Here is a 56,042-nt window from a genome sequence, read left to right on the forward strand (position 1 = left end):
TGCGGCCGGCCACGGGGCCGGCCGCACGGCCGATCGTCCGGAAGGAGGGACGTCGATGAGCACGAAGGACTTCGTCGAGAAGGACTACTACAAGGTTCTCGGCGTCCCCAAGGACGCCACCGACGCCGAGGTCAAGAAGGCGTACCGGAAGCTCGCCCGCGAGTACCACCCGGACGCCAACAAGGGTGACGCCAAGGCCGAGGGGCGCTTCAAGGAGATCTCCGAGGCGAACGACGTCCTCGGTGACCCCAAGAAGCGCAAGGAGTACGACGAGGCACGCGCCCTCTTCGGCAGCGGCGGCTTCCGTCCGGGTCCCGGTGGACCCGGCGGTGCGGGCGGCAACTTCAACTTCGACCTGGGCGACCTCTTCGGGGGTGCCCCGGGCGGTGGCCAGACCACCGGCGCCGGCGGTTTCGGCGGAGGTGGCGGCGGCGGCCTGGGCGATGTCTTCGGCGGACTGTTCAACCGCGGGGGTACGGGCACCCGTGTCCAGCCGCGCCGCGGCCAGGACATCGAGTCCGAGGTGACGCTCAGCTTCACCGAGGCGGTCGACGGGGCCACGGTCCCGCTGCGGATGTCCAGCCAGGCACCCTGCAAGGCGTGTTCGGGCACCGGCGACAAGAACGGCACCCCGAGGGTCTGCCCGACCTGCGTCGGCACCGGCCAGGTGTCGCGCGGCACCGGCGGCGGGTTCTCGCTGACCGATCCCTGCGTGGACTGCAAGGGCCGGGGCCTCATCGCCCAGGACCCCTGCGAGGTCTGCAAGGGCAGCGGCCGGGCGAAGTCCTCGCGGACCATGCAGGTGAGGATTCCGGCGGGCGTCTCCGACGGCCAGCGCATCCGGCTGCGTGGCAAGGGCAGTCCGGGCGAGCGCGGCGGCCCGGCCGGCGACCTCTACGTCGTCGTCCACGTCGACGCCCACCCGGTCTTCGGCCGCAAGGGCGACAACCTCACCGTCACCGTGCCCGTCACCTTCCCGGAGGCGGCACTCGGCGGCGAGGTGAAGGTGCCCACGCTCGGCGGGCCCCCGGTCACCCTGAAGCTCCCGGCCGGCACGCCCAACGGACGTACGATGCGGGCCCGGGGCAAGGGCGCCGTACGCAAGGACGGCACCCGTGGCGACCTTCTGGTCACCGTGGAGGTGTCCGTGCCCACCGGCCTCGGCACGGATGCTCAGGACGCGCTGGAGGCCTATCGGAAGTCGACCGCGGGGGAGGACCCGCGGGCGGAGCTGTTCCAGGCTGCGAAGGGAGCTTGAGATGGACGGCCGGCGACGCAATCCGTACCAGCTGACCGACGAATCACCGGTCTACGTGATCTCGATCGCGGCCCAGCTCTCGGGCCTGCACCCGCAGACACTGCGCCAGTACGACCGGCTCGGCCTGGTCTCGCCGGACCGCACGGCCGGACGAGGCCGTCGCTACTCGGCACGGGACATCGAACTGCTGCGCACCGTCCAGCAGTTGTCGCAGGACGAGGGAATCAACCTCGCGGGCATCAAGCGCATCATCGAGCTGGAGAACCAGGTCGCCGCGCTCCAGCAGCGCGTCGCCGAGCTCTCGGCGGCGGTGGACGGCGCGGCCGTGGCCATGCAGCAGCGCGAGGCCCAGGTGCACGCCTCCTACCGGCGTGACCTCGTGCCGTACCAGGACGTGCAGCAGGCCGGTGCCCTGGTCGTCTGGCGGCCCAAGAGGCCGAAGGACTGAGCGGCCAGAAGAGCTGAGCTGTCCGAGCGGCAGAGGAGCTGAGCTGTCCGAGCGGCAGAAGAGCTGAGGGGCCGGCAAGGGGTCCGTCGCGGAGTCTCATGACTCCGGGGCGGACCCCTCCCTCATGACCGGGGTGGCGTCCACGATGCCGGACCGTGTGATCAGGACGCCGAGATGAGTACGGCTGGTGGCGCCGAGGGCCTGCATGAGCTTGGCGATGTGGGAGCGGCAGGTGCGGACGCTGATGCCCAGCTTGCGGGCGACCACGTCGTCGACGTGGCCCTCGCCCAGGAGCCGGGCGATGCTCTGCTGGACGGCCGTGACCGGGGCGCCCGGGGTGGGCGCGGGCAGCTGCTGCGCGAACGGCGTGGCCTGCGCCCAGAGGACCTCGTAGACCTGGATGAGATAGGCGACCAGGGCGGGATGGCGTATGCGCAGGGCGGTCCTGCGGTCGGGCGCCGCAGGGATGAACGCGACGGTCCGGTCGAAGATGATCAGCCGTTCCACGGTCTGCTCGGTGGTGCGTACCCGCAGGTCCTCGGGGGAGAACTGCCCCAGGTAGTCCCTGACGGTGCTGCTGTAGCGCGCCGGGTGCTGGTAGATGTGCCGCAGCCGGGCCCCGCGCCCGATGGCGGTCCTGGCGTTGGTGATCCCCCGCGGCATCCCGTTCCGGGGGCGGTCGCTGCCCGGCTGGGCGGTGAGGACCTCATGGGTGACCGCGGCGCTCCCCTCGTACAGCGCCGCTTCGATCACCTCCTGCCCCTCCAGCACCGTGATCGCCAGATCGGGGTCGGCGCTGGCGACGGAGGCGAGGGGCGTGAGCGAACGGCTGAGGGCGGCGGCCAGCTGTACACGCTCGTCCAGTTCACGGGTGAGCGGCTGGAGGAGATGCGCCAGGGCGGCGGACGGGGGGACGGGGAGCATCCAGGCCGTGTCGCCCGGCTCGGGCTGGACCAGGCCCATGTCGATGAGGCAGGGAGCGGTGGCGAGACTGCTGCGGGGGACGCGTCCGGCGACGACCGCTTCCTCGTAGAGGCGCAGGCCGGGCGCGCAGAGCTCTCTCGGTCCGTGCGAATGCACCGGGTTTGCCTCATCGATAGTGATTTGACGACCCCCCACTTCGTGCACTGCAACAAGATGACCGTGGCGCGGACGCGGCTGTGGCGAGAGGCTTCGGGTGGCGCACGGTCAGGACTCCTCGTCCAGGATCCCGGCCCGCGCGATCAGATAGCCGAGCTGGGCGCGGCTCGTGCTGCCGAGGGTGGCCGACAGCTTCGCGACGTGGGCCCGGCAGGTGCGGACGTTCATGCCGAGACGGCGGGCGATCGAGTCGTCCACGTGCCCTTCGACGAGGAGTTGCGCTATGGAACGCTGAACACCGCTGATTCCCTTGGTGGGCGGGTCGTACCCGACCTCTCCGAGCAGGGGGGACGCTCGGCTCCACAGCTGCTCGAAGACTTTCACCAGGTAGTTGACGAGCCCGGGGTGGCGGAGTTCGAGGGCGACCTGGTCGTCGTTCTGGGCAGGTATGAAGGCCACGGTCCGGTCGAAGACGAGGAGGCGCTCTATGAGCTCCTCCAGGGTGCGGATCTCCACCTTGTCGTTGGCCAGGCGCGCCGCGTAGGCGAGTGTGCCCTGGCTGTGCCGGACGGTGTGCTGGTAGAGCGTGCGCATGCTGACGCCCCGGTCGACCACCGTCAGGGCGCGTTCCAGGCCCTCGCTGAGGCGGTCCTCGCCGCGGTCTCCGCCCGGCTGGACGGTGAGCACCTCCGTACGGCATTCCGCGGTGGCGAGATCGAGCGCGGCGTTGATCCGGTGGCCGCCCTCCAGCACCGTGATGGCGTGGGTGGTCGGCGGGTCCTGGGCGCTGATGTCCATGAACAGCTCGAAGGACTCGGCCAGCTCCACGGAGCGCCGTCGGCGCTCCTTGATCTCCCGCTCGATGGGGTGCAGACGCTGGGCCAGCGCGGCGGACGGCGGGACGGGCCTGAGCCAGGTCGTGTCGTCCGGATCGGGGTGCAGGAGCGCGAAGTCCATGAGACAGGGGGCGGGGCCGACCTCCGCGCGCGAAATGCGTCCGGAACGAAGGGCGCTGGCGTAAAGACGTTTCCCCTCGTCGCAGAGCTCGGTGACCCCGTGAGGATGTGTCCCGGTTGTCTCGCTTGTGGTCATATCTACACCCCCCAGGTTCCTGAACATGCAGGAACATGATGCATCGTCCTGGTGGCGTTGTGTGGCCCGGGTGAGACATCGTCGTGGATGCGGGGGAGAGGAATCCACAAGTGAGGACGAAGCCGACTATGGATAAGCGAAAGCTTCGCTCAGTGCTTGCCGCCGCTTTTGTCGCGGCCCTGGGCTTCGGCGTAGCGGGCGGCCTGGCCGGCAGCGCATCCGGGCCCGGTGAGATCAGCTGGTCGGAGCAGGCAGCGGCGGGGCCGGGGGAGATCAGCTGGTCCGTGGAAGCGGCGGCCGCCGCTCCCGGTGAGATCAGCTGGGGCACACCCGCGTCCGCTCCTGGTGAGATCAGCTGGAGCACACCCGCTTCCGCTCCCGGTGAGATCAGCTGGGTGGCACCCGCGTCCGCGTCCGCGTCGGGAGAGATCAGCTGGTCCGTGCAGGCGGCGGCGGTTCCCGACGAGATCAGCTGGGGCATCCCCGTGTCCGCCCCCGGCGAGATCAGCTGGAGTGCGCCGGCAGGCGTAGCAGCCGCATGACCACCCCACCGGACGACCGCACCTTCCGGCGGGAGATGGCCACGGCATACCGCTCAGGGTGGCATTTCATCGATCTGCTCACGGCGCTCACCCGCCAGGGCGATTCGTTGATGGTCTCCCTGTTCGGAGAGCCGATTGTCGTCGTGATGGAAACGGATGACGATATCCGTGCCTATCGCTGTCTTCGCCGGCCTCGCGGGGCGCCGCAACCGGTTCGATGTGCCGTGAGGTACGGCATGATTTTCGTGAATCTCGATCAGCGTGACCACGAGCTTTTCGACCAAGAAGCCATTTCAGCCACCCCCCGCAGTGCCTGAACGATTCCCCCGTCGTTCATATCGTTCCGGCACTCCCCCACACAACGGCGCCATCGTGACCTGAACACGATGGCGCCGTTGTGCTGCCCGGAATCGGGGAAGGCGCGCGCATTACTCAGCGCTTTTCGGCGCTCCTTCCGCCGGCTTTCCGGACCCCTTTCCGGACCCCTTTCCGGAGCCCGTGTTCCCGAGAGCCCTGTCGACGGCGATCTCGATGACGGCGCGCTCGGGGTTGGGGCGCGGGGTGCGCCCGTAGCGCTCCGCGTAGCGCCGTTCCGCGTCCTGGACCTCGTCGGGATCCGTACGGACCACCGCACGGCCCTCCAGGGTCGCCCAGCGGCGCCCCTCCATCTGGCAGACCGCGACTCGCGCACCCTCGGGGGCCGCCGCCAGGACGTGGGCCGCCTTTCTGGTGTTCCGCCCGGTGATGATGCGGGCGATCCGCGTCTCCGGGTCGTACGTCACGCCCACGGGCACCACGTGCGGTGTGCCGTCGGGGCGGAGTGTGGTCAGGGTGCACACATGGCGTTCCCGCCAGAAGGCCAGGTACTCGGGGTCCGGGTTGCGTACGTCAGGCATGGGGTCAGCCTAGAGAGAGTGCGTACGGGTGACCCCGGGAGGCCCCGGGTCGGCTTTGAATGCCACCTTGAGTGGAATAGACTCAACTTTGTACCCGTTGTGCGAGTCAAAGTTCTGTGAAGCACCAGCACGAGGAGGAGACAGCGCCCGTGGACGCCGAGCTGACCAACAAGAGCCGGGATGCCCTCAACGCGGCCACCAGCAGGGCCGTCAAGGACGGGCACCCCGATCTGACCCCCGGACACCTGCTGCTCGCGCTGCTCTCGGGCGAGGACAACGCGAACATCACCGACCTGCTGGCCGCCGTCGAGGCCGATCAGGTGGCCGTGCGCGAGGAGACCGAGCGGCTCCTGGGCTCGCTGCCCAGCGTGACCGGGTCGACCGTCGCCCCGCCGCAGCCCAGCCGCGATCTGCTCGCCGTGATCGCCGATGCCGACCAGCGGGCCAAGGAGCTGGGCGACGACTATCTCTCCACCGAGCACCTGCTGATCGCCATCGCGGCGAAGGGCGGCCGCGCCGGTGAGATCCTCGACGGGCAGGGAGCCGGCGCGAAGAAGCTGCTGGCCGCATTCGAGAAGAGCAGGGGAGGGCGCCGGGTGACCACTCCCGACCCCGAAGGCCAGTACAAGGCGCTGGAGAAGTTCGGCACCGACTTCACGGCAGCCGCCCGTGAGGGCAAGCTCGATCCGGTCATCGGCCGTGACCAGGAGATCCGCCGTGTCGTGCAGGTGCTGTCGCGCCGCACGAAGAACAACCCCGTGCTCATCGGCGAGCCGGGCGTCGGCAAGACGGCCGTCGTCGAGGGGCTCGCCCAGCGCATCGTCAAGGGGGACGTCCCCGAGTCGCTGCGGAACAAGCGGCTCGTCTCCCTGGACCTCGGGGCGATGGTCGCGGGTGCCAAGTACCGCGGTGAGTTCGAGGAACGCCTCAAGACCGTCCTCTCCGAGATCAAGGAGAGCGACGGGCAGGTCATCACCTTCATCGACGAGCTGCACACCGTCGTCGGCGCGGGCGCGGGCGGTGACTCGGCGATGGACGCGGGCAACATGCTCAAGCCGATGCTCGCCCGCGGTGAGCTCCGCATGGTCGGCGCCACCACGCTGGACGAGTACCGGGAGCGCATCGAGAAGGACCCCGCCCTGGAGCGCCGCTTCCAGCAGGTCATGGTCGCCGAGCCGTCCGTCGAGGACACCATCGCGATCCTGCGTGGCCTCAAGGGCCGCTACGAGGCGCACCACAAGGTGCAGATCGCGGACTCCTCGCTGGTGGCCGCCGCGACGCTGTCGGACCGCTACATCACCTCCAGGTTCCTCCCCGACAAGGCCATCGACCTCGTCGACGAGGCGGCCTCCAGGCTCCGCATGGAGATCGACTCGTCGCCCGTGGAGATCGACGAGCTCCAGCGGTCCGTCGACCGGCTGCACATGGAGGAGCTGGCGCTCAAGAACGAGAGCGACGAGGGCTCCAAGCAGCGCCTGGAGAAGATCCGCCGCGACCTCGCCGACAAGGAGGAGGAGCTGCGCGGTCTCACCGCACGCTGGGAGAAGGAGAAGCAGGGCCTGAACCGCGTCGGTGAGCTCAAGGAGCGCCTCGACGAGCTGCGCGGCCAGGCCGAGCGCGCCCAGCGCGACGGCGACTTCGACACCGCCTCCAAGCTGCTGTACGGGGAGATCCCCAACCTGGAGCGGGAGCTGGCCGAGGCGGACGAGGCCGAGCAGGAGGCCGCCCAGGACAAGGACACCATGGTCAAGGAGGAGGTCGGCCCGGACGACATCGCCGATGTCGTCGGCGCCTGGACCGGCATTCCGGCCGGACGCCTCCTGGAGGGCGAGACCCAGAAGCTGCTGCGGATGGAGTCCGAGCTGGGCAGGCGGCTGATCGGCCAGACCGAGGCCGTGCGGTCCGTGTCCGACGCCGTACGCCGTACCCGCGCGGGCATCGCCGACCCCGACCGGCCCACCGGCTCGTTCCTCTTCCTCGGCCCGACCGGGGTCGGCAAGACGGAGCTGGCGAAGGCGCTCGCGGACTTCCTGTTCGACGACGAGCGGGCCATGATCCGCATCGACATGAGCGAGTACAGCGAGAAGCACAGCGTCGCCAGGCTCGTCGGTGCCCCGCCCGGCTACGTCGGCTACGAGGAGGGCGGCCAGCTCACGGAGGCGGTCCGCCGGCGCCCGTACAGCGTCGTGCTGCTGGACGAGGTCGAGAAGGCCCACCCCGAGGTCTTCGACATCCTGCTCCAGGTGCTCGACGACGGGCGGCTCACCGACGGGCAGGGCAGGACGGTGGACTTCCGCAACACCATCCTGATCCTCACGTCGAACCTGGGCAGCCAGTTCCTGGTCGATCCGCTGATCGAGCCCGAGGTGAAGAAGGAGCGGGTCCTGGAGGTCGTACGGGCCTCGTTCAAGCCAGAGTTCCTCAACCGGCTCGACGATCTGGTCGTCTTCTCCGCCCTGTCCGGCGACGAGCTGGCCCATATCGCGGGGCTCCAGGTGGAGCGTCTCGCCGGCCGGCTGGCCGACCGGCGGATCCACCTGGACGTCACTCCGGACGCCCTGGCCTGGCTGGCCGAGGAGGGCAACGACCCGGCGTACGGCGCCCGGCCGCTGCGCCGGCTCATCCAGACCGCGATCGGCGACCGGCTCGCGAAGGAGATCCTCGCGGGCGAGGTCAAGGACGGTGACACGGTCCGGGTGGACCGGGCCGGTGAGGGCCTGATCGTGGGCACCGCGGCGGCGGCCAAGACCCTGTAGGCGGTGCACCGTGTCCCCGGCGGCGGACCTCGGGTCCGGGCCGGGGACACAGGTGTGTACGGCTCCGTGCGGCTCCGTGCGTATTGATGTGTTGTTTTGTGTGCACCCGACACGCACCTTCGGGGGAACCGGCCCACGAATTTGAGCCGAAGATCTCCATTCCGTGGCCGAATGGGGGATGCGTCACGGGCAGGTTTGCTCTTTGTGTCGAGTCGATACATATCCGTGTCCTCGGTCCGAACGGGAGCATCTGCCGTTCGAGTGGTCGTGTTCCGCGCAATATCGGGACACTCCGGGCCCTTTTCTATTGAGGCGGGGGTGTCCGGTTCGAATTAGGAAAACGGTAGAGTGCGCGCATGACGGACCGGATACCTGGCGAGGCGAGTGCGGCGCCGAATGATCGCAAAAGTGACAGTCTTATTCGCCTGAGCGAATTCCGTACGCTGTGGGCGGCTTTTGCTCAGTCGGTACTGGGCGATCAGCTGGCCCGTGTCGCGCTGTCGCTGCTGGTGTTCGAACGCACCGAGTCGGCCGGCTGGACCGCCGCGACGTACGCCCTGACGACGTTGCCCGCCCTGCTGTCCGGGGTGCTCCTGTCCGGTCTCGCCGACCGTTTCCCCCGGCGCACGGTCATGATCGGCTGCGACCTGGTGCGCGCCGTCCTCGTCGGGCTGATGGCCCTGCCGGGTACGCCCCTGCCGGTGCTGGCCGGGCTGCTGGTGCTGGCACAGCTCGCCGAGTCGCCGTTCGGGGCGTCGCAGGGTGCCCTGATGCCCGCAGTGCTGGGAGAGCGCCTGTACGAGCGTGGGCAGCGGGTCATGCTGATCACCCATCAGGCCGGACAGCTGGTCGGCTTCGCCGCCGGAGGGGTGCTCGTCGTATGGCTCGGCAGCCATCTCTCCCTCGGGCTGAACGCGGCGACGTTCCTGATCTCCGCGGTCCTGATCAGGCTGGGCGTGAAGGCGCGGCCGGTGGACGAGACCCCCGACGCACGGCCGAAGCGGGTGCACACCCAGGTGGGCAAGGCCGCGGCCCTGATCTGGTCGGACCCCCGGCTGCGGTCACTGATAGCGCTCGGCTGGCTCGCGGGCTTCATCATGCTGCCGGAGGGCCTGGCAGCCCCCTTCGCCGAGGAGGCCGACGGCAGCGCGGCGGCGGTGGGGCTCCTGCTCGCCGCGCATCCCGCCGGAATGGTCCTCGGCGCGGCGCTCCTGGGCCGTGCGGGCTTCCCCGCCGAGCGGCGCCGCCGGCTGCTCGGGCCGCTCGCGGTGGGCGCGAATCTGCCGCTGGTCGTCTACTGGGCGGGCCCCGGAGTCGGGGTGGCCCTGGCGGTCCTGCTGGTGTCGGGGATCTTCTCCGCGTACCAGATCACCGCGGGGGCGACCTTCGTGCTGCTCACCCCGGCCGACCAGCGCGGTCAGGCGCTGGGACTGGCCAGGTCGGGGCTGACCGCCATGCAGGGGATCGGCGTCGCGGCGGGCGGTCTCGCGGCGGAGCTGTCCGGGTCATCGGCGCAGACCATCGGAGGGGCGGGACTCATCGGTACGGTGTGCGCCGTGGTGGTCGCGGTTTCCTGGTCGCGGGCCCGGGGAACGAGCGCGGGGACGATTCCCCTGAGCGCATAGGACCACCGGCCGCCATGGCGGCTAGGGTCGAAGCCAGGAAACCACGTGCGATCCACAGGAGTACCCAGCGATGTCTATCGACCCGACCTCTATCCCTAACTTCGGGGGCAAGCCCGAACCGCAGACGTCAGGTCCCGAGGGCCCCGTGGTCCCCGACCAGGACCTCGTCAAGCAGCTGCTCGAGCAGATGGAGCTGAAGTTCGTCGTCGACGACGAGGGCGACCTCGCCGCGCCGTGGGAAGACTTCCGGACGTACTTCATGTTCCGCGGCGAGGAGGAGCAGCAGGTCTTCTCGGTCCGGACCTTCTACGACCGCCCCCACGCGCTGGACCAGCGGCCCGTGCTGCTCGACGCGATCGACGACTGGAACCGCCGCACCCTGTGGCCCAAGGTCTACACGCACGCCCACGAGGGCGAGGAGGGCGCCGCGTCCTCCGTGCGGCTCGTCGGTGAGGCGCAGATGCTCATCGGCACCGGCGTCAGCCTGGAGCACTTCGTCTCCTCGACGGTCAGCTGGGTGCGCGCCTCGATCGAGTTCGACAAGTGGCTCGTGGAGCGCCTGGGCCTGGAGCCCGACACGAAGAGCGCCGAGGGCGACGCGGAGCAGGCCCCGGAGGCCTGATCCGGCGCAGCGACGACAGGAGGCCCGGGACGGGCGAGGCCGGTACGGCCTGTGCCCCGTCCCGGGCCTCTTCTCGTGGGGCTCCGGCCGCCCGTTCCCGTCGGTCGCAGGTCGCCCGTTTCGTCGGTCTCAGGCCGTCCGGAGGCTCCTCAGCCGGGTGACCGCCTCGGTGAGCACGTCGGTCCGTTTGCAGAAGGTGAAGCGCACGAAGGGCGCGCCCTGCTCGCGGTGGTCGTAGAAGACCGCGTTCGGCACGGCGACGACCCCGCAGCGCCCGGGGAGCGCCCGGCAGAAGGCGAAGCCGTCGCTCCCGGCGCCGAGCGGGCGGATGTCGGTGGTGACGAAGTAGGTACCGGCGGGCTTGTAGACGTCGAAGCCGGCCTCGGTGAGGCCGGCGCTCAGCAGGTCACGCTTGGCCCGCAGGTCCGTGCGCAGGTCGTCGAAATAGCTGGCGGGCAGCCGCAGGGCCTCGGCGATGGCGTACTGGAAGGGACCGCCGGAGACGTACGTCAGGAACTGCTTGGCGGAGCGGACCGCGGTGACCAGCTCGGGGCTCGCGGTGATCCAGCCGATCTTCCAGCCCGTCAGTGAGAACGTCTTGCCCCCGCTGCTGATGCTGACCGTGCGCTCCCGCATGCCGGGGAAGGACGCGAGGGGGATGTGCTCGCCCTCGAAGACGAGATGCTCGTAGACCTCGTCGGTGACGACCAGGAGGTCCCGCTCGCAGGCGAGTTCGGCGATGGCCGCCAGCTCGTCACGGGTGAGGACGGTGCCGGTCGGGTTGTGCGGGGTGTTGAGAAGGATCAGGCGCGTGCGGGGTGTGACGGCCGCGCGCAGCTCGTCGAGGTCGAGCCGGTAGGCACCCTCGTGGGGCCGGAGCGTGACGGGGACGCGGGTACCGCCGGCCATGGCGATACAGGCGGCGTACGAGTCGTAGTACGGCTCCAGGGCGATGACCTCGTCGCCGGGCTCCAGGAGGGCCAGCAGGGATGCGGCGATGGCTTCCGTGGCCCCGGTGGTGACCAGGACCTCGGCGTCGGGGTCGTACTCGAGGCCGTAGTGCCGCAGCTGGTGCTCCGCGACCGCGGAGCGCAGCTCCGGGACGCCGGGGCCCGGTGGGTACTGGTTGCCGTGGCCGGCGCGCAGGGCGCGGACCGCGGCCTCGCGGACCGCCTCGGGCCCGTCGGTGTCGGGGAACCCCTGGCCGAGATTGATCGATCCGGTCCGTACGGCAAGCGCCGACATCTCCGCGAAGATCGTCGTGCCGAACTCGGTGAGGCGGCGGTTGAGCAGCGGTCGTCCCTGTGTCATGGGCGCCATCCTGTGCCGAAGCTCCGGAGTTGCTCAAGTCTGCTTCGGCCGCGGCGAGGCGCGGGCATCCAGCGGTCAGCCGAGAAGCGGGCCCATCCGTCCCGTGCGAGGGGCGGGACGGATGTGGCCGAGGGGCCCGGCGGGGGTGAACTCCCGCTAGGTCCCTTTTGGTTGGAGGCCGGGAACAGGTGAACCGTCCTGCCCCCTGAGGGATGGAAACCACGGCAAGTTGGGTAAAAACACTGTGAGCGCGACGTACTTCGTGATTGCATCGTTGTAGAGAACATTCAGCCTCCGGCACCCAGTTGGGCGGACCCCGACCGGGCCGGATCGGGCTCCCCTCCCCCACGTGCGCCGCACGGGGGTGCCTCCTGTCCACGTGTCCCTGTGCTTTATGCGGAGCCGATCCATGCTCACGACCCTCCAGACCTCCTATTCCGATACCCGAGCCGCCGATCTGGCATGGACGCTGGGCCGGGAGCCGCTGCCCGCCCTTGCTGTACTCGACCTCGAACTGACCGGCGCCAAGGTGCAGTTGAGGCTGCTCGGTGCCTCTCACCAGGTCCTGCTGGAGGAGGAGCGCCGTACGTGCTCCGAGACCGTCGCCTGCCTGCCGGGCAGCAGCACGCCGCTGCCGCTGGGCGTCGCCGAGAGCCTGGGTGACTGGGACTACGAATTCGCGGCGCGCGTCGAGACGCTCTCGGAGGGCTCGTTCGCGGGGCGTGCGCAGGAGCTGCTCGCACTGGTGGCCGACCATCCGCATGGGCTGGCCGGCACCTTCCCCGGCAATCCCTACGCCTTCACCGCGATGCTCGCGCAGCGGACGGAGGGCCAGGTGCGCTGGCGGACCTGGCACGCGTATCCGCAGGAGGGGCAGCTGGTGGTGACCCGGTCGCGGGTGGGTGCGCGGGTACCGGCGGCGGTGGGCTGAGCGGGGGTCGCCCGGCGTGTGTCCTGAAGGCGTCCGGTGTGCGTCACTTACACCCGTGTGGGTGACAAACAGCAACCGTCTCGTCACGTAGCGTTCATTTCATGATCGACCAGCAGATTGCGCTGCGAGGGGGCGCGGCGCGGCTTCCCGTACGGCCGAGGACAGGCCGGTTTCTCGTGCTGGCCGTGGTCTTCATCTGCGCCGCGTGCGGCCTGGTGTACGAGCTGGAACTGGTCGCGCTGGCCTCGTACCTGATCGGTGATTCGGTCACGCAGGCCTCGGTCGTGCTGTCCGTGATGGTGTTCGCGATGGGCATCGGGTCGCTTCTCGCGAAACGTTTGCGCAGTCGCGCCGCCGTGGGGTTCGGGCTGATCGAGGCCGCGCTCGCGCTCGTCGGAGGCACGTCGGCGGTCATCCTGTACGCCTCCTTCGCCTGGCTCGGGGAGTCGCGTTACACGCTGGTCGGCTTCTCGCTGACGATCGGGATCCTGATCGGTGCGGAGATCCCACTGCTGATGACCATGATCCAGCGGGTCGACCGGCAGGACGCGGGCGGCGCGGTCGCGGATCTCTTCGCCGCCGACTACGTGGGCGCGCTGGTCGGCGGGCTGGCCTTCCCGTTCCTGCTGCTGCCGGTGCTGGGCCAGCTGACCGGCGCGCTGTTCACCGGCGCGGTCAACGCGGCGGCGGGCCTCGCGCTGGTGCTGTGGGTGTTCCGGCGCGACCTGAGCTCGCGGTCACGCCGTCTGCTGATCCTGGTCAACGCCCTGGTGATCGCGCTGCTGGCCACGACCTCCGTCCTCGTCGACGACTTCGAGCGGGCGGCGCGGCGTGCGGTGTACGGGAGCGAGGTGAGGGTCGCCGTGCAGAGCGATGTGCAGGAGATCGTCCTCACCGGGCCGGGGCGCGGCTCCCTCGACCTCTATCTGGACGGCCGGCTCCGGGTCAGTTCCCGCGATGAGCACCGCTACCACGAGGCGCTCGTGCACCCCGCGATGAAGGGGGACCACCGGCGGGTGCTGATCCTGGGCGGCGGCGACGGGCTGGCCGCCCGTGAGGTGCTGCGCTATCCGGACGTCACGTCCGTCGCGGTGGTCGAGCTCGATCCGGCCGTCACCCGGTTGGCCCGTACGGACCCGGCGCTCTCCGGGCTGAACGGGCACGCGTACGACGATCCCCGGCTCACGGCCGTCACCGGGGACGCCTTCACCTGGCTGCGGAACGCGCGCGCCCGCTACGACGTGGTGATCTCGGACCTTCCCGACCCGGGGATCACGGCGAGCACGAAGCTCTACGCGACCGAGTTCTACGGCCTGGTCGCAGGCGCACTGGAGCCGGGCGGCCGGCTGGTGGTGCACGCGGGGCCGCCGGGGAGCAGACCGACGACGTTCTGGACGGTGGAGGCGTCGATACGGGCGGGTGGCCTCGCGACCCTGCCGTACCGCGTCGACGGGCGCCTCACCGGGTTCGCGGCGGGTCCTGACCGGGCCGCGGCGGACGGGGAGGAAGCGCCCCAGGACTGGGGATTCGTGCTGGCGGCCCGGGAGGAGCCGGGCGGGCTCGGCCTGGACCCGGGGGCACCCGCCCCGCGGACGCTGGGGGAGCGGGAGCTGCTGGCGGGCCGGCGCTCGGTGGAGCGGCTGCGGCAGCACGGGGTGCTGCCGTCGACACTGATCCACCCTCGGTACTGGGAGGAGCCCTGACCGGGGAGGGTGGCTGCGGTCGGGGCGCTGCGGTCCGGGGCCGCGCCGGCCCGGGTCCGGTCGGGCGGCGGTCGGGCGGCGTACGGGGTGGAAGCGCTGACGGGAGGGCCGGGGCTGAGTAGGCTCGGTCGGTATGGAGCATGAGGTGTTCGTTCCGGTTCCGCTTCCGGCCCTGCGGCGGACGCTGGGTGATCCCGCCCGCGTCGCGCGCTGCGTGCCAGGACTTCAGCAGGATGCCGATGCGTCGGCGGGGCCGCTGGTGGGCCGGCTGAAATTCCGGGCCGACGGCCACACGATCACGTACCGCGGGGCGCTGACGCTGAAGCCCTCGGACACGGGTGACTCCTTCTCCGTGACCGGGAAGGGGACGGAGGCCCGGGGCACGGGCTCGGCGGAGCTGGCGCTGACCGTCGGCCTCACGGAGACGGACGGTGGCACGACGATCGGATTCACCGGCACGGCGAGCGGTGAAGGCCGCATCGTGGACCTGGACCCGTCCGCGGCGCTGACCGCGGCCCGGCGATTGCTGGACCGCTTCACACAGCAGCTGGTCACGGAGTCCCTGGCGACGCGGGAGAGCGGGAGCGGGGCGGAGCCCGAGACGTCGGAGCCCGAGACATCGGAGCCCGATGTGGCAGAGGCCGATGCGGCGGAGCCCGACACGTCAGAGCCTGACGTGCGGGCGCCCGAGCCCGATGCGGGTCCGGCTTCCGCCGACAAGGATTCCGTGTTCGACGCGCCCGTGCCGCCGCCGTCCCTCGACCCGGCCACGGAGCTGGAGTTCACCGTGCCGGACGAGCCGCCCGCCGAGGCCGCGCACGCCCGCCGCACCATGATCGGCCGCAGTACGGAGGAAGTCGACCACGCCCCGCCGCGCGGCAGGTACGCCCCCGTCCCGTCCCCCGAAGCGGGCGCCGCGGGCATCGCACTGCGCTGGGCGGCCCCGGCGGCCGCGCTGGCGATCGCCTCGGCCGTGGTGGTGGGCAGGGCGCTGCGGCGCAGGCGGCCGTAACCAGGTGTCCCGCGCCAGTAGTGTCGGGGTGTGAGCAGAGTTGTGAAAAACGCCAGGCTGACGGCCGGCGACGTCGAACTGACCGTTGACCCCGTGAACGGCTGCCGGATCAGCAGCCTGCGGATCGGGGGCACCGAGCTGCTGCGCCAGGGCGAGCGGTACGGCTGCTTCCCCATGGTGCCGTGGTGCGGCCGCACCGAGAACGGCCTGTTCCGCAATGGCGGCGAGCCGCACCAATTGCCCCTGAACTCCCCACCGCACGCCATCCACGGCACCGGCCGCGACACCTCCTGGCAGCAGGCCCGGCAGGGCGATGCGGAAGCGGCCTTCTTCTACGATCTGGCCGACCCATGGCCGTACGAGGGCCGGGTCACGCAGTCCTTCGAGCTCACCGAGGAGTCGCTGACGCTGACCCTCGGCATCGAGACGTACGGCAACTCCTTCCCGGCGCAGGGCGGGTGGCACCCCTGGTTCCGGCGGAACCTCGGTGGCCAGGACGTGCGGATCGACTTCGACGCGGCCTGGCAGGAGGAGCGCGGCGACAACCATCTGCCGACCGGCCGCCGGACCGACCCCCGGCCCGGCCCCTGGGACGACTGCTTCGGGATGCCCGACGGCGTCGATGTGAAGCTGACCTGGCCCGAGCAGCTGGAGCTGACGGTCACGAGCCGGGACGAGTGGGTGGTGATCTACGACGAGCAGGCGGAGGCGGTCTGTGTGGAGCCGCAGTCCGGGCCGCCGAACGGGCTCAACACGGCCCCCCGGCTGGTCACCCCGATCGAGCCCCTGGAGATCACATCGACCTGGAGCTGGGCACGGCTCTGACCGTCCGTGTCAGCCTTTACCCTCATTGACATGACTGACGTACGCGCTGAGCTGCTCCAGCAGATCAAGGACAAGGCCGTGGTACACGGCAGGGTGACCCTCTCCTCGGGTCTGGAAGCCGACTGGTACATCGACCTGCGCCGGATCACGCTGGACGGCAAGGCCGCGCCGATGGTGGGGCAGGTGATGCTCGACGCCACCGCCGAGCTCGACTACGACTGTGTCGGCGGCCTGACGCTGGGCGCCGACCCGGTGGCCACGTCGATGCTGCACGCCTCGGCCGCGCGCGGGAAGAGCCTGGACGCGTTCGTCGTCCGCAAGGCCCAGAAGGCGCACGGGATGCAGCGCCGCATCGAGGGCACGGACGTCAAGGGCCGTCGCTGCCTCGTCGTCGAGGACACCTCGACGACCGGCGGTTCGCCGCTGACGGCGGTCGAGGCGGTGCGCGAGGCCGGCGGCGAGGTCGTCGCCGTCGCCGTGATCGTGGAGCGGGGTGCCGCCCCGGCGATCGCCGAGGCTGGTCTGCCGTATGTCCACAGCTACTCCGTAGCGGACCTCGACCTGGCCTGACCTGGTGCTTCCTCGGGGCGCTCCCCGTTTCACGTGAAACGGGGAGCGGCTGGTCGATGGGCAGCGTGGAGCCGAAGCGAGAGTCTGGGAAGATAAGGGCGACGATGACGTCGCCCCCAGGTCAGGGACCAAGCACTGCACACCCGCACATCCCAAGGAGCGGACAGATGCCCATCGCAACCCCCGAGGTCTACGCCGAGATGCTCGACCGGGCGAAGGCAGGCAAGTTCGCCTACCCGGCCATCAACGTGACGTCGACCCAGACCCTGCACGCTGCACTGCGCGGTTTCGCGGAGGCGGAGAGCGACGGCATCGTCCAGATCTCCACCGGTGGTGCCGAATTCCTGGGCGGCCAGTACAACAAGGACATGGTGACGGGCGCTGTCGCCCTGGCCGAGTTCGCGCACATCGTCGCCGCCAAGTACGACGTCACGGTCGCGCTGCACACCGACCACTGCCCCAAGGACAAGCTGGACGGTTATGTACGTCCGCTGCTCGACGTGTCCGCGGAGCGTGTGGCCAAGGGCCTGAACCCGCTGTTCCAGTCCCACATGTGGGACGGCTCGGCCGAGACCCTCGCCGACAACCTGGCCATCGGCCAGGAGCTGCTGGCGAAGGCCGCCGCCGCCAAGATCATCCTCGAGGTCGAGATCACTCCGACCGGTGGCGAGGAGGACGGCGTCACGCACGAGATCAACGACGAGCTGTACACGACCGTCGACGACGCGCTGCGTACGGCCGAGGCGCTCGGCCTGGGCGAGAAGGGTCGCTACCTGCTGGCGGCGTCCTTCGGCAATGTGCACGGCGTCTACAAGCCGGGCAACGTCGTCCTGCGTCCGGAGCTCCTCAAGGACCTCCAGCAGGGTGTGGCCGCGAAGTACGGCAAGCCGGCCGGCAGCCAGCCGTTCGACTTCGTCTTCCACGGTGGGTCCGGCTCCACGGCGGAGGAGATCGCCACCGCGCTGGAGAACGGCGTCGTGAAGATGAACCTCGACACCGACACGCAGTACGCCTTCACCCGGCCGATCGTGGACCACGTGTTCCGTAACTACGACGGTGTGCTGAAGGTCGACGGCGAGGTCGGCAACAAGAAGGTCTACGACCCGCGCAGCTGGGGCAAGTCCGCGGAGGGTGGCATGGCCAAGCGGGTCACTGAGGCCTGTGGGAATCTGCGGTCCGCGGGTACGCGGCTGAAGTAGGCGGGGGGTTCGCGTCGCGGACCTCCTCGCCGGCGAGCGGGTCCGGTTCTCCTTTCCGGGGGGCCGGGCCCGTTTGTGTGTCCGCGTCCGGGGTGCGGGTTGGGTCGGGGGCTGGGGCCGCTGCGCGGGGCTTGTCCCCTACCCGCCCCTTCCCGAAACCGGGGCTCCGCCCCGGACCCCGCTCCTCAAGCGCCGGAGGGGCTGAGATTCGCCTCGGCCTCGGGCCTCGGGCCTCGCTCCTCAAGCGCCGGAGGGGCTGAGATTCCCTTGTGCGCGGATGGCCGGGGCGGGGGATTGCGGTGATGCTGCTCCTATGACTGACGTGGACCAGATCCGGGTTGCCTCGCCCGTGGGGCGCTGGGTCCTTCTGACGACCGTGCTCGGGTCCAGCATGGCCCTGCTCGACTCCACGGTCATCAACGTGGCCCTTCCCCGCATCGGCCAGGACCTCGGCACCGATCTGGCCGCCCTGCAGTGGACCGTCAACGCCTACATGCTCACCCTGGCGGGACTGATCCTGCTCGGGGGTGCGCTCGGGGACAGGTTCGGGCGGCGGCGGGTGTTCGTCGTGGGGGTGATCTGGTTCGCAGTCGCCTCGCTGCTGTGCGGGATCGCGCCGAGCGCGGGCGTGCTGGTCGCATCGCGCGCGTTGCAGGGGGTCGGGGGTGCGCTGCTCACCCCCGGTTCGCTGGCGATCATCCAGGCGAGCTTCCACCCCGACGACCGGGCCCGTGCCGTGGGGCTCTGGTCCGGGCTCGGCGGGGTCGGGGCGGCCGTCGGGCCGTTCCTCGGAGGGTGGCTGGTGGACGGTCCTGGCTGGCGGTGGGTGTTCCTGCTCAATCTGCCGCTCGCCGCCGTCTGCGTGCCCGTGGCCCTGCGCCATGTGCCGGAGTCCCGGGACCCGGAGGCCCACGGTCGGTTCGACGTGCTCGGTGCCGCTCTCGCCGCGCTCGCGCTCGCCCTGGTCACCTACGCGCTGATCGAGGTACCCGAGCAGGGCGCGTCCGTCATGGTGATCGGCGCGGCACTCGGCGGTGTGGTTCTCGGGGCGGCCTTCGTCACGGTGGAGAGACGGCGGGCCGATCCCATGGTGCCGCCGTCGGTCTTCGCCTCGCGGCAGTTCACGGCCGTCAACATCGTCACGTTCTGTGTGTACGCGGCCCTCGGCGGGTTCTTCTTCCTGACCGCGATCCAGCTCCAGGTGGTCGCGGGATTCTCGGCGCTCGGCGCGGGCACCGCGCTCCTGCCCACGACGGTGCTGATGCTGCTCTTCTCCGCGTCCGCGGGCGACCTCGGGCGGCGTATCGGGCCGCGGATCCCGCTCACCGTCGGGCCGCTGGTGGCGGCCACCGGGATGCTCCTGATGCTGCGGGTCGGCTCGGGCGCCTCCTACCTGTGGGACGTCCTGCCGGCCGTGCTGGTGCTGGGCCTCGGCATGGTCACCCTTGTGGCGCCCCTCACCGCGACCGTCCTGGCCGCCGTGGACACCGGCAGGGCCGGGCTCGCCAGTGGCATCAACAACGCGGCCGCACGGGCCGCCGGACTGATCGCCGTGGCCGCGCTCCCGCTGCTGGCCGGGATGGGCCCTGAGGCCTACCGGGACGCGGGGGAGTTCGCCTCGACGTTCCGGCGGGCCATGCCGATGTGCGCCGGTCTGCTGGTGGCGGGTTCGGTGATCGCCTGGTGGGCCGTACGGGGCACTCCCGCGGCCCGTACGGAGCAGGAGCCCGAGCCACGGCCCGCGTGCTCGACGCACTGCGGGGTCTCGGCCCCGCCCTTGGAGCCGGAACCCCCGCCCAGGCACACTTGAACCATGTCCATCCACGAGAACCTGCTCGGGGGCCCCGCCCCGACCCACCTGCCCGACGATCCGGGACCGCGCGAACTGCTCGCGAGCGGCACGGCGCCCGCCGATGTCGCGGCGAAGTACCCCACGTCCTCGCTGGCCTGGGCGCAGCTCGCCGACGCGGCGTACGAGGGCGGCCGGGTCGTCGAGTCGTACGCGTACGCCCGCACCGGCTACCACCGCGGCCTCGACGCCCTGCGCCGCGCCGGCTGGAAGGGCCACGGCCCCGTCCCGTTCGAGCACGAGCCGAACCGCGGTTTCCTGCGCGCCCTGCACGCTCTCGCGCGCGCCGCGGAGGCGATCGGTGAGCAGGAGGAGTACGAGCGCTGCTCGTCGTTCCTGCGCGACTCCTCGCAGACCGCCGCCGACATCCTGGGCTGAGACGGACCCCGCCCTCCGGGCCCCGCGGGCAGTCGCCCGCGGGGCCCGATGTGTGCGGTCGGTCTGACGACCTGGTGCACGACAGCGAGCGGGCTCGGACGCCCTGCGACTCCGCCTCCGGCGTTGTCGCGCACCAGGTCGTAAGATGCCGGGCAGGGGACCGGAGCTCCACCACCTCAGAGGAAGGGGCGGACCGCTACCCGGAAGCTCGTGTCGAGGAGACAGAAATGTCGACGATTCACCCCGACCCCGAAGCCACCGGTGCGGACAACCCGCACCTGGACTTCGCGGGAACGACTCCGTACGAGGACTACGTCCAGGCGGATGTCCTGACCCACCTCCAGCACCTTCGCTCGGACGATCCCGGCGAGATGGTCTTCCTGGTCACCACCCAGGTCATGGAGCTGTGGTTCACCGTCATCGTCCACGAGTGGGAGACGGCGGCGCACGCTCTGCGCGAGGACCGTGTCCCGGTCGCCCGTGACGCCCTGAAGCGTTCGCTGCGGGAGCTGGAGGCGCTGAACGCCTCCTGGAGGCCGCTCGCCGGCCTCACCCCCGCCCAGTTCAACTCCTACCGCGGCTCCCTCGGCGAGGGGTCCGGCTTCCAGTCGGCGATGTACCGCCGGATGGAATTCCTGCTCGGTGACAAGTCCGCATCCATGCTCGTGCCGCACAAGGGCGCGCCCCGGGTGCACGCCGAGCTGGAGAAGGCGCTCACCGAGCCCGGCCTGTACGACGAGACGCTCGCCCTGCTCGCCAGGCGCGGGTACGCCGTGCCGCCGTCGGTGCTGGAGCGGGACCTCTCGCAGAAGTACGAGCCGTCCCCCGCGGTCGAGGCCGTCTGGGCGGAGATCTACGCCGACCCGGACCAGAACTCCGAGCTCGTACGCCTCGGCGAGGTGCTCACCGATGTCGGCGAGCTGGTGTGGCGCTGGCGCAACGACCATCTGACCGCCACCCGGCGGGCGATGGGTTCCAAGACCGGCACCGGCGGATCGGCCGGGGTCGCCTGGCTGGAGAAGCGGGCCACCAAGAGTGTGTTCCCCGAGCTGTGGACGGCGCGTAGCCATGTCTGACCTCAGCAGGGAGCGTGCCGACGTGGCCGACCTCAAGCAGCGTGCCGACGCGTCCGGCCTGAAGGAGCGTGCCGGCGCGCTCGACACCGCCGATGGACTCGCCGCCCTGCGCGAGCTGTTCACCCTCGACGACACCGTCTACCTCGACGGGAACTCGCTGGGCGCGCTGCCCCGCCACGTCCCCGCCCGCATGCAGGACGTCATCGCCCGCGAGTGGGGCGCGCTGCGCATCCGCTCCTGGGACGAGAGCGGCTGGTGGACCGCGCCCGAGCGGATCGGCGACCGGATCGCCCCGCTGGTCGGGTCGGCCGCGGGACAGATCGTGGTGGGCGACTCCACCAGCGTGAACGTCTTCAAGGCGGTCGTCGCCGCGACCCGTCTCGCGGGCGACGGGCGGGACGAGATCCTCGTCGACGCGACGACCTTCCCCACCGACGGGTACATCGCCGCTTCGGCGGCCCGGATGACCGGTCACCGTGTCGTCCCGGTGACGCCGGCCGATGTGCCGGCCGCGCTCGGGCCCCGTACGGCGGCCGTTCTCCTGAACCACGTCGACTACCGCACCGGCAGGCTCCACGACCTGCCCGGGCTCACCGCCGCCGCCCACGAGACGGGCGCCCTCGCCGTGTGGGACCTGTGCCACAGCGCGGGCGCCCTGCCCGTGGGTCTCGACGCGCACGCTGTCGACCTGGCCGTCGGCTGCACGTACAAGTACCTGAACGGCGGCCCCGGTTCGCCTGCCTACCTGTACGTCGCCGAACGCCATCAGGAGGCCTTCGACTCGCCCCTGCCCGGGTGGACCTCGCACGCGGACCCGTTCGCGATGGCCCCCGGATACGCCCCCGCCGACGGTTCCGTACGCGGCCGGGTCGGCACCCCGGACATCCTGTCCATGCTGGCACTCGAGGCATCGCTGGACGTCTGGCAGGGCGTGTCCGTGGACGCCGTGCGGGCCAAGTCGCTGGCGCTGACGGACTTCTTCCTGGAGTGCGTGGCCGCCTATGTGCCCGAGGGCAGGGTCACGTCGCTCACCCCGGCCGCCCACGCGGAGCGCGGCAGCCAGGTCTCGCTGCGGTGCGAGAACGCGGACGAGACGGAACAGGTGATGGGCGCGCTCATCGGGCGGGGCGTGGTCGGCGATCTGCGGCGCCCTGACATCCTGCGCTTCGGTTTCACCCCGCTGTACGTCGGTTTCGCCGACGCGGAACGGGCGGCGCGGGTCCTCGCCGAAACGCTGGCGGGCTGAACGTGACGCCGTCGTACGGGTCCACGCTCCGGGCCCGTACGGCGGCGGTCCGTCGTACTGGTACCGTCCCCGCAGGTCGGTCCAGTTGGGCACGGGCCCAGGACGGTTGGAGCAGCATGTCGGATTCTGCCGCGCGTGATCGCGACGCAGCCGAGACCGGGTCGGCGTTCGCCCATCCGGTGGTCGCCCCCGACGGGTCCGCGGCCTACGGGAGCCACCCCGACCAGGTGATCGACTTCTTCGCGCCCCGGGACGGCCGCTCCGGGGTGCCGCTCGTGGTCCTGCTGCACGGCGGGGCCTGGCGGGCGCCGTACGACCGGCAGCATGTGTCGCCGTTCGCGGACTTCCTCGCACGGCGCGGCTTCGCCGTGGCCAGCGTCGAATACCGGCGCGGCGGAGAGATCCCGCAGCAGGGCACGGCCGGCCCGGTCGCGGGCCGCTGGCCCGAGACCTTCGACGACGTGGCCGCCGCCATGGACGCCCTGCCGGGGCTTGTCGCCCGGGAGTTGCCTGCGGCGGACCCGCGCAAGACCGTGGTCACCGGGCACTCGGCGGGTGGGCAGCTCGCCCTGTGGGCGGCCGCACGGCACGTGCTCCCGGAGGGGTCGCCGTGGCGGCTGCCCGCCGCACCGCCGCTGCGCGGGGTGGTCGCGCTGGCACCGATCGGGGACTTCGCGAGCGCGGTGGAGCTGGACGTCTGCTCCGGTGCGCTGCGCCAACTCCTGGGCGGCTCCGCGAATTTCGAGGCCCGGAGCGCACACGTCGATCCGGCGCTGCTGCTGCCGACGGGGATCGCGACGGCCGTCGTCCAGGGGGTGGACGACCTCACCGTGCCGGAAGCAGTCACGGAGGCGTTCGTGGACGCCGCGGCGAAGGCGGGGGAGACGGTGGGGCTGACACTGCTCGACGGAGTCGGCCACTTCCCGCTGATCGACCCGTCGGCGGACGCCTGTGCCGTGGTGGCCGAGGAGATCGCCCAGCTGGCCTGGTAGTACTTGCGACGGACGGCCAAGGATCCCTATCACTGCTGACGACCGGGCCCGGGGCCGCGCCTACCGTGTAAGCGTGACCGAGACAAAGACGAGAAGTCCGGAGTACCGGATGGCCGCCGGGGCGATAGACGGCCTGCGGCAGGACCTGTTCCAGAACGTGTTCGACTACCGTCCGTTGGGCCCGCTGGGCACGGACGGGCCGGTGATCCGGCGGCTGCCGAAGACCTTCCGGAAGGGAGCCGTCTGGTTCCCCCATGCGGTGGTGGGCGTGGTCGCGCTGATCACGCTGCTGGACGGCGTCTTCTCGGCGAACACCTACTCCCCGTTCGGGGTCGGGACCGTCATCACCGCGTTCCTGCCGCCCGCGATCTTGATGATGACTCTGGTCCGCCCCGTTCTCGCGTTCTGGGCGTCGATCGCGAGTACGCCCCTGGTGGCCGCCGCGGGCCACGGGGACTGGCCGTGGGAGGCGAGCCCCTTCGCCTGCCATCTCGGCGTGCTGATCGTCGTCGCGGCGAGGACCCGGCCGCGTGCGACCGCCTGGATGTGGCTGATCACCTTGTTCGTCGGATCCATCCTGGGGAACTTCGGGCCGCCCTACTCCTCCACCGAGCCCATGGCCATCTTCTCCGCGTTCAGCCTGCTCCTCGTCACCGTGGTGCAGGTACGCCGCGAGGCGCAGCGGGAGGTGACCGTGCAGCGCACCGTCACCGCCGTGGAACGCGACCGGCGCACGCTCCTGGAGGAGCGCACCACCATCGCCCGGGAGCTGCACGACGTCGTCGCCCACCACATGTCCGTCGTCGCCATCCAGGCGGAGGCAGCCCCGTACCGGGTGGAGAATCCGCCTCCCGAGCTGGAGCAGGCGTTCGCCACCATCCGCGAGAACGCCGTCGCCGCGCTCACCGAACTGCGCCGCGTCCTCGGTGTCGTACGGGCGGAGGACTACGAGGCGCCGGACGCCCCGCAGCCCACCCTGTCCGAGATCGACCGGCTGCTGGACAACGTGCGGGAGACGGGCCTGGAGACGGAGAAGACGGTCACCGGTGCGGTGCGGGAGCTCCCGCAGGGCGTCGAGCTGTCGGCGTACCGGATCGTCCAGGAGGCGCTGAGCAACACGCTCAGGCACGCGCCGGGCGCAGCGGCCAAGGTGGAGATCGGCTATGTGCTCGGTGGGCTCGGGGTGCGGATCGTCAACGGCGCCGCGCGGGGGCTGGTCAAGCCGTCGCCGGGTGCGGGGCACGGGATCACGGGGATGCGGGAGCGGGTCGCCATGCTGAACGGGGACATGACCGCGGGGTCCACCGAGGACGGCGGGTACGAGGTCGCCGTGTTCCTGCCCGTACCGGCGCAGCGCGAGAGCGTCGAGGACGGTGAGGGCGCATGAACGACCCCCTCATCCGTGTGCTGATCGTCGACGACCAGATGATGGTCCGCGAGGGCTTCTCCGTCCTGCTCAACGCGATGCCGGGCATCGAGGTCGTCGGCGAGGCCGTCGACGGACGGCAGGCCGTGTCGCAGGTCGCCGCGCTGCGGCCCGACGTGGTCCTGATGGACATCCGGATGCCGGAGCTGAACGGAATCGAGGCGACCCGGGAGATCGTCGCGGCCGACGCGGACGCCAAGGTGCTCGTCCTGACCACGTTCGACCTGGACGAGTACGTGTACCAGGCGCTGCGGGCCGGGGCCTCCGGCTTCCTGCTGAAGGACGCGTCGGCGCGGCAGCTCGCCGAGGGCGTACGGGTGGTGGCCTCCGGCGAGGCGCTGCTCGCCCCGACGGTGACCCGGCGGCTGATCACCGAGTTCTCGAAGATCGCCGAGACGCCGAAGCCGCCGGCCATGTCCAGGATGGGCGACCTCACCGAGCGGGAGACGGAGGTGCTGGTGCTGATAGCCCAGGGACTTTCGAACCTGGAGATCGCCTCGCACCTGGTGGTCGCCGAGTCGACCATCAAGACCCATGTCAGCCGCATCCTGGTGAAGCTGGGACTGCGGGACCGTACCCAGGCCGCCGTGTTCGCCTACGAGGCGAGGCTGGTCACGCCCGGGTAGCGTCGGCCCATGCACGTGTCCTTCGACCCCTGGTCACCCGCGTTCGTCGCCGACCCGTACCCCGCCTACGCCGCGCTGCGCGCGACCGGCCGGGTGCACTGGTTCGAGCCGACCCGGCAGTGGCTCGTCCCGCACTACTCCGATGTGTCCGGGCTGCTGCGTGACCGGCGGCTCGGGCGCACCTATCTGCACCGCTTCGGCCACGACGAGTTCGGTGTCACCGCGCCGCCCGACGCCCACGAGCCGTTCCACACGCTCAACGGGCACGGGATCCTCGATCTGGAGGCCCCCGACCACACCCGGATCAGACGGCTGGTCGCCAAGGCGTTCACACCCCGCAGGGTCGAGGCACTCGCGCCGACCGTGGAGCGGCTGGCCGCCGGGCTCGTCGGCGACTTCGTCGAGGCGGGCGGCGGCGATCTGCTGAGCGCGGTCGCCGAGCCGCTGCCGGTGGCCGTCATCGCCGAGATGCTCGGTGTCCCGGAGGCCGACCGGGGGCTGCTGAGGCCGTGGTCGGCGGCGATCTGCGGGATGTTCGAGCTGAACCCGCCGGAGGAGACCGCGCGGGCCGCCGTGCGGGCGTCGGTCGAGTTCTCCGGCTATCTGCGCGAACTGATCGCCGCACGGCGCGCGGATCCTGGGACGGATCTGGTCTCCGGGCTCATCGCGGCCCATGACGACGAGGACCGGCTGACCGAGCAGGAGATCATCTCCACCTGTGTGCTGCTGCTCAACGCCGGTCACGAGGCGACGGTCAACGCCACCGTCAACGGCTGGTGGATGCTCTTCCGCCACCCCGAGCAGCTGGCCCTGCTGCGCGCCGACCACCGTCTGCTGCCGACCGCGGTGGAGGAACTGCTGCGCTACGACACCCCGGTGCCCATGTTCGCGCGCTGGGTCCTGGACGACATCGAGATCGACGGCACCGTCATCCCGCGTGGTTCGCAGGTGGCCCTGCTCTTCGCGTCGGCCAACCGGGACCCGGAGCGCTTCGCCGAGGCGGAGACGCTGGACCTGTCCCGGCAGGACAACCCGCACATCTCGTTCGGCGCGGGCATCCACTACTGCCTGGGCGCTCCGCTGGCCCGCCTCGAACTCGCCGCCTCGTTCGGAGAGCTGCTGCGCAGGGCGCCCGGGATGCGGCTGACGGCGGAGCCGGCGTGGAAGCCGGGTTACGTGATCCGCGGGCTGCGGGAGCTACAGGTGGAGGTGTGAGCCGAGGGACCGTACGTGTTCGGGGTCGAGCTGGTCCGTCCAGGTGTACAGCCCCCACGCGTACAGGACGGTGACGGCCAGCGCGGCCACGGCGGCGATCATGACCACATTTCCTCGGGCCACGTTCGTACGGAGGGTTCGGAGGGCTCGGAAGGTCAGGAGCCAGACGGCCATCGGGAGCAGGCCGGCGCCGAGAAGGACGAGGGGGAGTTCCGTCCACAGGACGGACTCGTCCTGGCCCTGCCCCTCGAAGCCCCCGCCCATGTGGACGCGGGTGCGCCGGGAGGACCCCCATACGGCCAGGGCGACGGCCGCCGAGGAGGCGGCCGGTATCCACGCGGTCATCGCCAACGTCTGCTGAGTGTCCTTCTGGTCCATGAGCAGCAGGACGTTTCCCGGCCACGGCCGGTTCCGGATCCGTGCCCGCTTCCGGGTCCGTGCCCGCTTCCGGTCCGTGCCGGGTTCCCGTCGCCAGGTCCCGGAACGGTCCCGTTCGGGGGCCGCGGGTCTCAGGCGCCCGCCGCCGGCAGCACAAGACCCCAGGCGCCCGCCCGTACGGCCCAGGTGCGGGTCCTGACAGGGCCCGCGATCTGTATGTCCGCGCGGTAGCGGAAGTCAGGCCCTGAGACCGTGACCGCCTTGGCCTCGGTCGTGTGCGTTTCGCCTGCGGCCGTGCGGATCACCACGTCGGCCAGCCCACCGTCGCCCTGGGCGGTCACCGAGACGCCCTCGACCGGCCGGTCCAGGTCGTTCAGCAGGACCCCGTCCGCCTCGACCCTCAGCCGGTGGACGCGGGAGGGACCCGAGGACGAAGACGGGGCGGGGGCCGGGCGGACCAGCGAGGCCACCAGGGTGCGGCAGGTGTCCCACACCGTGTGGGGCGGGCCGGGCGAGGGCCAGGCCGCCGGGATGCGCAGCTCGCCGAGGACGACCCCGTCGCTGTCGTCGACGAGCAGATCCAGCCGGCGCTCGGTCCCGTCGAGCACGGTGCGGGCGGCCGCGACCGCGCCCCGTGGCACGCCGAGGGCGTAGCTGAGTTCCAGCGTGTGCGCCGCGCCGACCGGGATCAGCGAGAGCGCGCTGTCGGCCAGCTCCCGCTCCCGGTGCAGCTGGGACACGGCGCGCAGCAGCGCGTGGTCGTCACCGACGACCACCGGACGCCTGGAGCCGCGCCGGTGCAGGGCCCTGGCGAACTCGTCGGGGCCGTCCGCGAGGCAGATCTTGGTGTGCGCGCCGGCGCCCAGCACATCCTTCGCGATGCGCACGGACTCGCCGTCGTAGCGGCGGGCAAGGGGGTCGATGAGCACGAGTAGCTGGTGGTCGCCGTCGCCGGGGGGCTCTGCAGCCGACACCTCGGTCCTTCCTCGGGTAGCATCTTGGTGCAAGAGCCCCTTGCGCTATTGCGCCAGGGGCTTCGTCTATTCCGGGGCACCCGGTTCGACGGCTCAGGCTTTGCCGTACATCGTCGTACGGCAGGTACGACCTTTACGTACGCCCCCTGACCTTGGACATGCCCCGCCCGGAAGGGGTGTACGCCTGTGCCCGCACTTGTGCTGCTCGGTGCTCAGTGGGGTGACGAGGGCAAGGGGAAGGCCACCGACCTCCTCGGTGGATCCGTTGATTATGTGGTGCGTTACCAGGGCGGCAACAACGCCGGCCACACGGTCGTCGTGGGCGACCAGAAGTACGCACTGCATCTCCTCCCCTCCGGAATCCTGTCGCCGGGGTGTACCCCGGTCATCGGTAACGGTGTCGTCGTCGACCCGGCGGTCCTGCTCTCCGAGGTGAGCGGTCTCAACGAGCGAGGCGTTGACACGTCCAAGCTCCTGATCAGCGGCAACGCCCATTTGATCACTCCGTACAACGTCACCGTCGACAAGGTGACGGAACGCTTCCTCGGGAAGCGCAAGATCGGCACGACCGGGCGCGGTATCGGCCCGACCTACGCCGACAAGATCAACCGGGTGGGCATCCGCGTCCAGGACCTCTACGACGAGTCGATCCTGGAGCAGAAGGTCGAAGCGGCGCTGGAGCAGAAGAACCAGCTCCTGGCCAAGGTCTTCAACCGGCGCGCGATCGAGTCCGGGAAGATCGTCGAGGAGATGCTCCAGTACGCGGAGCAGATCAAGCCGTACGTCGCCGACACGACGCTGGTCCTGAACAACGCCATCGACGCGGGCAAGGTCGTCCTCTTCGAGGGCGGTCAGGGCACTCTGCTGGACGTCGACCACGGCACGTACCCCTTCGTCACCTCGTCGAACCCGACCGCGGGCGGCGCCTGCACCGGAGCCGGCGTGGGCCCGACGAAGATCAGCCGGGTCATCGGCATCCTCAAGGCCTACACCACCCGGGTCGGTGCCGGACCCTTCCCGACCGAACTTCTCGACGAGGACGGCGAGGCGCTGCGCCGGATCGGCGGCGAGCGTGGTGTCACCACCGGCCGTGACCGCCGCTGCGGCTGGTTCGACGCCCCGATCGCGCGGTACGCGACCCGGGTCAACGGCCTCACCGACTTCTTCCTCACCAAGCTGGACGTGCTGACCGGCTGGGAGCAGATCCCGGTGTGCGTGGCGTACGAGATCGACGGCAAGCGCGTCGAGGAACTCCCGTACAACCAGACCGACTTCCATCACGCCAAGCCGATCTACGAGATGCTGCCCGGCTGGTCCGAGGACATCACGAAGGCCAAGACCTTCTCCGACCTGCCGAAGAACGCGCAGGCGTACGTGAAGGCGCTGGAGGAGATGTCAGGCGCCCCGATCTCCGCGATCGGTGTCGGCCCCGGCCGCACCGAGACCATCGAGATCAACTCCTTCCTGTAGGAGTCACTCCAGGTTTCACGACGGCGGCGGCCGGTCCTTCCCCGCGGAAGGTCCGGCCGCCGCCGTCGTCAGTGACGCCGGTCGTCAGGGAAGCTGGCGGAGGAACGCGACCACGAACAGTGCCCCGGCCGCGGCGAAGACGAACACCGCCGGCAGCACCCAGCCCGGCCTGCGTTCCCCGCGCAGCGGCGCCGTCAGCCGCTCCTGCATCCGGGCGATGCCGTACAGCGCGGCGACCCCGGCGAAGACGCAGGGGGTGGCGACGGCGAAGTGCGCGAGCCAGGCACCCGCCTTGCCCGGGCCGCCCCAGGAATGGTCGTAGGGGCCCTGGTCCACCAGCCCGTAGAACAGCCCGCGGGCCACGGCCAGCAGGACCACGACGGCCAGGACCAGACAGAGCGCGCCCAGCAGCACGGTCGCCACGGCCTGCCCGGCCACCCGAACCGCTCCAGGGCGCGGTGCGGCCGGGCCTGCCTCCACCCGCAGCAGGGAGCGCGCGGATCCGCCGTTGCCCGCGCAGGCCACGGCGAACGCGGCCAGGCCGCGGGGCAGCAGGGCGACCGCGGCTCCGGCACCACGGGTGATGCGGAGGGCGGTCGCGGTCAGGGAAGGAGACGGCCGTGAGGTGGTCATGGGCGCGGATGCTAGGAGTCGCGCCGGGCGCACCGCCAGATACCGGGGTGCTGTCCACGCCCCCTACCGGGGTATTGGCTCAGCCCTCTCCACAGAGCCGCATCCCCTTCGGGGTCGCGCAGGGCAGATGGCCGTTGGTCCGCATGATCTCCTCGCCGTAGTTGTCCAGATAGGTGAGGAAGCCGGACACCAGGGAGTCGGCGGGCGGTGATCCGTAGGTGTACGCGTACTCGATCTCCCGGTACGGGTAGCTGCTGGTGCCGATCGTGTCGACGGACGGGGTGGTGGAGTCGATGGCCGTACGGTGCGCTCCTTCGGGCACGTCGCCGTTCCGCAGCTCGGTGTACCCGATCGCGCCGTCCAGCCTGGCGACCTCGGCCAGGACCTGGTCGGTGCCGTCGAGTTCGCAGCGCAGGACCGGGGCCTGGGCGTAGTCCTTGGTGGTGCAGTCGCGCGAGGACGTGGCGGGCTCGTTGCCGTCCAGGACGCGGCGCTGGAAGACCTCGCGGGTCCCGGAGTTGGCGTCCCGGCTGACGAGTCTGATCTCCAGGTCGGGGCCGCCGTCGATCTCGTTCCAGTTGCGGATGTCGCCCCGGTAGATGCGTCTGATCCGGTCCAGGGAGAGGTCCTTCACCGGCACCGTGTCGTTGACGACGAGGGAGAACAGCGAGATCGCGACCCGCTTCTCGTGCAGCTTGGTGAGCGCGGCGGGCCTGGGGCCGTCGGACAGGGCGATCATGGAAGGGGAACCGGACGATCCGGTCTTGGCCCCCAGGGCGTCGAGCTTCCGCACGCCTGCGTTGCTGCCATGGATGTCCAGCAGGATCTCGGCGCCTTCGCACTCGTCCTCGTACGTCCGCTTCAGCTCCTCCAGGACCGGTTTGAACGCGGTGGATCCGGTGACCGTGAGGGTGCCCTTGGCGCAGTCCATCGGGGGCGGGGAGTCGTCCCGTACGACGATGATCCCGGCGAGCGCGACGACGCAGGCGGTGAGGGCCACCGTGATGCTCCTGGCCGCGGGACCGAAGAGCGGGGGCTTCTCGTCGGGGCGGGCGGCCTTGTTCCGCGCCACGACACCGTCCCTGATGCCTCCGGTGACCTTGATCGGGCCGCCCACGTGCGAGCCGGTGAGCAGGACCAGGAGCTTGAAGTGCTCGTTGCGGTTGAGCGGGACGCGCGGCAGCCGGATGAGGGAGCCGTGGTGCCGCATCCCGGCCGCCGGGGTGAAGTGATCCATCAGGTGGTCGGCGTCCGGCGAATGGGTCACGGCTATCCCGCGGACGGTCCGCCCGGTGAACTCCGCCGTCAGTCCGTTGAGTTCACCGCGCCCCGTGTAGTCCTCGTCGCCGATCGACTGCGAGCCGTCGTTCTCGATGCGCAGCAGGACGAGGGTGGCGTCGGCCATGTCGGGGGTCTCGTTGAAGAGCCCGAGCCGCACATTGGCCCGCCCCTGGCTCACCTCGCTGCCGATGGGGGTGTCCATCTGCACGCGGTAGCCGATGCGCTTGCGGCGTGGGACGCGGCGTTCGTACCAGAGCACTCCCGCCGAGGTCAGGACGCCGAGGACCGCGGTGAGGACGGCGATGACGTTCTCGGGGCTGAACCACTCCATGGTCCTCGCGCTCCCTCGTGGGTGCGGCCGGATGGCTGCGTGCCGTGTGCCGGACGGCGTCACCGTACGGCGGGGGAGCGTGGGGCGGGGGAACCGCCGGATTCCTTCCGGTGAAGTTCGTCTTGTGTTCAACAAGCCCGTCGTGGAAGGGAGTTCGGGGTAGAGGCGGGGGGTACCACGAAAGGGGGGAGTTCTGGTCTAGACCTTGACAGGTCCAGACCATCGACGCTTGAGTGGCCACAACCCCCCATGGCGGCGCCCGCTCCGCGCGGGCGCCGCGCCGAAGGAGAGATCACGTGGCCAAACGTGTCATGAGCCTGATCGCCGCGCTGGGCGCGGTCATCGCGACGTTCGTCTTTCTCCCCGCCTCCACGGCAGCGGCCGCCGACTGCGCCCCGGCCTGGAGCTCCTCCTCCGTCTACGTGGGCGGCGGATCGGCCTCGTACGACGGGCACAACTGGTCCGCACAGTGGTGGACCCAGAACGAGCAGCCCGGCACCTCCGACGTCTGGGCCGACCAGGGCAGCTGCGGAACCGGCGGCGGTACGGAACCGGGTGAGCCCGCCCCCTCGGGCTTCCTCGTGAGCGAGGCCCAGTTCGACCAGATGTTCCCGGGCCGGAATTCGTTCTACACCTACAGCGGTCTCACCGACGCGCTGAGCGCCTACCCCGCCTTCGCCAACACCGGCAGCGACACCGTCAAGAAGCAGGAGGCGGCGGCGTTCCTCGCCAACGTCAGCCATGAGACCGGTGGCCTCGTCCACATCGTGGAGCAGGACACCTCGAACTACCCGAACTACTGCGACGGCAACCAGCCCTACGGCTGCCCGGCCGGAACGGACGCCTACTACGGCCGCGGCACGATGCAGCTCAGCTGGAACTTCAACTACAAGGCCGCCGGTGACGCGCTCGGCATCGACCTGCTCGGCGACCCGTGGAAGGTGGAGCAGGACGCGTCCGTGGCCTGGAAGACCGGCCTCTGGTACTGGAACACCCAGACCGGCCCCGGCACCATGACGCCCCACGACGCCATCGTCAACGGCGCCGGCTTCGGTGAGACGATCCGCTCGATCAACGGCAGCATCGAGTGCAACGGGGGCAACCCCGGCCAGGTCCAGAGCCGTATCGACACCTACCAGGCGTTCGCCGAGATCCTCGGCACCACGCCCGGCGACAACCTGAGCTGCTGAACCCGCCCCCACCCGGGGAAGACGGGGGCGTGTCCGGCACCGGCCGGGCGCGCCCCCGATTCGTGTCCGGCACCGGCCGGGGCGCGCCCCCGATTCGTGTCCGGAGACCGGTGGTTGACAGGATCGCTGACCATGAGCCCCGACGACAGCGCCGGCACCCCGCCCACCACCACCCAGGCCCGCCTCGCCCTGATCGACAGCGTCCTCGCCCTGCCCTTCCCACCGGGGGAGGAGGGCGAGGACAACGGCGTACGCAGCAGCGGTCCCGGGCACCATCTGCTGATCCTGCGGGCGAGCCAGGACTTCTGGGAGGACCGCTCCCCCGAGCTCGTCGTCCCTGCCGAGCGGGAGATCGAAGCCGAATTCAGCGTCCTGGCGACCGCGTTGAGCGCGCGGTGGGGCGAGCCGGGGACCGTCGATCTCTGGCCGTATCTGGAGCGTGACGAGGAGGGCGCGGGCGCCGCTCCCGAACCGATGGGGCAGCTGTGCAACCTGTCGGGGAGCATGCAGGTCTGGCGGGTGCCCGGGAGCACGCGCTGGCTGGGCCTCGCGGTGGGGCAGGCCGATCCGGAATTCCCCATCTGGCTGCTGGCCGCCGTCGGGGAGAACGCGACGCTCCCGGGGTGAGCCGGGTCCTGACGGTCAAGCCGGGTCCTGACGGTCAGAGCAGCGGCGGTTTCACGGACATCAGCAGGTGCTGGTGCGTGGTGGTCCCGCCGTCCTCCCCGCCGGTGATCATGGCACGCTGCCCAGGACCCATCAGCTTCATCAGGACCGTCGTGTCCTCGAAGGAGGACAGGGCGTCCAGCAGATACGCGGGGTTGAAGGCCACCGTCAGCTCCGCGTCGCCCGCCGAGGCCGCAGGCAGCCGCTGCGCGGCCACGTCGTCCTCGAACCCCGCCTGCAACAGCACGGAGCCGTCCGGTCCCGCGGAGAACGCCATCTGGAGAGGACTGCCACCGTCCGCGACCACCGAGACCCGCTTGACGGCCTCCACCAGCCGGGCCCGGTCCATCACCACGACCACCGGGTCCGTCAACGCGAACAACTTGTCGTGACGCGGCAGTCTGCCGTCCAGCAGACGCACCGTCGTACGGGTCCCGGCGTGCTCGAATCCGACGGAACCCCCGTCCACGGCGACATCGACCTGCCCGGACCTGCCGAGCGACCGAGCCGTCTCGGCCAGCCGGCGGGCCGACACCACGACATCGGCCGTCACGTCCCGTGCCGTCGCCTTGAACGGCAGGGTGCGCACCGCGAAGCGGTACCGGTCGGTCGCCGCCAGCGTCATCGTGGAGCCGTCGAGCCCGATGCGGATCCCGGTGAGCGTCGGCAGGGTGTCGTCCCGCCCCGCGGCCACCGCCACCTGCGCGACCGCCGATGCGAACTCCCCCGCGTCCACCGCCCCGCGGACCTCCGGCAGCGGCGGCAGCACCGGGTAGTCGTCGAGGGGCAGGACCGAGAGCCCGAACCGGGAGCCGTCCGCGGTGACCGTGAAACGCGAGCCCTCCACCGCGCACTCCACCGGGCCATCGGGCAGCACCTTGCAGATGTCGAGCAGCCGCCGCCCCATGACCAGCACCTTCCCCGGCCGGACGGTGTGCGCCTCGGCCTCGACGCGCGCGGAGGCCTCGAAGTCGAGGCCCGACACCCGGAGCAGGCCGTCGTCCACGTCGAGGAGGAGCCCGCCGAGTACGGGAACGGGTGAGCGCGCGGGCAGCACACGGGCCGCCCGGGAGACGGCATCGGCCAGTGCGCCACGCTCCATGCGGAATTCCACGGCAGGGGCCTCTCGTCCGGAGTACTGCACGGTCGAGAAACACGCTAGGCGGCACCACTGACAGTCGCCGCGGACCGACGACAGCGACCACCCCCGTGAGTCGCTGCCGTCGCGCCGTCCGGACATCCCCCGATGTCCTTCGGCCCCCGGATCCCGGACGTCCTGGCGTCCCCCGACGCCTCCGGAACGTCCCGGACACACCCTTGGGACCTTAGGGGGGCGCAGCGGCGGCCGGGGAGATTCAATTCGCACTGTGTGGCCCGCGACGGGTATCAAACCGCACAGCCGGGCCGGTACTCTGCACTCCGGTTTCGGGGAGGGACCTCGGGGAGGAACGGAGGACACGTGCGTGCGCGGGAACGGGCCGACGACGTACTGCTGATGTACCGGCTGGCGCGGACCGGCGGATCGCCGGAGCTGCTGCGCCGGCTCGCCCAGCGGGCGGAGGGCTGGGCGGGGCTCGTGGACGGGGACGGCACGGTGCTCCAGGCCGTGACCGGCAACGCCCGGTGGCCGGGGCACGAGGCGGCCGGGCTCGCCGGGCGGGCGGCACGGGAGCTGACGGCCCGCGGCGCCGGCTCCTACTCGCTGGACACCGACGCGTGCGCCGCGCTGCTGCTTCCCCTCGACCGGACCGGCGATGGCCCGGTCCTCGCCCTCGTCGCCCCCAAGCCACTGCCGGGCGGGCTGAGTACCCTGATGGCCGACGCGGTGATGCCACTGGCGCTCTCCTGGGCCTCGGAGAGCGTCGAACGCAAGCGGCGGAGGGTGGACCTCGCGGAGTCCAGGGGCCGGGAGGCCGTGCTGCATCTGCTGATGACGGGTCAGCTCTCCATCGCACACCAGGTGGCGGGCGCCCTGCGGCCGAAGCTCCCCGACCCCGTGCGCGTCTGCGTCGTCGAGTGCTCAGGTGGGCAGCGGGACGAGGTGGCCCGGATCTGCGCGGACGCCTCGGGCGGCCGGACCTGGATCGTGCGCTGCCCGGTCTACGCCCGCCATCTGATCCTGATAGCGCCGGCGGACGAGGAGGCGGAAGCGGAGGAGGCGGAGAGCGGACGCCCGCTCGGTCCTGCCGTCGCCGGACTCGTGGACGACTGCGTCGTGGGGGTCAGTGAGAAGGTGCGGCTGCCCGACACGGCGACCGCCTACCAGCAGGCCTTCCACGCCCTCGCCGTCGCCCGCGGCCTTCCCGGGCGCCATGCCGGATTCGGCGCCGCCCTCGATCCCGCGCTGGTCGTCGGCGAGGCCGGGGTGCGCTGGGCCGATGCGCTCCTCGCGCCCCTCCTCACCCATGTGCCGCGCCGCTCGCAGGACCCGGGCAGCCAGGAGCTGTCCGCGACCGTCGCGTCCTGGCTGTCGTTCTCCTCCCACGCCACCCAGCATCTGAAGATCCACCGCAACACCCTGGCCGCCCGGCTGAGGTTCGTCGGCGAACTCCTCGGCCTGGACCTCAACCGGGTGGCGGACCAGTCGGCCGTCGATCTGGCCCTGCGGATCAGGGCCACCCCGGCCCTGCACCGCTCCGGCCCCGGGGGCGAGGCCGCGCCCGACGGCCTCGACACGGTCCTGCGCGACCCCGGCGTCCAGGACTGGGCCGCACAGCAGCTGCGGATCGTCGAGCAGGCCGGGCCGGCCGCGCAGGAGACCCTGCGGACATGGCTGCGCCGCGAGGCCCAACTGAGCCCGACCGCCGCCGAACTGGGCATCTCCGTGCCCGGCGCCCGCAAGCGCCTGACCCGGCTCGAAGCCCTGCTGTGCAGGTCGCTGCTCCAGACTCCGAGCGCGCGCTACGACCTGTGGCTCGCGTTCCGGGCGGTGGACCTCAAGGGGTGACCTTTGCCCCCCGGAGCGCCGCTCAGTCTGTCTTCGTGTACGTCAGGCTCTGGCCGGTGGACGTGATCTCGCGGCGCAGGGTGCCGTCGGGCAGGAGCGTCAGCACGGTGGCCTCCCCAGGGGTGCACGACGACTTCGGCTCGCCCCTGGTGACCCGGGAGGGGCCGATACGGACGGGCCCGCCGGAGGAGGGCCTGCTGTCCAGCTCGGCCTGGAACACACAGTGGTAGGAGCCGCCGCCGTCGAGGGGGCCCTCGGCGGTCAGGGACAGCACGGTGTCCCCCACCCCGCCCTGCCGCACCACGAGCCGGCGGGCGGACTCACCCCCGCCGCTGTCGATGGCGCCCGACCATGTCCCCAGGAATCCGGAGGGGACGCTGCCGTCCGACGAGGAGCCGTCACCGGACGGGGAGACCGTGCCGGTCGGCGGGGTCGTGGGTTCGCCGCCCCCGCTGCGCATGAAGGAGTAGACCCCCCAGCCCGCACCCGCCGCCACGGCCAGCGCGACGGCCACCAGCAGCACGGTGGAGCCCGCACCGCGACGGCGCTCGGGCGGCGGCGATGGCGGAGCGAAGGCGCCCGGACCGTACGGGGGAGTGGTCCCGTATCCGTAGGCGGGGGCGGGCCCGTGGGGGTAGCCGTAGGACGGCGGCGGCGTGGCCGGGGTCGCCCGCGGCACCGGCGCGGGCGGGACGGGCGCGGGGGCCGGCGTGCGAGCCGGCGTGGGCGGATGCGCCCGGTGGCTGTCCGCGGAGCCGCCCGCCTCAGGCCCTGCCGGGGCCGGAGCAGGGGCCGGGCCGGGGGCCTGACCCGGAGCCGGGGCCGGGCCCTCCTCCGGGTCCTCGGCATCCAGCAGCTCCACCGCGTGCCGGCCCAGCTGGGCGATCAGCGCTCCCGGAAGCCAGGGCTCCGTCGTGTCCGTTCCGCCCAGCCGCTCCAGGAGGGAATCCGTGGAGGGCCGCGCGGCAGGGTCCTTCGCCAGGCAGTCCTGGATCAGCCCGACCAGGTCGGCGGGTATGCCGGTGAGATCGGGCTCCTCCTGCGCGATCCGGAACATCAGCGCGTGGGCCCCGTTGTCCTCCGTGCCGAACGGCAGCCGGCCGGTCGCCGCGTACGCCAGCACCGAGCCCAGGCAGAACACATCGCACGCGGTCGTCACCCGCTCGCCCCGCACCTGCTCGGGCGCCATGAAACCGGGTGAGCCGATCAGCGCGCCGGTGCGGGTGAGGCCGCCGTCGGCGACCGTCTCCAGGGCGCGGGCGATCCCGAAGTCGATGACCCGGGGACCGTCGATCGTCATCAGGACGTTGGACGGTTTCAGATCGCGGTGGATCAGTCCCGCGCCGTGGATGTCCTGGAGAGCCTCCGCGAGCCCGGCGCCCAGGATGCGGACCGAGCGTCCGGGGAGCGGACCGTACGCCCCTGAGCCGGCCGGCGGGACGCCCGGGGTGCCCGAGACGATGCGGTGGAGCGAGGGCCCGGCGACGTAACCGGTGGCCACCCACGGCACTGCGGCGTCCGTGCCGGAGTCGAGCACCGGCGCGGTCCAGGACCCGCCGACCCGCCGGGCGGCCTGCACCTCGGCCCTGAAGCGGTCGCGGAACTGCTGGAGCTCGGCCAGCTCGGGGCGCACCAGCTTGATGGCGACGGTGCGGCCCCGGTCCGAGCGGGCCAGGAACACCTGGCCCATCCCGCCGGCGCCGAGACGCCCCAGCAGCCGGTACGTGCCGATGCGTTGCGGATCGCCGGTGCCCAGCTTCTCCATGGTGCGTTTCCTCCCCGTACGGCCATGGCGGACCGTGGGTCGAGAATAGCGGCGCCTTCCGGGTGCGCCGGTCTCACTCCTGGAGGACTCAGGTGGCGGTCCCGCCGGTTCCGGGCGCCAGGACCCGACACCTTGCCGAGCGGGGAGGCCGACGCCGTACACAGTGGCCATGGAGGACGGGCCGGTCCGCCGCATACGCTCACCGCATGAGCCCCGATGCCCCCCGCACCCCGTACGCCGACCCCGCAGCGGGCGCGGCCGTGAAGGCCGCAGACCGCGCGCACGTGTTCCACTCCTGGTCCGCCCAGGGCCTGATCGACCCGCTCGCCGTCGCCGGCGCCGACGGGGCGTATTTCTGGGACTACGACGGCAACCGCTATCTGGACTTCACCAGCGGTCTCGTCTTCACCAACATCGGCTACCAGCACCCGACCGTCGTCGCCGCGATCCAGGAGCAGGCCGGCCGTCTCACCACATTCGCCCCGGCCTTCGCCGTCGAGGCGCGTTCGGAGGCGGCGCGTCTCATCGCCGAGCGCACCCCCGGCGACCTGGACAAGATCTTCTTCACCAACGGCGGTGCCGAGGCCGTCGAGAACGCCGTCCGCATGGCCCGCGTCCACACCGGGCGTACGAAGGTGCTCTCCGCCTACCGCTCGTACCACGGCGCCACCTCCACCGCGATCAACCTCACCGGCGACCCGCGCCGCTGGGCGTCCGACACCGGGTCGGCGGGCGTGGTCCGCTTCTGGGCGCCGTTCCTCTACCGGTCCCCGTTCTACGCGCGGACGGAGGCCGAGGAGTGCGCCCGCGCACTCCAGCACCTGGAGGACACGCTCGCCTACGAGGGCCCGGCGACGGTCGCCGCCGTCGTCCTGGAGACGATCCCCGGCACGGCGGGCATCATGACGCCGCCGCCCGGCTATCTCGCGGGCGTCCGCGAGATCTGCGACAGGTACGACATCGTGTTCGTGCTGGACGAGGTGATGGCCGGCTTCGGGCGCACGGGCAAGTGGTTCGCCGCCGACCACGACGGTGTGGTGCCGGACCTGATGACGTTCGCGAAGGGCGTCAACTCCGGCTATGTGCCGCTCGGCGGCGTCGCGATCAGCGCCGAGATCGCCGCCACGTTCGAGACCCGCCCCTACCCGGGCGGACTCACCTACTCCGGTCACCCGCTGGCCTGCGCCGCCGCCGTCGCCACGATCGGCGTCATGGAGGAGGAGCGGATCGTCGAGCGGGCCGCGCACCTCGGCGAGCACGTGCTCGGCCCCGGCCTGCGCGAGCTGGCCGAGCGCCACCCGTCCGTCGGCGAGGTGCGGGGTCTCGGCGCGTTCTGGGCGCTGGAGCTGGTCCGTGACAGGGAGACCCGCGAGCCCCTGGTCCCGTACAACGCGACCGGTGAGGCGAACGCTCCGATGGCGGCGTTCGGGGCGGCCTGCAAGAAGAACGGCCTGTGGCCCTTCATCAACATGAACCGCACCCACGTGGTCCCCGCCTGCAACATCACCGAGGCCGAGGCCAAGGAGGGGCTGGCCGCCCTGGACACGGCCCTCTCGGTCGCCGACGAGCACACCGTGTAGAGGGCACAGGACCCGACGCCCTTCCCTGCCGCACGGCCCCCTGTGCCGGTCGGTCTAAGGTGACCCGAACCGAGAAAGGGGAGGGGCGTCATGGGTGCGGGCGGAGGCGTGACCCGCAGTACGCTGCGGCAGCAGATCGCCGACGCTCTGCGTGACGAGGTGCTCGCGGGGCGTCTGCGGCCACGGGTGGAGTTCACCGTCAAGCAGATCGCCGAGCAGTACGGGGTGTCCGCGACGCCCGTCAGGGAAGCGCTCTTCGACCTCTCCGCGCAGGGACTGCTCGAATCCGACCAGCACCGCGGCTTCCACGTCCGTGAATTCAGCGTCGCCGACTACCGGTCGATGGTGGAGGCGCGCGCCCTGGTCATAGACGGGGTGTACCGGCGGATCTTCGACGGAAGCGGTTCGGCGCCCGCCGTGATCGGCGCCCACCGGGCCGCCCTCGTCTCCGTGCGCCGCCGGGGCGAGGAGGCCGCACGGGCGGCGCGCGGCGGTGACCTCGACATCCTCATCGGCTACGACCTGCGGTTCTGGCGGGAGCTCGGCGCCGTCATCAGCAACGCCCACATCAACGACTTCCTCCAGCGGCTGCGGATGCAGGCCTGGGCCTTCGCCGTCCCGTATCTGCGCGGGGACGGCGACGTACGCGACTGGCTGTGGAACGGCCACCAGGAGCTGGTGGAGGCGATCACGGCCGCCGACGGGCCCGCCGTGCGCATGGTCCTGGAGGCCTACCACGCGCACGGGCTGAACTGGGCGGACCGACTGGCCGCCGACGACCCGCCGCACCCTGGCCACGCCTGAGAGCCGGAGCTTCTGCCGGCCCGCCGCCGAGCGTGCGAAGGTCCTGGGCGGGCCGCACCCTGTGCGTGGGGTCCATGGCCGCATTACGCTGGCCCGACCATCGCACGAACCCGTTGGAGAGCGAGACTTCGTGGCCTGTGACCTGTGGCTGGTCCCCCTCGTCGATGTGCTGTGCCACAGCCCCGACAACCCGTTCGCCGAAGAGATCGCCGTCTACGACAAGGCGTTGACCGAGGCGGGGCTGCCGCCCGTGCCCGTCTACGCCTACATGCCAGGGCTCACCGGGGACGTCGCCCCGGTCGCCGGCTTCGACTACGACGCACTGCACTTCCTGCGCCGCGCCTATCTGCTCCAGCTGAGCGGCCTCGCCGTCACACCCGTCGACGAACTGGGCGGGGACTACGAGCAGTTGCTGGAGATGTTCGAGCAGAGCGCGCAGGAGTCGCACCTGGTCTGGCACTACGACCACGCCGGATCGTACGTCCCGGTGGACTTCCCCCGTCCGCTCTCCGAGGACCAGCTCCTGGAGGGCGGCGGCCCGCTGGGCTCCTCCCACGGTCTGCTGCGCGAGCTGGAGTTCGTCGCGCCGTCCATCGGTATCGACCCGGCCAACCCGCCGGCCGCCCCCGCACCGCCCGCCGGCCCCACCACGCTGGAGGAGCCGGCCGATCCGGTTCCGTACGACGAGAATCCCTTCGCCAGGGAGCGGCACGTCTGGCTGGGCCTGCACGCGGCGGCCACCCGCAGCCTCGCGCAGGGCTCGATGATCATCTTCAGCTGACCGCCGCCGGCCATGCCGCTCCGGCCTCAGCGGGGCGGCTCCGGCGGCCGCTGGCGCGGCATGTTCGGCCGGGCCACCGGCAGGGTGAGCCGGCCGGGCGCCGCCCCCGGCTCGGCGCGGCCACCCGGCCCGCCCGACACCAGCGACTGCATCCCCATGGGCGCGGGCCCCGCCCGGAACTCGACCATCCAGTCCGCTGTCTCCATGCGGACGAGCTCGGTGATGTCCTCGGAGAACCGCCGGAGCACCCCGAGGCACCGCTCCGCGGCCTCGCTGGCGGTGCCCTCCGTCGGCCCGAGCACCTCGCGGACGGACTCGGATGACCAGTCGAACTGGAGCGTCTGCAGACGCCGCTGCACGGCCTGTGCCGTCGCGAGGTTCCTTATCCAGCCCGAGGTGAGTCCGAAGTACCGGTCGCAGGCCATGCACGCGGCGCCCAGCAGCAGCGACAGATAGCCCAGGCCGGACGACCCGTGCAGCGTCCCGGTCAGGTCGAGCAGCGGAAGGGCCGCGCCCGCGACCACCCCCGCCGCCGTGCCGAGCCGGAGCAGCCTGGCCGTGCGCCGCTTGCGGACCCGGTCACGCAGATACCAGTCGGCGGTCTCCATGGCACCGGCCTCGACCCACCGGTAGAGCTCGTCGAGCCGCTCGGCGGGTTCACCCCAGTCACCGAGGGGGAAGGCGCGTCCGGTCAGGTCCCGTGGGCTCGAACCGTAGCGTGAACCGGACCGTTCGGTTCCGGTGTCTGCACCGGATGCCGCGCCGGACTCCTTGCGGGGCGGCCCTTCGGGCTGCATCTCCGGCTGACTCACCGGGGCACTCCTCTGCACTCTGCGTACGGCGCGTATCGACGGGGATCGGCACGGCTCTCGGTCACGGAAGGGGCGGATCCCGGCATATGACCAGGGCCCCCACCGCGTAACTCTGCGTTACCCTCGCTCTGCGTATGGGTACGGATACGCACCCTCTTCCTACCGCCGAATGGTGGGCCGCGGGGTCGAAATCGCGGGATTCCTGGGTGGACACGGCCTCTGGTCAGGTATAGGAGCACGGCAGGCGCTTTCCAGAACTCACCCGAAAGAGTTGGTCCCCGGCGGGTGGGGCGCGGCGTCCGGCGAACACGTAGGCTCGGCGTACCGAAACAATCTGTCGTCGAAATGCCAGGAGTGACCGTGATTCCCGGTGGTGGCCAGCCCAACATGCAGCAGCTGCTCCAGCAGGCCCAGCAGATGCAACAGGATCTTGCCGTGGCCCAGGAGGAGCTGGCCGGTACCGAGGTCGAGGGACAGGCGGGCGGTGGCCTCGTGAAGGCCACCGTGACCGGGTCCGGCGAGCTCCGCGCCCTGGTGATCGACCCGGGCGCGGTGGACCCGGAGGACACCGAGACGCTCGCCGATCTGGTGGTCGCCGCGGTCCAGGCGGCGAACCAGAACGCGCAGCAGCTCCAGCAGGAGAAGCTGGGCCCGCTGGCCCAGGGCCTGGGCGGCGGCGGCGGCGGTCTGCCGGGGCTCCCGTTCTGACCCCTGTGGCTGTCCGGGCACACCGGATACGGTACGAGCAGGAAAAAGGAGAGGCGTTCCGTTGTACGAAGGCGTGGTTCAGGAGCTGATCGACGAGCTGGGCAGGCTGCCGGGCGTCGGTCCCAAGAGCGCGCAGCGGATCGCCTTCCACATCCTGCAGGCCGAGCCCACCGACGTACGCCGTCTCGCCCATGCCCTCCTCGAGGTCAAGGACAAGGTCCGCTTCTGCGAGATCTGCGGCAACGTCGCCCAGCAGGAGCAGTGCGGCATCTGCCGGGACGCGCGCCGTGACCGCTCGGTCATCTGCGTGGTCGAGGAGCCCAAGGACGTCGTGGCGATCGAGCGGACCCGTGAGTTCCGTGGCCGGTACCACGTGCTGGGCGGCGCGATCAGCCCGATCGAGGGTGTCGGCCCCGACGATCTGCGCATCAGGGAGCTGCTGGCCCGTCTCGCGGACGGGTCCATCACGGAGCTGATCCTGGCGACCGACCCCAATCTGGAGGGCGAGGCGACCGCGACGTACCTCGCCCGGATGGTCAAGCCGATGGGCCTGCGGGTCACACGGCTGGCCAGCGGGCTGCCCGTGGGCGGCGACCTGGAGTACGCGGACGAGGTCACCCTCGGCCGCGCCTTCGAGGGGAGGCGGCTGCTCGATGTGTGACCCGGCATCGGACTGCGGCTCTCCGCGCGGCGGCGCTATGTTCTACCCACCGTTCGTGACCGTGCCCACGGGAGGTCCCTTCGATGTCTGAAGCAACGCTGAACTCCGTCACGCAGGATCCGGACGACTTCGCCGTCCAGATCGCGGACCAGATCAAGACGTTCATCGTCGCGGTCACCGAGGTGTCCAAGGCCGAGGAGCCCGAAGAGGCCGTCCCGGTCCTGCTCCTCCAGGTCTCCCAGCTCCTGCTGGCCGGGGGAAGACTCGGCGCGTACGAGGACATCCTTCCGGACGAACGCTACGAGCCGGACCTGGGCGCCGAGCCGGACGCCGACGGGCTGCGTGAGCGCTTCGCGGAGCTCCTGGAGCCCATCGACGTCTACTCCGAGGTCTTCGACCCCTACGAGCCCCGTAAGGCGCCCGTGCCCCACCGGATCTCCGACGACCTGGCCGACCTGGTCACGGACCTCGGCCACGGCCTCGCGCACTACGAGGCGGACCGCACGGCGGAGGCCATGTGGTGGTGGCAGTTCTCGTACTTCTCCAACTGGGGCTCCACCGCGTCCGCGGCCCTGCGCGCGCTCCAGTCGCTGATCGCGCACATCCGGCTGAACCAGCCGCTCCAGGAGCTCGACGGCCTGGACACCGACCAGGACCCCGGGGACGGGACCCTGGCCGAGGAAGCCGGACGGGTGATGGCCGAGGAGATCGCGGGGCCGCTGGGCCTGCGCTCGGTGCTGTAGGGCCCGTGCGGCCGGTGTGACGGGGCCCGTGCGGCCGGTGTGACCTGCTTCGTCTGCTGTGTCCTGGGCCACAAAGAGGCGTGCGGGCCTGGGAAGCGGGCAACAGCCCGGTACGAGCAGTTCGGAGCGCATGTCGTTCCGGTTGGTGAGCGGGACATCTCACGATCCGGTACCGACAGGTTGATTCCGGACTGCTCGTTAAACTGAGCCGACCGCACCATTATTGAGCGAGGAGCGCACGTGGGCCTTGTCGTGCAGAAGTACGGAGGCTCCTCCGTAGCCGATGCCGAAGGCATCAAGCGTGTTGCCAAGCGAATCGTCGACGCCAAGAAGAACGGCAACCAGGTGGTTGTCGTGGTGTCCGCGATGGGCGACACGACGGACGAGTTGATCGATCTCGCCGAGCAGGTATCCCCGATGCCTGCCGGGCGTGAGTTCGACATGCTGCTGACCGCAGGAGAGCGGATCTCCATGGCCCTGCTGGCGATGGCGATCAAAAACCTGGGCCACGAGGCCCAGTCGTTCACGGGCAGCCAGGCCGGTGTCATCACCGACTCGGTCCACAACAAAGCGCGCATCATCGATGTCACGCCCGGCCGCATCCGGACCTCGATCGACGAGGGCAACATCGCCATCGTCGCCGGGTTCCAGGGCGTGAGCCAGGAGGGCAAGAACATCACGACCCTCGGTCGCGGTGGTTCGGACACGACCGCTGTCGCGCTGGCCGCCGCGCTGGACGCAGAGGTCTGTGAGATCTACACCGATGTGGACGGTGTCTTCACCGCCGACCCCCGGGTCGTGAAGAAGGCCCGGAAGATCGACTGGATCTCCTTCGAGGACATGCTGGAGCTGGCGGCGTCCGGCTCCAAGGTGCTGCTGCACCGCTGCGTCGAGTACGCACGCCGTTACAACATCCCGATCCATGTCCGCTCGTCCTTCTCGGGACTGCGCGGCACCTGGGTCAGCAACGAGCCGCAAGGGGACCAGCAGGTGGAGCACGCCATCATCTCCGGAGTCGCCCACGACGTCTCCGAGGCCAAGGTCACGGTCGTCGGTGTTCCCGACAAGCCGGGCGAGGCCGCCGCGATCTTCCGCGCCATCGCGGACGCCGAGGTCAACATGGACATGGTCGTCCAGAACGTCTCGGCCGCCTCGACCGGCCTGACGGACATCACGTTCACCCTGCCCAAGGCGGAGGGCCGCAAGGCCATCGACGCCCTGGAGCGCGGCCGCGCCGGCATAGGGTTCGAGTCCCTGCGCTACGACGACCAGATCGCCAAGATCTCCCTCGTCGGCGCGGGCATGAAGACCAATCCCGGAGTGACCGCGGGCTTCTTCGAGGCGCTGTCGAACGTCGGCGTGAACATCGAGCTGATCTCGACGTCCGAGATCCGTATCTCGGTGGTCACCCGTGCCGACGACGTCAACGAGGCCGTGCGCGCCGTGCACACCGCCTTCGGACTCGACAGCGACTCCGAGGACGAGGCCGTCGTCTACGGGGGCACCGGCCGATGACAGGGCGCCGCCCTTCGCTCGCGGTCGTCGGTGCGACCGGGGCGATCGGCGGCGTCATGCTCCAGATCCTCTCGCAGCACGAGGACGTCTGGGGCGAGGTCAGACTGATCGCCTCCCCGCGTGCGGCCGGCGCCGAGCTGGTCGTACGTGGCGAGGAGGCCGAGGTGCTCCCGCTCGGCGAGGACGTGTTCGACGGCGTGGACGTCGCCCTGTTCCTGGTGCCGGACGAGGTGTCCGCGCGGTGGGCGCCGGTCGCCGCCGCCTCGGGTGCCGTGGTCGTGGACGACTCGGCGGCCTTCCGGCTGGAGGACGACGTGCCTCTGGTCGTCCCGGAGATCAATCCCCATGCCGCGCGGCTGAGACCGCGTGGCATCGTCGCGTCCCCCAACTGCACGACGCTGTCGCTGATCGTCGCGGTCGGTGCGCTGCACGCCGAATTCGGGCTGCGGGAGCTGATCGTCTCGTCCTACCAGGCGGTGAGCGGTGCGGGCCGGGACGGCGTCGCCGCGCTCCGTGAGCAGCTCGCCCTGGTGGCGGGCACGGAGCTGGGCACACGGCCCGGGGATGTGCGACGGGCACTGGGGGACGGGGACAAGAGCCCCTTCGCCGCTCCGGTGGCGTTGAACGTGGTGCCGTGGGCCGGGACCGACGCCGGGGACGGCTGGTCGTCCGAGGAGATGGCGATCCGCGAGGAGTGCCGCAAGGTCCTGGGTCTGCCGGATCTGAAGGTGACGGCGACCTGTGTGTACGTGCCCGTCGTCGCGACCCACTCCATGTCCGTGCACGCCCGCTTCGAGAACGAGGTGTCCGTGGCCCGGGCGCACGAGGTGCTGGCGACCGCGCCCGGAGTGGTGCTCTTCGACAGCCCGGCGGCCGGTGACTTCCCTACGCCTTCCGATGTCGTGGGCACCGACCCGACCTGGGTGGGCCGGGTGCGGCAGTCGATGGACGATCCCCACGCCGTCGACATGTTCCTCTGCGGCGACAACCTCCGAAAAGGCGCCGCTCTCAACGTGGCCCAGATCGCCGAGTCGGTGGCCGGCGAATTTCCTCGCACCTGATCGAACCTGTTTTGTAGGATCTGTGTGCGCCCTGTGAGGAAGTTGCTGGTCTGAACCTCTTGAGCTGGGGCGTTGGCGTGCCCGACGATGATCTCCTGGCTCTCCGCAACCGCTGGGCGGATGCGACGCGTCTCTGTCGTCAACTTCTTGCACGGCGGGATGCGTTATCGGGGCATTTGGGGAAGAGCAGGTACGAATGAGGGCGTGTCGCACAGCATCGAACGTGGTGCCGTACGCGTACAACCCTGACGGGGGGCAGCGTGTCCAACTGGCGTGGCAGAGGTTCTCGATATCACAGTGGTGGGCCCGTTCCTGCGGCCCCGCGCGGTCGGCGGTATGCCGGTGATCGCGCCCATGCCCGCTGCGCGATCCACCCGGCTGCCGTCGCAGCGCGAGGGCGCTGAGGAGACGGTGGCGGCGGGAACGACGGTCGACCATCTCACCGAGACCTATCGCGCCCACTACCGCTCACTGCTGGGCCTCGCGGCGCTCCTGCTGGACGACACCGCGTCCTGCGAGGACGTGGTGCAGGAGGCGTTCATCCGGGTGCACTCGGCGCGGAACCGCGTCCGGGACCCGGAGAAGACCCTGGCCTACCTCCGGCAGACCGTCGTCAACCTCTCCCGCTCCGCGCTGCGTCGGCGCATCCTCGGGCTGAAGCTTCTCTCCAAGCCGATGCCCGACATGGCGAGTGCGGAGGAGGGGGCGTACGACCTGCTGGAGCGGGACGCGCTGATCAAGGCGATGAAGGGGCTGCAGCGCCGCCAGCGTGAGGTGCTGGTGCTGCGCTACTTCTCGGACATGACCGAGGCCCAGGTCGCGGAGACGCTGGGGATATCGCTCGGTTCGGTGAAGGCGTACGGCTCCAGGGGCATTGCGGCACTGCGCGTCGTGATGGAGGCGCAGGCATGAGCGGGCCCGAGCACAGGCACGACGAGGACCGGACTGGAAACGGAATTGTGAACCACGGGCCGGAGGACACGCCGAACACCCCTGAGACCCCTGAGACCCCTGGCATCCCTGAGATCCCGGGTGCCGCTGAGATCAGGAATGTCCCGGAACGGGACCCGGCGGATGGTGCGGCGCAGGGCGCGGAGGCTGCCCCAGGGGCCGCTTCCGGCGATGAGGGCGGCATGGACGAGCTCGCGCTGCGCCGCATGCTGCAAGGCGCCGTCCAGGGCCTGGAGCCCTCCGACGGCACCCTGGAGCGTCTGCACCGCGCGGTGCCGGTCAGGAGGGCCCGGCGGCGGCAGGGTGTCGTGGGCGCCGCGGCAGCGGTGCTGCTGATCGGTACGGCGGTTCCCGCCTTCGTCCATGTGACGCATTCGGACGGCTCGCCCACCGCCGGCCCCGCCATCGCCGGCCATAGCGAGCAGGCTCAGGGCGGCAGCGGCGAGGACACGGGCGCCGACGAGGTCGAAGGCAGGACGGCGGACCCCGAGAGCCACCGGAGCGAGGGGGCGTCGGGCGACACCGGCAGCTCGGCGACACCGTCGCCGGGGTCGGACCCGGATGCCGGGAACAGCGGGGACGACGGTACGGACGACTCCGCGGGGCCCGATATGGCCTCGCTGGACGTCTGCGACCCCGACCAGCTCGGCGTCGCCTCCGCCGACGCGGGCACGGCCCGCTCGAACGGCACGGTGTACGGGTCCTTCAGGATCGCCAACGTGTCCGACGACGCCTGCTCGGTGACCAGCAAGGGCACCGTCGGCTTCGAGGCCGCGGGCGCCGCCGACCCGCTGAAGATCACCGTGGTGCGGCACGCGGCCGGCGACCCGGCGGGCGGGCTGCCCGATCCTTCTCGGGAGCCGGAGTCCGTGTTCCTGAAGCCGGCGATGGCGTACGAGGTGCGCTTCGCGTGGGTGCCGTCGGACACCTGCCCGACCAACGGCGAAGCACCCGGCCCGACGCCCACGAGCGGCGGAGGCGGCAGCGAGGGCGCCACCGGGGGCGACGGGGCGGTGTCCGATACGGCGGCGCAGTCGGGCAGTGCCGACGAGGGGCCCGAGGACGGCAGCATCGCGGTCACCCACACTCCGGAGACGGGTGCGCCGACCGCCGAGGCCAAGATCAGCAACGCGTGCGCGGGCACGATCTACCGCACAGGGCTGCTGGACGCCTCGTAGCCCCGGACGCCGGGCCCCGTCAGTCGGCGTCGGCCGCGAGCCCCAGCCGGAGGTCGCGTGCGACCTCCGCCTCGCGGCGCACCAGCCGGAACCACATGAAGAGCACGAAGCCGCCGAAGACGAACCACTCGCAGGTGTAGCCGAGGTTCTGGAAGGCCTTCAGGTCGAGCCCGCTGCCCTGCGCCGCCGCAGCGGGCACCGGCTTCAGACCACCGGCGCCCGAGCCGGGGCCGCCCGCCTCAGGTCCCGGCAGGGTCACCCAGGCGTCGTAGACGTCGTACGGGACGAGATTCACGAGGGACGCCGCGCTGATCATGCCGAGCTGGCCGTCGGGGAGCCCGCCACTGAGGTCGACGCCGGTGGTGCCGCTGTTCTCGGAGGCCTGCAGATCGCCGGTGACGGTGACCTCGCCGGACGGCGCCGCCGGGACGTCGGTGCTGCCCGGGCTGCCGGCCAGCCAACCCCGCACGACGGGCAGTGCCTTGCCGCTGTCGGTGCGCAGCAGATCCAGCACGTAGAAGCCGTCACGGTCGTCCAGGGTGCGGCCGGGGACCAGGAACTGATCGGCGTACGTCCCCTTCGTCACCGCCGGGCGGCCGGACGTCTTCGTGCTGACGGGGAGCAGCTCGTCGAGCGGCGCGGGGGAACGGGTGCCCGGATCGGGGCGATCCTCGGCCTGCTCGTGCGTCTGCAGACGGTCCTCGAATCGGCCGAGCTGCCAGGTGCCCATGAACACGCAGAACGGGATGGCCAGCACGACGAAGAGGTTGATCCCCCACCATCGTGGGGTCAGCAGGAACCGGTACACCCCTCCACGGTACGGTTCCCCGCCCCGGGCACCCGGAGCGGGGTGCACCATTTATCCGATCCTTATGACGCCGGCCCCCGCCCGAGATGGCGCAGGGCGAAGTCCAGCTCCAGCCGCACCTGCTTGATCCGCTCCTCCACGACGAGCGAGCCGTGCCCCGCGTCGTAGCGGTACACCTCGTGGACCGCGTCACGGGCCGCGAGCCGGTCCACGTAGTTCTCCACCTGACGGATCGGGCAGCGCGGATCGTTGACCCCGGCCGAGATGTAGACCGGGGCGCGCACGGCGTCGACGTAGGTCAGCGGGGACGAGGCCTCGAAGCGCTCGGGCACCTCCTCAGGGGTCCCGCCCAGCAGGGTGCGGTCCATCGCCTTCAGCGCTTCCATCTCGTCGTGATAGGCGGTGACGTAGTCGGCGACCGGCACCGCCGCCAGCCCCAGGGCCCATGCATCCGGCTGCGTACCGAGGCCGAGCAGGGTCAGATAGCCGCCCCACGAGCCGCCTGCCAGCACCAGCCGCTCCGGGTCCGCGAGCCCCGACTTCACCGCCCAGTCCCGGACGGCCGCCACATCCTCGAGCTCGATCAGCCCGACCCGGTGCTTGAGCGCGTCGGTCCAGGCGCGGCCGTATCCCGTCGAGCCGCGGTAGTTGACCCGGACGACGGCGAAGCCGTGGTCCACCCAGGCCGCCGGGCCCGACGCGAAGGCGTCGCTGTCGTGCCAGGTGGGCCCGCCGTGAATCTCGAAGACCGTGGGGAACGGTCCCTCACCGGTGGCCGGAGTCTGCACCAGGGCGTGGATACGGCCGCCGGGGCCGTCCACCCAGGCGTCCCGCACCGGCACCGAGGCCGGAGCCTTCGCACCCGGCGGGTCGAGGACGACGGAGCCCTGCGTGGACCGCACGGCGGGCGGCTGCGCGGCCGACGACCACAGATACTCCACCGTGCCGTCCGGGCGGGCCGTGGCGCCCGACACCGTCCCCGGCGGGGTCTCGACCCGGACGGGCCCCGCGGCTCCCGGCTCGTACCGCCAGAGCTCGCTGCGGGCCTCGAAGCTGTGTTCGATCAGCAGTGCTGATCCGTCCGGATACCACTCGGCGCCCACGTCACCCGGCAGATCGACCGGCAGGTCCGTCTGGGTGCCCGCCACCGGGTCCCAGATCAGCGGCTCCCACCGGCCGCGCCGCTGGTGACCGATCAGCAGCCGGGTGTCACCCGCCACCGGCGCGAAGCCCAGCACCGAGAGGCCCAGCTCCTTCGTGCCGCCCTCGGTGTCGTCCAGCTCCGCGACCGTCGAACCGTCGGGGCGCACCACCCGCAGCGCGGAGTGCATCGCGTCGCCGTGCTCCGTGTGCTCCAGGGCGATCAGCGTCCCGTCGTGGGAGAGGTCACCGACCCCGGCCGACTCCCGGTGCCGGTAGATCTCGACCGGCTCCGCCCCGGCGCGCACCAGGTGAACCGTGGTGCCGTCCTCGTCCGTCGAGCGGCCGGCCACCGCTGTGCCGTCACGGCCGATCGCGAGCCCGGCCGGGTAGGAGGCTTCCAGACCGGGCATGGCCGGCTCGTCCGCGCCGCCCTCGAACGGCTGCCGCATCCACACCCCGAACTCGTCGCCGTCGGTGTCGGCGAACCACCAGACGGCCAGCCCGTCCGGTGTCAGCACACCGTCGGTCGTCCCGTTGGGCCGGTCCGTGACCTGGCGCTGCTTCCCGGTCGCCCGGTCCCATGCGTACAGCTCGTAGGTGCCGGTGGCGTTGGAGACGAAGAGCGCGCGGTCGGGAGCGTCCTCGGCCCAGTCGGGCAGGGACACCCGCGCGGCGCGGAACCGCTGCTCCCACTGCGGCGGCTCCTGCTCCCGCTCCGGTACGGACGCGTCGTTCTGTGTGTCGCTCATGACCCCATCCAACCCGATGGGACCACGATGCCGGGCGGCCTGTGGATAACTGTTCGCCCACACCCCCAGCCTGTGGGTAACTTTCACGGCATGTACGCACCGACGCCCGATGACTGGCAGGCGGCCAACCGCGCGCGCTGGGACGAGCGCGTGGCCATCCACGCGGCCAGTGACTACTACGACCTGGACGCCTTCCTGGCGGGCAAGGACGCGCTGCGCGCCTTCGAACGTGCCGAGGTCGGTGACGTGACCGGCCGGACCCTGCTGCATCTGCAGTGCCACATCGGCCTCGACACCCTCTCCTGGGCGCGCCACGGCGCCGCCCAGGTCGTGGGCCTCGACTTCTCCGAGCCGGCCGTCGAGACCGCCCGTGGACTGGCCCGTTCGCTCGGTATGCCTCCCGAGCGGGCTGCCTTCGTCGCCTCCGACGTGTACGACGCCGCCCAGGCGGTGCCGGACTCCGCGTACGACATCGTCTACACCGGGGTCGGCGCGCTGAACTGGCTTCCTGATGTGCACCGCTGGGCGGAGATCGCCGCCTCGCTGGTCGCGCCGGGCGGCTTCCTGTATCTGGCGGAGTTCCATCCCCTGACCGACTGCCTGGACGACGACACCGGCTCGGAGGTCGCGTACGACTACTTCAGCCGGGAAGCCTGGGTGGACGAGACGCCGGGCACCTACGCCGACTTCGACGCCGCGACCGTCCACAACCGCAGCGTCGAGTGGCAGCATCCCCTGGGCGAGGTCGTGTCGGCACTGGCCGCCGCCGGGCTGCGGATCGAGTTCCTGCACGAACACGATGCCTCGCTCTTCGCCCGCTACCCGGTGCTGGTGCGGCACTCGGACGGCTACTACCGCTTCCCTTCCGATCGCCCGCGCATCCCGATGATGTACTCGGTCAAGGCGTCGAAGCGCTAGGTGTTCCGTCCACGGAGGTCAGGAACGGGGGCAGAGGGTGGCCGCGCTTGGCCCGCTGCGTACCGGGCGCGCGTGCCGATGGACGTCAGAGCGTGCGCACCAGGCGCGAAGCTTCGTGTCGCCGTGCCATGGAGACGTGCGGCGACACGGGGGCTCATGAGGTGGGCGGGAGGTAGGGGCCGGGGCCCTTCAGCGTGCGGTGGACCGGCGTGGTCCCCGTGTGACGCAGACCGGGCAAGGTGGCCACAGAACCGGTCAGGTAGCGGTAGAAGTCCTGTGCGCTGGTGACCGCCACGCTCGCGTACAGATTGGCCGTGCCCGTCACGGCGGCGGCGTAGGGAACCTCGGGATGGGTGGCCAACGCACTGCCCGCCTCCGCGAGGCGGGCCGGATCGATCTCCAGCCACAGTGCCGCCCTGAAGTTCTGCTGGAGGACGTCGACGTGGTACTCGACGTCGAAGTAGAGGACACCGGCAGCTCCGAGCCCGGTGATCCGGCGGCGCACCGTCGACGGTGACAGTCCGGTCGCGGCAGCCAGATCCGCCGGCGCCGCCCTGCCGTCCCGGGCCAGCAGATCGAGCAGATGCCGGTCCTCGCTGTCCAGCGCCACAGCTGCGGACGCGTCCGTGGCCGGCTCCCGCACAGGTCGCGGTGAGAGCGCCGCGACCTGTGCGTGCGTCAGCGGCCCGCTCTTGTTGATCGAGCTGAGGTCCCTGCCGAAGAAGACGTGCAGCAGGCAATGCGCCGAGACGTCCTTCACCTGCGGCGTGCGCGGCAACTTCTGCAGAAGCAGCGGCTCCCGCAGCCCCGGACCCCGGGCCCGCACCGCGCAGACGAGTTCGGTGCCGCCGGAGCTGAGACTGACCCAGCTGGTGTCCGTGCGCCGAGCCAGTGCCTCTCCGATGGAGACGGCCGCATCAGGCGTGCATCGGATGCGTACCACCCAGGAGGAGTCGCCGAGTCGAAGGGGATCGGTCAGGCCCAGGACCCTGAGCTTGCCGGTGGACCGCAGGCGGGACCAGCGGCGCGCGGCGGTCTGGTCGGACACCCCCAGGGCCCTGGCGATCTCCTGGAACGAGGCCCGCCCGTTGATCTGGAGGGCGTGCGCGAGCTTCGTCTCCTCATCCGACAGTGCACGGCCGACATCGTCCATCGTGTCGAGATACGTCTTCATGACTTCCACTGTGTCGAATCTGCGCGATCTGACATCTCTGCCTTACCGAATCAGCCGGACGAACCCAAACTCGCTGAAGCGAACGGAGCCAGGACGGCCTCCCCGTCACCACACACGCCATGGCGTACAACCGCCACGCCTCACTGAGCCCGGCCGCCGACCCCACCGCCGACCCGCCCGCCCAGGCTGGCCCAGGGCCAGCCCCGATGACGACCCGCCACCACCAGGGAGCACCCTCATGCCCACCCCCGCAGTACGTCCCTCCTTCCTCCTCGTCCATGGCGCCTGGCACCACTCGGAGTGCTGGACCGATCTCCAGGACGCCCTCGCAGCCGACGGTCATCGCTCCCGCACGGTCGATCTGCCCAGTGCAGGGCGCGCGCCCAGCGCCGGCATGCACGACGACGCCGAAGAAATCGCCACGCACCTTGAGCAGATGGAAGGCCCCGTGATCGTCGTCGCCCACTCCTACGGTGGCTTCCCGGTAACGCAGACTCCCGCCCGTCCAAGCCTCGCCCGCCTCGTCTACCTCGCCGCCTACATGCCGGCCGAGGGCGACTCCGTAGGCAGCATTCATGGCCACCCCGCGGGCAAGGGCGACGAGCTCAGCGGGATCGCTCCCGTCTACTTCGAAGATCCCCGCGCAGCTCTGTACGGGGACCTGCCCGGCCACCGCGCCGAGTACGCCATGAGTCAACTGGTCGAGCAGAGCCGGAGATCCTTCGGGGAGCGGGTGACCCGCGCCGCGTGGCGGACCGTACCTTCCACCTATGTGCTCTGCGAACGCGACCAGGCCCTCCGGCCGGCGCTCCAGGCCGAGATGTCCGTACGCGCCACGCACGTCGAACGGCTCGACGCCGGCCACTGCCCCTTCCTGTCGGCACCCGCCCGACTGGCCACGCTCCTCGGCGACATCTCCCGCGCCGCGGAAGCCTGACACGGCCCGGCTCAGTGGGAACCATGTACAGCTCAAGCGGCGGCTCGACGGCCGACCACCCGCCAGCCGCGTCCCGGACCTCACAGGGCACTACGGCTGGGCAGGCCTGATCCGAACGACAGGCCCTGGACGACGGCGGACCCGCCCGCCCCGCGAACAGGGCCGACGGGTCCGCTCCGCGCGTGTTACCGCGCAGAGTTGAAGGCCGGCAGGTAGCCGTTGGACTGCCCGATGGCCTTGGGGTGGTACGAGTTGGTGACCGGGATGGACACGCTGTGGATCCATGCGTCACCCGAGCAGAGCTCGTGCCCGGTGAACTCGTCCACCACGCTCGAATACGTGAACCCGGCGTCGGCCGCCCGCTTGGCGAGCACGCCGTTCAGGACGTCCGACGCGTCGTTGATGGCCCCGCGCTCGGTCTCCGTGAGGCCGGCGATGCAGCTGCCGGACAGCTGGTAGAAGCGCGGGTAGCCCAGGACCACCACATGGGCCTGCGGTGCCCGCGAACTGATGCCCGCGTAGAGGGAGTCAAGCTGGCCGGGCAGTGAGCCCTGCATCTGGGAGACCGCCGTGTTCACCCGCGCCACACAGTTGGCCTCGCTCTGCAGGACGCAGGTCTGCATGACGTCGGCGAACCCGACGTCGTTGCCGCCTGCCGTGACGCTGACGAGCGTGGTCGACGCGCTCAGCGCGCTCAGCTGACCGCTGGACACCGAGGACGTCGTCGCACCCGAACAGGCGACGAACGCGAACGACGACGGGGAGTTCGCGTTCTGCCAGAGGTACGGGTACGCGTTGGTGCTGCGCATGCAGTCACCGCTCTCCGAGGTGTAGCTCCCTGCGCCGACTCCGGAGGAGTAGGAGTCACCGAGAGCGACGTAGTTCTCGCCGGCGGCGGAGGCCGGCGACGCGAGGCCGAGTGCGGCCACGGCAGCGATCGCGAGGGTGGTGACGGAGGCCCGGAAGGTTCGTACTGACATAGCTGCCAGCCCTTCGAAATGTGGGGGACAAGTGGGGAGTTCGTGGGGCGAGCACGTTTGTAGCAGCTTCCGGTACTCGGCGGTAATGGCTACGGGAAAAGTCGTCTGATATGCCCGAAGGATCGTTCGGCCGCCGATGCTCCGCGCGTAGATAAACCTTGAACGGGCCCCCGAAATGGTGAAGTTATGGATCTCTGCGACACCCTCGGCGACTCCTCCGAGTCAC

51 protein-coding genes and 1 pseudogene are annotated in these 56,042 nt (G+C 71.0%); 37 read left to right on the forward strand and 15 right to left on the reverse strand.

Going from position 1 to position 56,042, the window contains the following annotated elements:
- The first annotated feature begins 55 nt into the window (after positions 1–55).
- Both dnaJ and AB0C75_RS30330 read left to right on the forward strand, forming a co-directional pair.
- Positions 56–1,258 carry a molecular chaperone DnaJ gene (dnaJ, locus tag AB0C75_RS30325; protein ID WP_362894947.1) on the forward strand — a complete coding sequence of 401 codons (1,203 nt, stop codon included), beginning with the start codon at positions 56–58 and terminating at the stop codon, positions 1,256–1,258.
- Between the two features lies 1 nt (position 1,259).
- Entirely contained in the window at positions 1,260–1,706 is a 447-nt protein-coding gene (locus tag AB0C75_RS30330; RefSeq protein ID WP_033296623.1) for a helix-turn-helix domain-containing protein, read from the forward strand.
- A gap of 96 nt (positions 1,707–1,802) precedes the next feature.
- On the opposite strand, the gene AB0C75_RS30335 is transcribed toward AB0C75_RS30330, so the two are convergent.
- Together AB0C75_RS30335 and AB0C75_RS30340 are read right to left on the reverse strand one after the other, a co-directional pair.
- Entirely contained in the window at positions 1,803–2,810 is a 1,008-nt protein-coding gene (locus AB0C75_RS30335) for a LuxR C-terminal-related transcriptional regulator (protein WP_362895019.1), read from the reverse strand.
- A gap of 84 nt (positions 2,811–2,894) precedes the next feature.
- Positions 2,895–3,905, reverse strand: coding sequence for a helix-turn-helix transcriptional regulator (locus tag AB0C75_RS30340; RefSeq protein WP_362894948.1), 1,011 nt, complete (start codon positions 3,903–3,905; stop codon positions 2,895–2,897).
- Positions 3,906–4,006: 101 nt separating this feature from the next.
- Between AB0C75_RS30340 and AB0C75_RS30345 the strand changes: the two genes are divergently transcribed.
- On the forward strand, positions 4,007–4,420 hold the full coding sequence (locus tag AB0C75_RS30345) for a hypothetical protein (RefSeq protein ID WP_362894949.1): 414 nt from the start codon (positions 4,007–4,009) through the stop codon (positions 4,418–4,420).
- Entirely contained in the window at positions 4,417–4,737 is a 321-nt protein-coding gene (locus AB0C75_RS30350; protein ID WP_362894950.1) for a (2Fe-2S)-binding protein, read from the forward strand. Before AB0C75_RS30345 ends, AB0C75_RS30350 begins: the two co-directional genes overlap by 4 nt.
- A 186-nt stretch (positions 4,738–4,923) precedes the next feature.
- On the opposite strand, the pseudogene AB0C75_RS30355 reads toward AB0C75_RS30350, so the two are convergent.
- Positions 4,924–5,316: pseudogene (locus tag AB0C75_RS30355) on the reverse strand (TIGR03618 family F420-dependent PPOX class oxidoreductase); the annotation flags it as partial.
- 149 nt (positions 5,317–5,465) lie between these two features.
- Between AB0C75_RS30355 and clpB the strand changes: the two are divergent.
- The 3 genes from clpB (at position 5,466) to AB0C75_RS30370 (ending at position 10,319) form a co-directional block, all read left to right on the forward strand.
- The gene (gene clpB, locus AB0C75_RS30360) at positions 5,466–8,072 is read left to right on the forward strand and encodes an ATP-dependent chaperone ClpB (RefSeq protein WP_362895020.1); all 2,607 of its coding nucleotides are present in this window, start codon (positions 5,466–5,468) and stop codon (positions 8,070–8,072) included.
- A gap of 356 nt (positions 8,073–8,428) precedes the next feature.
- Complete coding sequence (locus tag AB0C75_RS30365; protein WP_362894951.1) at positions 8,429–9,697, forward strand: MFS transporter; 1,269 nt, start codon at positions 8,429–8,431, stop codon at positions 9,695–9,697.
- A 70-nt stretch (positions 9,698–9,767) separates the two neighbouring features.
- Complete coding sequence (locus AB0C75_RS30370) at positions 9,768–10,319, forward strand: YbjN domain-containing protein (protein ID WP_362894952.1); 552 nt, start codon at positions 9,768–9,770, stop codon at positions 10,317–10,319.
- 129 nt (positions 10,320–10,448) lie between these two features.
- On the opposite strand, the gene AB0C75_RS30375 is transcribed toward AB0C75_RS30370, so the two are convergent.
- Positions 10,449–11,630, reverse strand: coding sequence for a pyridoxal phosphate-dependent aminotransferase (locus AB0C75_RS30375; protein WP_362894953.1), 1,182 nt, complete (start codon positions 11,628–11,630; stop codon positions 10,449–10,451).
- 409 nt (positions 11,631–12,039) lie between these two features.
- Between AB0C75_RS30375 and AB0C75_RS30380 the strand changes: the two genes are divergently transcribed.
- The 14 genes from AB0C75_RS30380 to AB0C75_RS30445 all read left to right on the forward strand — a co-directional run bounded on the left by AB0C75_RS30380 (position 12,040) and on the right by AB0C75_RS30445 (position 26,678).
- A complete protein-coding gene (locus AB0C75_RS30380) occupies positions 12,040–12,561 on the forward strand; it encodes a DUF2617 family protein (RefSeq protein ID WP_362894954.1) in 522 nt (173 codons plus the stop codon).
- A 101-nt stretch (positions 12,562–12,662) separates the two neighbouring features.
- Positions 12,663–14,264 carry a polyamine aminopropyltransferase gene (locus AB0C75_RS30385; RefSeq protein WP_362894955.1) on the forward strand — a complete coding sequence of 534 codons (1,602 nt, stop codon included), beginning with the start codon at positions 12,663–12,665 and terminating at the stop codon, positions 14,262–14,264.
- Between the two features lie 133 nt (positions 14,265–14,397).
- Complete coding sequence (locus tag AB0C75_RS30390) at positions 14,398–15,276, forward strand: SRPBCC domain-containing protein (RefSeq protein WP_362894956.1); 879 nt, start codon at positions 14,398–14,400, stop codon at positions 15,274–15,276.
- Positions 15,277–15,306: 30 nt separating this feature from the next.
- Positions 15,307–16,101, forward strand: coding sequence for an aldose 1-epimerase (locus AB0C75_RS30395; protein ID WP_362894957.1), 795 nt, complete (start codon positions 15,307–15,309; stop codon positions 16,099–16,101).
- A 30-nt stretch (positions 16,102–16,131) separates the two neighbouring features.
- Entirely contained in the window at positions 16,132–16,671 is a 540-nt protein-coding gene (gene pyrE, locus AB0C75_RS30400; RefSeq protein WP_362894958.1) for an orotate phosphoribosyltransferase, read from the forward strand.
- 167 nt (positions 16,672–16,838) lie between these two features.
- Positions 16,839–17,870 carry a class II fructose-bisphosphate aldolase gene (gene fbaA, locus AB0C75_RS30405; RefSeq protein WP_362894959.1) on the forward strand — a complete coding sequence of 344 codons (1,032 nt, stop codon included), beginning with the start codon at positions 16,839–16,841 and terminating at the stop codon, positions 17,868–17,870.
- Positions 17,871–18,183: 313 nt separating this feature from the next.
- A complete protein-coding gene (locus tag AB0C75_RS30410; RefSeq protein ID WP_362894960.1) occupies positions 18,184–19,680 on the forward strand; it encodes an MFS transporter in 1,497 nt (498 codons plus the stop codon).
- 3 nt (positions 19,681–19,683) lie between these two features.
- Positions 19,684–20,097: a DUF3151 domain-containing protein gene (locus tag AB0C75_RS30415; RefSeq protein ID WP_362894961.1), complete on the forward strand. Its 414-nt coding sequence runs from the start codon at positions 19,684–19,686 to the stop codon at positions 20,095–20,097.
- Between the two features lie 227 nt (positions 20,098–20,324).
- Positions 20,325–21,173, forward strand: a complete 849-nt coding sequence (locus AB0C75_RS30420) for a tryptophan 2,3-dioxygenase family protein (protein ID WP_362894962.1) — start codon at positions 20,325–20,327, stop codon at positions 21,171–21,173.
- Complete coding sequence (gene kynU / locus AB0C75_RS30425) at positions 21,166–22,419, forward strand: kynureninase (RefSeq protein ID WP_362894963.1); 1,254 nt, start codon at positions 21,166–21,168, stop codon at positions 22,417–22,419. The genes AB0C75_RS30420 and kynU overlap by 8 nt, the downstream gene beginning before the upstream one ends.
- Before the next feature lie 116 nt (positions 22,420–22,535).
- Positions 22,536–23,411: an alpha/beta hydrolase gene (locus AB0C75_RS30430; RefSeq protein WP_362894964.1), complete on the forward strand. Its 876-nt coding sequence runs from the start codon at positions 22,536–22,538 to the stop codon at positions 23,409–23,411.
- A 109-nt stretch (positions 23,412–23,520) separates the two neighbouring features.
- Positions 23,521–24,798: a histidine kinase gene (locus tag AB0C75_RS30435; protein ID WP_362895021.1), complete on the forward strand. Its 1,278-nt coding sequence runs from the start codon at positions 23,521–23,523 to the stop codon at positions 24,796–24,798.
- Positions 24,795–25,463: a response regulator transcription factor gene (locus tag AB0C75_RS30440; RefSeq protein WP_362894965.1), complete on the forward strand. Its 669-nt coding sequence runs from the start codon at positions 24,795–24,797 to the stop codon at positions 25,461–25,463. The genes AB0C75_RS30435 and AB0C75_RS30440 overlap by 4 nt, the downstream gene beginning before the upstream one ends.
- Before the next feature lie 9 nt (positions 25,464–25,472).
- Positions 25,473–26,678 (forward strand): cytochrome P450, encoded by a 1,206-nt coding sequence (locus AB0C75_RS30445; RefSeq protein WP_362894966.1) that lies wholly within the window; start codon positions 25,473–25,475, stop codon positions 26,676–26,678.
- On the opposite strand, the gene AB0C75_RS30450 is transcribed toward AB0C75_RS30445, so the two are convergent.
- Positions 26,661–27,056 (reverse strand): hypothetical protein, encoded by a 396-nt coding sequence (locus AB0C75_RS30450; protein WP_362894967.1) that lies wholly within the window; start codon positions 27,054–27,056, stop codon positions 26,661–26,663. The genes AB0C75_RS30445 and AB0C75_RS30450 overlap by 18 nt on opposite strands.
- A gap of 131 nt (positions 27,057–27,187) precedes the next feature.
- On the reverse strand, positions 27,188–28,030 hold the full coding sequence (locus AB0C75_RS30455; protein ID WP_362894968.1) for a diacylglycerol kinase: 843 nt from the start codon (positions 28,028–28,030) through the stop codon (positions 27,188–27,190).
- A 186-nt stretch (positions 28,031–28,216) separates the two neighbouring features.
- On the opposite strand from AB0C75_RS30455, the gene AB0C75_RS30460 reads away from it, so the two are divergent.
- Entirely contained in the window at positions 28,217–29,500 is a 1,284-nt protein-coding gene (locus AB0C75_RS30460) for an adenylosuccinate synthase (protein ID WP_362894969.1), read from the forward strand.
- A gap of 84 nt (positions 29,501–29,584) precedes the next feature.
- Here AB0C75_RS30460 and AB0C75_RS30465 read toward each other — a convergent pair whose 3' ends face one another.
- Together AB0C75_RS30465 and AB0C75_RS30470 are read right to left on the reverse strand one after the other, a co-directional pair.
- Entirely contained in the window at positions 29,585–30,133 is a 549-nt protein-coding gene (locus tag AB0C75_RS30465; RefSeq protein ID WP_362894970.1) for a hypothetical protein, read from the reverse strand.
- 79 nt (positions 30,134–30,212) lie between these two features.
- Positions 30,213–31,745 (reverse strand): substrate-binding domain-containing protein, encoded by a 1,533-nt coding sequence (locus AB0C75_RS30470; protein WP_362894971.1) that lies wholly within the window; start codon positions 31,743–31,745, stop codon positions 30,213–30,215.
- A gap of 296 nt (positions 31,746–32,041) precedes the next feature.
- Here AB0C75_RS30470 and AB0C75_RS30475 point away from each other — a divergent pair, with 296 nt between their 5' ends.
- Together AB0C75_RS30475 and AB0C75_RS30480 are read left to right on the forward strand one after the other, a co-directional pair.
- Positions 32,042–32,935: a glycoside hydrolase family 19 protein gene (locus AB0C75_RS30475; protein WP_362894972.1), complete on the forward strand. Its 894-nt coding sequence runs from the start codon at positions 32,042–32,044 to the stop codon at positions 32,933–32,935.
- Positions 32,936–33,067: 132 nt separating this feature from the next.
- Positions 33,068–33,562 carry a hypothetical protein gene (locus AB0C75_RS30480; protein WP_362894973.1) on the forward strand — a complete coding sequence of 165 codons (495 nt, stop codon included), beginning with the start codon at positions 33,068–33,070 and terminating at the stop codon, positions 33,560–33,562.
- Positions 33,563–33,596: 34 nt separating this feature from the next.
- On the opposite strand, the gene dnaN is transcribed toward AB0C75_RS30480, so the two are convergent.
- Entirely contained in the window at positions 33,597–34,715 is a 1,119-nt protein-coding gene (dnaN, locus tag AB0C75_RS30485; protein ID WP_362894974.1) for a DNA polymerase III subunit beta, read from the reverse strand.
- A 381-nt stretch (positions 34,716–35,096) separates the two neighbouring features.
- On the opposite strand from dnaN, the gene AB0C75_RS30490 reads away from it, so the two are divergent.
- Entirely contained in the window at positions 35,097–36,548 is a 1,452-nt protein-coding gene (locus AB0C75_RS30490; protein WP_362895022.1) for a helix-turn-helix domain-containing protein, read from the forward strand.
- A 22-nt stretch (positions 36,549–36,570) separates the two neighbouring features.
- On the opposite strand, the gene AB0C75_RS30495 is transcribed toward AB0C75_RS30490, so the two are convergent.
- Positions 36,571–38,313, reverse strand: a complete 1,743-nt coding sequence (locus tag AB0C75_RS30495; protein ID WP_362894975.1) for a serine/threonine-protein kinase — start codon at positions 38,311–38,313, stop codon at positions 36,571–36,573.
- A 206-nt stretch (positions 38,314–38,519) separates the two neighbouring features.
- Between AB0C75_RS30495 and AB0C75_RS30500 the strand changes: the two genes are divergently transcribed.
- The 3 genes from AB0C75_RS30500 (at position 38,520) to AB0C75_RS30510 (ending at position 41,478) form a co-directional block, all read left to right on the forward strand.
- Positions 38,520–39,893: an aspartate aminotransferase family protein gene (locus AB0C75_RS30500; RefSeq protein ID WP_362894976.1), complete on the forward strand. Its 1,374-nt coding sequence runs from the start codon at positions 38,520–38,522 to the stop codon at positions 39,891–39,893.
- Between the two features lie 90 nt (positions 39,894–39,983).
- Positions 39,984–40,697, forward strand: coding sequence for a GntR family transcriptional regulator (locus tag AB0C75_RS30505; protein ID WP_362894977.1), 714 nt, complete (start codon positions 39,984–39,986; stop codon positions 40,695–40,697).
- A 130-nt stretch (positions 40,698–40,827) separates the two neighbouring features.
- Positions 40,828–41,478 carry a hypothetical protein gene (locus tag AB0C75_RS30510; RefSeq protein WP_362894978.1) on the forward strand — a complete coding sequence of 217 codons (651 nt, stop codon included), beginning with the start codon at positions 40,828–40,830 and terminating at the stop codon, positions 41,476–41,478.
- Positions 41,479–41,504: 26 nt separating this feature from the next.
- Here the strand turns inward: AB0C75_RS30510 and AB0C75_RS30515 are convergent, their stop codons facing one another.
- Complete coding sequence (locus AB0C75_RS30515) at positions 41,505–42,290, reverse strand: SLATT domain-containing protein (RefSeq protein ID WP_362894979.1); 786 nt, start codon at positions 42,288–42,290, stop codon at positions 41,505–41,507.
- A 360-nt stretch (positions 42,291–42,650) separates the two neighbouring features.
- Between AB0C75_RS30515 and AB0C75_RS30520 the strand changes: the two genes are divergently transcribed.
- The 7 genes from AB0C75_RS30520 to AB0C75_RS30550 all read left to right on the forward strand — a co-directional run bounded on the left by AB0C75_RS30520 (position 42,651) and on the right by AB0C75_RS30550 (position 49,107).
- A complete protein-coding gene (locus tag AB0C75_RS30520; RefSeq protein WP_362895023.1) occupies positions 42,651–42,998 on the forward strand; it encodes a YbaB/EbfC family nucleoid-associated protein in 348 nt (115 codons plus the stop codon).
- A gap of 61 nt (positions 42,999–43,059) precedes the next feature.
- Positions 43,060–43,659: a recombination mediator RecR gene (gene recR / locus AB0C75_RS30525; protein ID WP_099173476.1), complete on the forward strand. Its 600-nt coding sequence runs from the start codon at positions 43,060–43,062 to the stop codon at positions 43,657–43,659.
- An 83-nt stretch (positions 43,660–43,742) separates the two neighbouring features.
- Complete coding sequence (locus AB0C75_RS30530) at positions 43,743–44,402, forward strand: DUF5063 domain-containing protein (protein ID WP_362894980.1); 660 nt, start codon at positions 43,743–43,745, stop codon at positions 44,400–44,402.
- A 240-nt stretch (positions 44,403–44,642) separates the two neighbouring features.
- Complete coding sequence (locus tag AB0C75_RS30535) at positions 44,643–45,917, forward strand: aspartate kinase (protein ID WP_362894981.1); 1,275 nt, start codon at positions 44,643–44,645, stop codon at positions 45,915–45,917.
- Positions 45,914–46,978 (forward strand): aspartate-semialdehyde dehydrogenase, encoded by a 1,065-nt coding sequence (locus AB0C75_RS30540; protein WP_362894982.1) that lies wholly within the window; start codon positions 45,914–45,916, stop codon positions 46,976–46,978. Before AB0C75_RS30535 ends, AB0C75_RS30540 begins: the two co-directional genes overlap by 4 nt.
- Before the next feature lie 336 nt (positions 46,979–47,314).
- Complete coding sequence (locus tag AB0C75_RS30545) at positions 47,315–47,890, forward strand: SigE family RNA polymerase sigma factor (protein ID WP_362895024.1); 576 nt, start codon at positions 47,315–47,317, stop codon at positions 47,888–47,890.
- The gene (locus AB0C75_RS30550; protein WP_362894983.1) at positions 47,887–49,107 is read left to right on the forward strand and encodes a hypothetical protein; all 1,221 of its coding nucleotides are present in this window, start codon (positions 47,887–47,889) and stop codon (positions 49,105–49,107) included. Before AB0C75_RS30545 ends, AB0C75_RS30550 begins: the two co-directional genes overlap by 4 nt.
- Positions 49,108–49,126: 19 nt before the next feature.
- Here the strand turns inward: AB0C75_RS30550 and AB0C75_RS30555 are convergent, their stop codons facing one another.
- Both AB0C75_RS30555 and AB0C75_RS30560 read right to left on the reverse strand, forming a co-directional pair.
- The gene (locus AB0C75_RS30555; protein WP_362894984.1) at positions 49,127–49,915 is read right to left on the reverse strand and encodes an SURF1 family protein; all 789 of its coding nucleotides are present in this window, start codon (positions 49,913–49,915) and stop codon (positions 49,127–49,129) included.
- A gap of 62 nt (positions 49,916–49,977) precedes the next feature.
- The gene (locus AB0C75_RS30560) at positions 49,978–51,807 is read right to left on the reverse strand and encodes a prolyl oligopeptidase family serine peptidase (RefSeq protein ID WP_362894985.1); all 1,830 of its coding nucleotides are present in this window, start codon (positions 51,805–51,807) and stop codon (positions 49,978–49,980) included.
- Positions 51,808–51,897: 90 nt separating this feature from the next.
- Here AB0C75_RS30560 and AB0C75_RS30565 point away from each other — a divergent pair, with 90 nt between their 5' ends.
- The gene (locus tag AB0C75_RS30565) at positions 51,898–52,725 is read left to right on the forward strand and encodes a class I SAM-dependent methyltransferase (protein WP_362894986.1); all 828 of its coding nucleotides are present in this window, start codon (positions 51,898–51,900) and stop codon (positions 52,723–52,725) included.
- A gap of 154 nt (positions 52,726–52,879) precedes the next feature.
- Here the strand turns inward: AB0C75_RS30565 and AB0C75_RS30570 are convergent, their stop codons facing one another.
- Complete coding sequence (locus AB0C75_RS30570) at positions 52,880–53,899, reverse strand: AsnC family transcriptional regulator (RefSeq protein WP_362894987.1); 1,020 nt, start codon at positions 53,897–53,899, stop codon at positions 52,880–52,882.
- A 238-nt stretch (positions 53,900–54,137) separates the two neighbouring features.
- Between AB0C75_RS30570 and AB0C75_RS30575 the strand changes: the two genes are divergently transcribed.
- Positions 54,138–54,836 carry an alpha/beta hydrolase gene (locus AB0C75_RS30575; protein ID WP_362894988.1) on the forward strand — a complete coding sequence of 233 codons (699 nt, stop codon included), beginning with the start codon at positions 54,138–54,140 and terminating at the stop codon, positions 54,834–54,836.
- A gap of 185 nt (positions 54,837–55,021) precedes the next feature.
- On the opposite strand, the gene AB0C75_RS30580 is transcribed toward AB0C75_RS30575, so the two are convergent.
- Positions 55,022–55,816 (reverse strand): SGNH/GDSL hydrolase family protein, encoded by a 795-nt coding sequence (locus AB0C75_RS30580; protein WP_362894989.1) that lies wholly within the window; start codon positions 55,814–55,816, stop codon positions 55,022–55,024.
- Positions 55,817–56,042 lie beyond the last annotated feature (226 nt).

The organism is Streptomyces sp. NPDC048565, assembly GCF_040650935.1.
Classification (GTDB): Bacteria; Actinomycetota; Actinomycetes; order Streptomycetales; family Streptomycetaceae; genus Streptomyces.

Coding starts and splice junctions, on each gene's coding strand:
- dnaJ (WP_362894947.1), top strand. CDS start 56: ATGAGCACGAAGGACTTCGTCGAGAAGGACTACTACAAGGTTCTCGGC.
- AB0C75_RS30330 (WP_033296623.1), top strand. CDS start 1,260: ATGGACGGCCGGCGACGCAATCCGTACCAGCTGACCGACGAATCACCG.
- AB0C75_RS30340 (WP_362894948.1), bottom strand. CDS start 3,905: ATGTTCAGGAACCTGGGGGGTGTAGATATGACCACAAGCGAGACAACC.
- AB0C75_RS30345 (WP_362894949.1), top strand. CDS start 4,007: ATGGATAAGCGAAAGCTTCGCTCAGTGCTTGCCGCCGCTTTTGTCGCG.
- AB0C75_RS30350 (WP_362894950.1), top strand. CDS start 4,417: ATGACCACCCCACCGGACGACCGCACCTTCCGGCGGGAGATGGCCACG.
- AB0C75_RS30365 (WP_362894951.1), top strand. CDS start 8,429: ATGACGGACCGGATACCTGGCGAGGCGAGTGCGGCGCCGAATGATCGC.
- AB0C75_RS30370 (WP_362894952.1), top strand. CDS start 9,768: ATGTCTATCGACCCGACCTCTATCCCTAACTTCGGGGGCAAGCCCGAA.
- AB0C75_RS30375 (WP_362894953.1), bottom strand. CDS start 11,630: ATGACACAGGGACGACCGCTGCTCAACCGCCGCCTCACCGAGTTCGGC.
- AB0C75_RS30380 (WP_362894954.1), top strand. CDS start 12,040: ATGCTCACGACCCTCCAGACCTCCTATTCCGATACCCGAGCCGCCGAT.
- AB0C75_RS30385 (WP_362894955.1), top strand. CDS start 12,663: ATGATCGACCAGCAGATTGCGCTGCGAGGGGGCGCGGCGCGGCTTCCC.
- AB0C75_RS30390 (WP_362894956.1), top strand. CDS start 14,398: ATGGAGCATGAGGTGTTCGTTCCGGTTCCGCTTCCGGCCCTGCGGCGG.
- pyrE (WP_362894958.1), top strand. CDS start 16,132: ATGACTGACGTACGCGCTGAGCTGCTCCAGCAGATCAAGGACAAGGCC.
- fbaA (WP_362894959.1), top strand. CDS start 16,839: ATGCCCATCGCAACCCCCGAGGTCTACGCCGAGATGCTCGACCGGGCG.
- AB0C75_RS30410 (WP_362894960.1), top strand. CDS start 18,184: ATGACTGACGTGGACCAGATCCGGGTTGCCTCGCCCGTGGGGCGCTGG.
- AB0C75_RS30415 (WP_362894961.1), top strand. CDS start 19,684: ATGTCCATCCACGAGAACCTGCTCGGGGGCCCCGCCCCGACCCACCTG.
- AB0C75_RS30420 (WP_362894962.1), top strand. CDS start 20,325: ATGTCGACGATTCACCCCGACCCCGAAGCCACCGGTGCGGACAACCCG.
- kynU (WP_362894963.1), top strand. CDS start 21,166: ATGTCTGACCTCAGCAGGGAGCGTGCCGACGTGGCCGACCTCAAGCAG.
- AB0C75_RS30430 (WP_362894964.1), top strand. CDS start 22,536: ATGTCGGATTCTGCCGCGCGTGATCGCGACGCAGCCGAGACCGGGTCG.
- AB0C75_RS30435 (WP_362895021.1), top strand. CDS start 23,521: ATGGCCGCCGGGGCGATAGACGGCCTGCGGCAGGACCTGTTCCAGAAC.
- AB0C75_RS30440 (WP_362894965.1), top strand. CDS start 24,795: ATGAACGACCCCCTCATCCGTGTGCTGATCGTCGACGACCAGATGATG.
- AB0C75_RS30445 (WP_362894966.1), top strand. CDS start 25,473: ATGCACGTGTCCTTCGACCCCTGGTCACCCGCGTTCGTCGCCGACCCG.
- AB0C75_RS30450 (WP_362894967.1), bottom strand. CDS start 27,056: ATGGACCAGAAGGACACTCAGCAGACGTTGGCGATGACCGCGTGGATA.
- AB0C75_RS30465 (WP_362894970.1), bottom strand. CDS start 30,133: ATGACCACCTCACGGCCGTCTCCTTCCCTGACCGCGACCGCCCTCCGC.
- AB0C75_RS30470 (WP_362894971.1), bottom strand. CDS start 31,745: ATGGAGTGGTTCAGCCCCGAGAACGTCATCGCCGTCCTCACCGCGGTC.
- AB0C75_RS30480 (WP_362894973.1), top strand. CDS start 33,068: ATGAGCCCCGACGACAGCGCCGGCACCCCGCCCACCACCACCCAGGCC.
- AB0C75_RS30490 (WP_362895022.1), top strand. CDS start 35,097: ATGTACCGGCTGGCGCGGACCGGCGGATCGCCGGAGCTGCTGCGCCGG.
- AB0C75_RS30495 (WP_362894975.1), bottom strand. CDS start 38,313: ATGGAGAAGCTGGGCACCGGCGATCCGCAACGCATCGGCACGTACCGG.
- AB0C75_RS30500 (WP_362894976.1), top strand. CDS start 38,520: ATGAGCCCCGATGCCCCCCGCACCCCGTACGCCGACCCCGCAGCGGGC.
- AB0C75_RS30505 (WP_362894977.1), top strand. CDS start 39,984: ATGGGTGCGGGCGGAGGCGTGACCCGCAGTACGCTGCGGCAGCAGATC.
- AB0C75_RS30530 (WP_362894980.1), top strand. CDS start 43,743: ATGTCTGAAGCAACGCTGAACTCCGTCACGCAGGATCCGGACGACTTC.
- AB0C75_RS30540 (WP_362894982.1), top strand. CDS start 45,914: ATGACAGGGCGCCGCCCTTCGCTCGCGGTCGTCGGTGCGACCGGGGCG.
- AB0C75_RS30545 (WP_362895024.1), top strand. CDS start 47,315: ATGCCGGTGATCGCGCCCATGCCCGCTGCGCGATCCACCCGGCTGCCG.
- AB0C75_RS30550 (WP_362894983.1), top strand. CDS start 47,887: ATGAGCGGGCCCGAGCACAGGCACGACGAGGACCGGACTGGAAACGGA.
- AB0C75_RS30560 (WP_362894985.1), bottom strand. CDS start 51,807: ATGAGCGACACACAGAACGACGCGTCCGTACCGGAGCGGGAGCAGGAG.
- AB0C75_RS30565 (WP_362894986.1), top strand. CDS start 51,898: ATGTACGCACCGACGCCCGATGACTGGCAGGCGGCCAACCGCGCGCGC.
- AB0C75_RS30570 (WP_362894987.1), bottom strand. CDS start 53,899: ATGAAGACGTATCTCGACACGATGGACGATGTCGGCCGTGCACTGTCG.
- AB0C75_RS30575 (WP_362894988.1), top strand. CDS start 54,138: ATGCCCACCCCCGCAGTACGTCCCTCCTTCCTCCTCGTCCATGGCGCC.
- AB0C75_RS30580 (WP_362894989.1), bottom strand. CDS start 55,816: ATGTCAGTACGAACCTTCCGGGCCTCCGTCACCACCCTCGCGATCGCT.